This is a genomic window from Shewanella sp. GutCb, from assembly GCF_002836135.1.
In the GTDB taxonomy this organism is placed as follows: Bacteria; Pseudomonadota; Gammaproteobacteria; order Enterobacterales; family Shewanellaceae; genus Shewanella.
In genome coordinates this window covers 1-57671 of sequence record NZ_PJBL01000025.1, presented here as the reverse complement: position 1 = coordinate 57671, position 57671 = coordinate 1, and the positions used below count along the sequence as shown (strand labels likewise).

The window sequence follows — 57671 nt, the reverse complement described above, 5'->3', positions numbered from 1 at the left end:
TCCATTTATTAGCTTGTCCTAAGCCAAAATCCTCATCCTGAGGTTGTCCTAGTTGCATCCTGCAAATACCTAACTATTTAATAAGGTTAGCCTTAACTACTAAACATAATTTTAGATATGACTAAAATATCTATATCCAATGGCTGCTAACTTATCCTTAAACTAGCAGCTGGCCTATCCACTCACTAAATATGTAAACTTGAGAATCAAAATGGTAATGATGATTTACAGCGAACTCTATCGCTAACAAGGCTTACCAATTGATTGCTTGAGTTAACTTTATACGCTTATCAGTCCAGTGCGACAGTCTTTTAGCAAACACTCAAGATCGTAACATTTACGCAACTTGTAGGGATTTACATAACGTACTGATTATAAACAACTAAGACTATCTATAGTGACTATATCAACAGTATTACCATTTGATGTCCCACATAAAAGTAAGAGATCTCTTACGCCAAGGACATCCGAATCCGATATTTTTATCTCTTCTTGCCTGAAAAGGCTTCAAATAACATCACCCAATCAGCCATTAAACTATAAATGGGATATTTAAATGTCGCCGGTTTGTTCTTTTCAAATACAAAGTGCCCAATCCAAGCAAAACTATAACCAATGACGGGTAACAAACATAACAGTAACCATTGCCCTGAATAGAGCGCGAAAATAGTCACTAAGATAACCAGAGAGCTGCCAATATAGTGTAGCGCTCTGCACGTTATATTTTGATGTTGCGACAGGTAAAAGGGATAGAATTCAGCGAAATTATTAAAACGTTTAGTCATTAGTCTGGCCTCGATAAAACATCAATTCCCCCGTCACCTTGCCTATTTCTAGATCCTCCAATTTGTCGAAACCATGATTCGAAAATAATGCAATATGTGCTGGATCGCTAACAAACACACCAACGCCATCAAGCTGCAACTGTTCATCACACCAACTCAATACTGTTTTAACTAATTGACTACCGTAACCTTTGCCTTGCTCATTTGTTGATATAGCAATGAACTGCAAAATACCGCAACGACTATTGGGCAGGTTTTCTATAATTTGGTGTTCTTTTTTGATCCAAGCTTGGGTCGATTGCCAACCAGCACTTATCAACATTTTCAAACGCCAATGCCAGTAACGGGCTTCACCAAGCGGGACTTGTTGAGTGGCAATACAGGCAACCCCTATCAGTCGTTCTCCAGAAAACATGCCGATTAACCCTTGTTCCTGTTGCCACAGCGCATTTAACTCTTCACGAATAGCGCCACGCAGTTTTTGCTCATATTGCACCTTGTCATCATCATAGAGTGCATCCATAAAAAATGGATCATCGTGGTAAGCATTGTAAAGAATTGAGGCGGCAATACGTAAATCTTCAGCCGTTAGATAGACCGCTCGACACTCTTCCATGATTTGATTTTCCATTGTTATTTTCCTTGACCTAGATCACATAAATACCAATGTAACAAGCCCATAGAAAAGTGCAATTAATAATCAACATTCACTTTGTCAGAACTTTAATGTTGTTCTAAAACGAGCATCTGATGAGTAATTGGGTGTCAAAAAGTATCGATACTAAACTTGGAGGATTAGGTCGTTTTCTACCATACTGGAAGCAACACGATAGCAACGGAGCGTTAATCATGGACACCACCCCTTTGGATCTAGAACATCTATTTCAACAGCTCGGTTTACCAAGTGATGCTAAAGCAATTGAACTGTTTATACGAAAACATACGATTACTAAAGGGCTGCTTATTCATCAAGCGGGATTTTGGACAATATCACAGCAACATTTTCTAGCAGAGGCATTAGCGGAAGATGCCCAATGGTCGGATTTAATTGACCATTTAGACACCCTATTAAGAAAGTAACTTCACCATATTAAAGAAATATAGAAAGATAATTATATTTTGGTGTAGGCCTTTTCGCCCCATCCAACAACGGCATTATTGCTAATAACCACGGGAGTACACTCATCTTTGGTTGTCTTGCCGTCGCCCTTAACTCGTTGTGTGCGATAAAACAGCACATGCACTTCTTTATCTTGTTGGATATAGGCTTCATTAAAATCAGCAGTACCCATTAGCGTTGTCACCTGCTCTTTTGACATCCCCAGTGAGATCCTCGATAGGCCGTCACGGTTACTTTCTTGGATTTTCTCCCAAGCTCCATTGTTATCCCAATCAGATTCACCATCACCTACATTGATAACGCAACCAGTTAACCCTATGCTTGCTATCCCAAAAAACGCTAAACTTAGTAGATTATTCTTCACATTAACTTCCTGTATTTATATTGATTTTATAAATATCATTAAAGCAAACTACATGCCACATGTTAAAGCATTGTTTAATAATGATTTAATTTTAATTAATTACTGTTAATGAACTAAATATACTAATGAGTAAGGAATTTAACCAACGATGAGCCCTCTAGACCAAGTACTCTGCGCCGCCAAACAGCTCAGCGATGAAGGTAAAAAACCCACTCTTGCATTAATTAAAACTAAGCTAGGTGTCAGTGTTGCAATGCTGACTTTGATCCAAGGCTTACAACAGTACAAATCGATGAATGCTGTAGACAAAGCCGCAATCCCGACTAAGGCGCAGTTAACCGCATCAGCGCAAGCACCTCTGCAACTTCCAACCAACACTCAACAACAGCAAAGAATTACGCAACTTGAGCAGGAGCTGTTAACCCTTAAAACCAACTATCAAGCCGTAATCAACAGATTAACAGCGCTTGAATCAGCATCGCTTAATGCTAGTGGAGCCAAGAAATAATGCATGTTGTTGAATTAAGATTTGAATGCTTCGATAACACGACAATCACTGCCGCCGAAAAAGCCATTAATGGCTTGTTAGAAGCTTATCGCGCCAATGGTCAAATACTCGGTCGAGAATTTGCTGTCGCTTTCAATGACGGTGAGTTTAGAGCTCGCTTGTTGATGCCAGAAAAAAGTAGCCTTGCCAAGCGATTTAATAGCCCTTGGGTCGAGAAAACCTTAATTGAATTAACAGACGCTAAACTACTTGCTCCTCGCGAGAAGTATATTGGCCAAGATATCAATTCAGAAGTGTCTAGCCAAGAGACACCAAGTTGGCAGCTGCTTTATACCAGTTATGTGCATATGTGCTCGCCACTAAGAAATGGTGATACGCTGCAGCCAATTCCACTTTACCAAGTACCAGCGACAGCCAATGGCGATCATAAACGGCTGATCCGCTGGCAAACCGAATGGCAAGCTTGTGATGAAATACAAATGGCCGCGGGGACTAAAGCCGAGTTTGCAGCACTTGAGCAGCTAACCAGCCACAAAAGTGACCTCTTTAGACGCGGCTGGGACTTGCGTGGCCGAGTTGAATTCCTGACAAAAATCCCAACCTATTACTATCTTTATCGCGTTGGTGGAGAAAGCCTAGCCAATGAGAAAAAACGTTGCTGTCCAAAATGTGGTAGTGACCACTGGCTATTAGATGAGCCGCTATTGGATATGTTTCACTTCCGCTGCGAACCATGCCGTATCGTGTCGAATATCTCTTGGGATCATCTCTAAAAGAGACAAAAAAGGTCTAAATTGCAGTGCAATTTAGACCTCTTCTTTCAAGCTAATAGTTTAAGCTTCTAGCGTTAAATTTTACCCGCTATTTCCCACGTAAGTTCTGCCACATTATTTTCATACGCTGCCAAATACCTGGGTGATCGAGTACTGGCATATCTTCTTCCACCAGCTTAACCGGTGGCGTCACTCGCGCCGTAAGCTCAGCGATAAAACCATTTAACGAATCTGCTAACTTTTTACTCTGATTTTCCCCAGGGATTTCAATCCAAACGCTGCCATCGGTATTGTTAATAGTGATCATCTTATCTTCATCATCAAACACACCAATAAACCAGGTAGGATCTTGTTTGAGCTTCTTTTTCATCATCAAATGTCCGATGATATTCTGCTGTAGATACTCAAAATCAGTCTGGCTCCACGCCTGCAATAACTCTCCCGTTCCCCAAGGTGAGTCAAACATCAATGGCGCTGCAAAATGTGCCCCATAAAATGCACTAAGATCGGCATGTAAAGATAGCTCTAGTGCATGTTCGACATTATCAAAAACACCCGGCACGTCACGCGAGACTGATTTCCATTGCAATGCTTCTTCAGAACCAACGTCAACATCGCCCAAAATACACTCTGACGCTTGTTGCTGCGCATAATATCGAGGGTACTCTCCCAACGCATCTAAGTAGGCTTGTTGGTAGTCGTTTAAAAAAATATCCAGAGCAGGTAAAGAAGACACTTAAGCCGATCCCAAAATCAGTTATAATAAGAGTCTATTTTGACATGGAAACCGTATTGATGACACAACATCATGATCCCTATAGTGACGCACCCGAACTTTCAGAGCTTACATTAGGAAAGTCCACAGGCTACCAAGAACATTATGATGCGTCTTTACTGCAGGGCGTGCCGCGTAAGTTGAACCGTGACGCAATAGGCCTTACTACCGAACTGCCGTTTCACGGCTGTGATATTTGGACCGGATATGAGCTTTCATGGCTAAATGCCAAAGGTAAGCCAATGGTCGCCATCGCGGAGTTTAGCCTAGACTTTCAAAGTGCCAACCTAATTGAGTCTAAGTCGTTTAAGTTATATTTGAACAGCTTTAACCAAACTCAATTTGATGATGTTGAAGCGGTTCAATCTACCTTGACCAAAGATCTATGCCAATGTGCACAAGGTGATGTTAGCGTTAAAGTAATTGAACCGAAAAACTTTAGCCATCAACGTATTGTAGAACTACCAGGCACTTGTATCGATGATTTGGATATTGAAGTCAGCGACTACAACTTTAACCCAGACTACCTTGTCGACAGTGTTGATGACAAAGTGATGGTTGCCGAGACGCTAACCTCTAATCTACTTAAATCAAATTGCTTAATTACCTCTCAGCCTGATTGGGGTACGGTAATGATCCGCTATCAAGGCCCTAAAATTGATCGCGAAAAACTGCTTAGATACTTGATCTCATTTAGACAGCACAATGAGTTTCACGAGCAATGTGTCGAGCGTATTTTTGTCGACTTAAAACGTTTCTGCCAATGTGCAAAATTAACGGTTTATGCGCGTTACACTCGACGTGGCGGGTTAGATATCAACCCCTATCGTAGCGATTTTGAAAACCCAGCTGAGAACCAACGCTTAGCAAGACAATAAGACATAACGAAACCGAGTATTAATGCTCGGTTTTATTTTTTAAGTCTCTAGCGCCTGCATTTGTAAAGCTATCATCTCTCTTAGCCAAGCATTGGCGCTATTGCTCTGCAACTTTTTACTCCAAATCATATGGTACTCAATTGGCCTTGTATCAAAAGGCAATGGGTATTGCGTCAGATTAAACAGCTCAGCATACTCTTTAAGATAATGAGTGGAAGCGATGGCAATAGCATCGCTTTTTGATGCTGTGGCTAACATGGTCAGTAGCGACGATTGCTCACTATAGGTTTTACGTTGCGGCATGACGGCTTCGCTATAAAGTTCCGCGATGGCTAGATTTGAGCGCCGCATTTTGAAGATGACATGCTTTTCAGCAAAATAGGCATTAACGTTAAGTGTATCTTGGATCCTTGGATGATCTTTTCTCGCCACACAGACCAACTTATCGCGCATCAACAGGGCTGCATTTAACGCCACTGGTATTTGGCTCATTATGTCAACGGCAAGATCTATACGCTCAAACTGCAAGTCAGACTGTAACTGCTCCTCATTGGATGGCGGCTCCTTAAAGATAATATCAACCGCCAAGTCAGCCGTCAGCTTATCTATTGGCGCTTGCAATAGTTGCATTATCACTTCATTGGCATACACGTAGAATTCACGCTGATGTATTTTAGGGTCAAACTTCTCCAAACCCGCAACAACACCATCAATAGCATTGAAATGCTGCTCCAACTGTTGATATAAATCATGTCCGGCAGCTGTAGGTTCAACACCGCGTCCAACACGATTAAACAACTCTTCATCTACCTGTTTTTTAAGGCGGTTAATCGCATTACTGACTGAAGATTGGGTTAAATCAAGTTGTTCTGCGGCGCGGCTAAATGAGCGGCAGCGATACACGGCAAGAAATACCGGAAATAGATTAAGGTCAAACTGTTTTGTCTGCGGCATATGACTCATTACTATTTACACTGTGAATATTAATTAGCAATCTAGCGATAATTACTAAATAACACAAGCACTCTACACTAGCCTCAATTCAATTTGTATTGACTCGGTTCAGGCTCCCCTACTCAGCTAAGAGCCTGCTATGAACCTTCTATGAACGACCTTTGAGGAATCACAATGAAAATATCTCCGCTTACAATCGCGATCATCAGTAGCGTAACACTGGGCCTGTCTTCAACTGCAAATGCTGCACAACATGAACACGACCATATAACCGTGCACTATGAGGGCAAGGCCGCGACTGCAGATACGATTAAGCATAACCAAGCCATTGCCCAAACGCTCAACTTTGCAGATACCACCGCATTTGAGCAATCATCTAAGAATCTTATCGCAAAATTTGATAAAGCGACTGCAGACATTCTGCGCGCTGAATTTGCCTTTATTGGTGAGCAAACCCCCGATTCGGTCAACCCATCACTTTATCGTCAAGCTCAACTTAATATGGTGCCTAATGGCTTATATAAAGTGAGCGACGGGATCTATCAAGTACGCGGGACAGACTTATCAAACCTAACTCTCATTAAGGGCGATTCTGGTTGGATTGCTTACGATGTATTACTGACTAAAGAAGCGGCTAAGGCGTCACTGACCTTCGCACTAAAACACTTGCCAGAAGGCAGTGATCTTCCTGTGGTAGCCATGATCTATTCTCATAGTCATGCTGACCACTTTGGTGGTGCTCGCGGCGTTCAAGAGATGTTTCCTGACGTGAAAGTCTATGGATCACACAACATCACCAAAGAGATTGTTGATGAAAACGTACTGGCTGGAAACGCGATGAGTCGCCGCGCAGCTTATCAATATGGGGCCACTTTAGGTAAGGATAACCACGGTATTGTCGATGCCGCGTTGGGCAAAGGTTTATCAAAAGGTGAAATCACCTATGTCGCACCAGACTACACCTTAAATGGCAAAGGCAAATGGGAAACGCTTAAGATAGATGGGCTTGAAATGGTGTTTATGGATGCATCAGGTACTGAAGCAGAATCTGAGATGATAACTTTTATTCCTTCAAAGAATGCACTTTGGAGCGGCGAACTGACCTACCAAGGTATGCATAACATCTACACCTTACGCGGGGCAAAAGTGCGTGACGCACTAAAATGGTCAAAAGATATCAACGAAATGATCACTGCCTTTGGCAGCAAAGTTGAGGTACTGTTTTCTGCACATTCGGCGCCAGTTTGGGGCAATGAAGAGGTCAATCAATTCTTGCGCCTACAACGTGATAATTATGGTCTGGTACATAACCAAACTTTAAGGCTGGCCAATAATGGCGTAGGCATTCAAGATATTGGCGATGCAATACAAGCGACTATTCCTGAGACTGTCTATAAAACCTGGCACACCAACGGTTATCACGGCACCTATAGCCATAATGCCAAAGCGGTTTACAATAAGTACTTAGGTTACTTTGATATGAACCCTGCCAACTTAAACCCATTAACAACAAAGTTAGAATCTGCCAAGTTTGTAGAGTATATGGGGGGCGCGGAAGCAACGGTTAAACGAGCCCAAAGTGACTACATCCAAGGGGAGTATCGCTTTGTTGCTACAGCATTAAACAAAGTCATTATGGCCGATCCTAATAATGATACAGCAAGACAACTTTTAGCCGATACCTATGAGCAATTAGGTTATCAATCTGAAGGTGCAGGCTGGAGAAACATCTACTTAACTGGCGCCCAAGAGCTGCGTGTAGGCATTCAAAAAGGGGCTCCTAAAACAGCATCAGCAGATGTGATTAGTGAGATGGATATGCCAACCTTATTCGATTTTTTAGCCGTGAAAATCGATAGCCAAAAAGCAGCGAAACACGGTCTAGTGAAGATGAACATCATCACGCCAGATACCAAAAGTATTCTCTACATTGAGCTTAGCAACGGTAACTTGAGTAACAATGTGGTGGATGATGAACAAACAGCAGATGCTAACCTCATCGTCAATAAATCAGACGTGACCCAAATCCTACTTGGCAAGACAACCCTCAAAGCACTACTGGCATCGGGTGATGCTAAAATTACAGGCGACAAAACAGCCTTTAGTAAAATAGCGGGCAGCATGGTGGAATTCAATCCAGAATTTGAAATTGTGCCAACACCTAGGAAATAACAAGCCAAGAAAGCTAACACATCACAAGGGACGCATATCGCGTCCCTTCTCTATCAGCCATATTGACACCGCTTCCCCAGCGCTAAGCCATCGCTTTAACGACATCATTAATCGAGGCTATTTCTGCGTCATACTCGATGGGTTTGTGTTGGCAACTTAGCCCTTTAACACTAATAGCAAAGCGATAATCGTCATCCAAATGTCCCAAAGCACAATGCCAATTGGCCGCTTCCTCCACCAGCGTGTCATTTGTAGCAGCAACCATCACCTCTGTTTTGCTGCTAAAGAGCTGTAAAGCAACCCCCTGCTTGAACACCATCTGCTGACTAAATCCCGATTTTAACTGTCCAAATTTAGTGTGTTCGCTCGATTTAAGTGCCAATATACGCTGCTCCATTGTGCTTAAATCAAAGCCAAACGATTTAAGCGACAACGCTAAACCCAACCCTTTAGCCTTGATATAAGACTCTTTCAATGCCCATAAATCAAAGAAGCGATCACGCTGTAACTCATTGGGTAAAGCAAGTAACGCGGCGGTTTCTGGCTCAGAGAAGTAGTGATTTAATATCGAATGGATATTGGTACTTGTGCGGCAGCGCTCAATATCGACTCCCAGATCCAGTGTCGATGGAATCTTGTCCTCTACAGGCTGTTGATGGATAGCTAACAGCAACCAATCGCCACTATGGCTAAGATTAAAATCTATTCCTGTTCGCTCAAACTGAGCTTGCGTTAACCGCGGTTTACCTTTTTCACCATATTCAAATTGCCACTCATCAGGCTGTAATTTTCCATGGTGAGACAACAATGCGCGTAAATATCCGCGAACCATCAAACCTTGTACTTTGGCGGTTTGCTGAATATAACGATCGACCTTGTCAATTTCATCTTGTGGTAACCACGAGCGGATCGTCGCCGCTATTTCACTCTTAATCAATGAAGATGATAACGGGCAGAAATACAAGTTTACGCAGGGAGGATTAGAGTTAGACAACGACAGCTCAATAACGGTGATTTATAGGATCATTGTGGCCTCTTTTACCGCAAAACAACAGAGGGGCATACCGCAAAATAGCGTGCAGCCCCACAAGATATTACATAACATACTGATTATTCAATTAACGCCAAAGCCTTAAATGCTTTATCAGGAATAATGCCATAGCGACTAAAACTCATCGAAAAGACACCATCGCCACCCGTCATCGATTTGAGCCTGGTGGAGTAATCGCCAACATTCGCCAGTGGTGCTTCAACGCTCACGACAACAATGCCACTAGCCTTAGCTTGAGTGCCACAAATAATGCCCCTAGAAGCGTTCATGTCACCCGTGATTTCACCGACATGACTTTGCTCTACCGAGATCTGCATATCAACAATAGGCTCTAAAATCACAGGTTGTGCCAGTGCAACTGCATCAATGAAGGCTTTCTTACCCGCCATAACAAACGCTATCTCTTTCGAATCAACATTATGATGTTTGCCGTCTAATACCGTGACTTTGATATCCTGCATAGGGAACCCGCCAAGCGCGCCAGCTAACATGGCTTCGCGAACGCCTTTTTCAACTGCGGGTATATATTGACTCGGTACAGTCCCTCCCACCACCTTACTGACAAATTCAAACCCTTGCCCCCGTGGCAGTGGTTCAACCTTAAGTTCAACTTCGCCAAACTGCCCCGAACCACCTGATTGTTTTTTATGCCTAAAACGGGCTGCAGCCTCTGCCAATATTGTTTCTCGATAAGCGACGGCTGGTGTATCTGTGTCCATATCGACATTAAACAAGGTTTGCGCTTTTTCTAATGCTATTTGCAGATGGAGATCCCCCAGCCCTTGTAAAATAGTTTGTCCCAGTGCTTCACTGCGTCTAATCTGAAGGCTGGGATCTTCCGCCACTAATTTATGCAGCACTTCGGAGATTTTTTGCTCATCCCCGCGCCGCTTTGGTGATACGGCTAAACCAAAAATGGGCTGAGGCAGCTTAATTTCAGGTAGATGAAACTCGTCTTCATCGTGGCTATCATGCAACACTGCGCCCACTTCTAGTTCATCAATTTTGGCTATCACGCAGATATCACCTGGAATGGCTTGGCTAACATCAATCAGTTTATCCCCCTGTAGCTTAGCCAAATGGCTCACTTTAAAGGGCTTGCGTCCGTGACCAACAAACAATTTCATTCCAATATTTAACGTGCCTTGGTAAAGCCTAAATACACCCATTCGGCCGAAGAATGGATCAATTGACACCCTAAAAACATGTGCTAATACGTGATCATTTGGACTTTGGCTGACATCGATCGGCACAGCATCTTTGCCAAACCCTTTAACAAATAGCGGCGGATTGGCTTCAAGTGGATTTGGCAGTAATTTCACTAACAGTTCTAGCAACGAACCTATGCCGATATCTTGTTCTGCACTGGTAAAACAAACGGGCACTAGATGCCCCATACGCAATGCAGTCTCAAGCGGAGCATGCAGCTGCTCTGGCGTTAACGACTCGCCCTGATCCAAATACAGCTCCATAAGCTGCTCATCTTCTTCAAGCACTGTATCGACTAACTCATCATGGGCGGCCTGTGCCCCGATAAAGGCGGTTTCAGCTTGTTCATCACAATGAAGATAGCAATCAACGACTTGGTCGGCTGCGGCATTGGGCAAGTTAATGGGCAGACAACGATGGCCAAATTGTTGCTGAATATTACCCAATAACTCCGCTAATCCAGCTTCATTACCATCAATATGGTTAATCGCAATGAGTACGACTTTGCCTTGGCTACGCGCTGCTTCAAATGCACGTTTTGTAACGGTTTCAATACCAACACCCGCATGGATCACCAATAGCACCGACTCAACACCCGGTAGCGGCAACAGTGCACGGCCGAAAAAGTCGGGTAAACCGGGAGTATCGATAAGGTTGATGTGGTGGTTGGCGTAATCAAGATTGAGAAATGAAGGTTCTAAGCTGTGGCGATGGGATTTTTCTTGGGCAGTGAAATCAGCATGATTTGTGCCCTTATCGACCCTGCCTTTTAAGGTTATCGCATTCGCACGAAACAGCAATGCTTCTAATAACGAGGACTTTCCTGATCCTGTGTGTCCGAGCACAGCCAAATTGCGGATCTGCTCAGTGTTGAACTCAGCCATAACGGCCTCCTTTGTCACATTATTAAACTTAGGTGTTTTCAATAAGACAATATTCCGGAGTTGTTAACACCAAGTATAAACGTGTAACAAAGTACAATATTTGACCTAGGTCACTCTTTAACCCATTTACGTTACTTGGTACACAAAATAACACTTTAACTTACAAGTGTTCGCTGAATCTGGTCGTATCTGTAATTATTAAGTCCCAGGTGATTGTATTGCCCTGAAACCTGAGGTAGTCTGCTCATCCAGTAGTCAAATTATACCGATTAAATTACGATGTACGGTGAACTCTCGCGAAGTTTACTCGTCACGAAAACGTAATCAAGTCCCAGTAGATTATTAACGGATACCGCTAAATTGATGGCTGAGCAAGTTAATGAAAGTGTAAGTTCGGAAAGCACTAATTCGAATAAGCGTACGCAAAGTAGCACTGAAACTCGGCACAGCAATGCCACCACGACACCAGAGATGCGTCGATTCATCCAAGAGTCAGACCTCAGTGTCAGTCAACTTTCAAAAGTGTTGAATATCAGTGAAGCTACAGTTCGAAAGTGGCGTAAGCGTGATTCAATAGAAAACACGCCTAATACACCGCACCATCTCAACACGACGCTAACGCCGCTACAGGAATATGTTGTTGTTGGATTAAGATATCAGCTGAAAATGCCACTCGATAGATTACTGACAGCCACGCAGAAATTTATTAACCCTAATGTTTCTCGCTCAGGACTGGCGCGCTGCTTAAAGCGCTACGGGGTCTCCCGTGTGGGCGATATAAAAAGCCCGCATGTACCTATGCGCTATTTTAATCAGCTGCCGATCACCCAAGGCAGTGATGTAAAAACCTATACCTTGCATTATGAAACGCTAGCGCAGACTTTAGCGTTGCCAAGCCCTGATGCAGAAAATGTGGTGCAAGTGGTCTCTTTGACTATCCCACCACAATTAACCGAACAACAACCCAGCTCAATCTTGCTTGGCGTCGATCCTCATAGTGACTGGATCTACCTCGACATCTACCAAGATGGTAATACCCAAGCAACCAACAGATACATGGCCTATGTGCTTAAACATGGGCCGTTCCATTTACGAAAGTTACTTGTCAGTAACTATCAAAGTTTTATACAGCGCTTTCCTGGTGCGACGCCAAATCGCCGCACCTCAAAAGACAAGCCCAAAACAAACAATAAGATGCCTGAAAAACAAGCATCCACTGGAGACTCATAATGAGCCAGACCTCTAAACCTGAACAATCATCAGCTACACCAGAGCAAGCACAAGACTCGCAAGCTGATATTCGCTTAAATAAACGTTTAAAAGACATGCCAGTGGCAATTGTTGGTATGGCGAGCATTTTTGCTAACTCGCGTTATCTCAACAAGTTTTGGGATCTTATCAGCGAAAAAATTGATGCTATCACCGAGTTGCCAGACACCCACTGGAAGAAAGAAGATTACTTCGATAGCAATAAAAGCACGCCAGATAAAAGCTACTGTAAGCGCGGTGGCTTTTTACCCGATGTCGACTTCAACCCTATGGAGTTTGGCCTGCCGCCAAATATCCTAGAACTGACTGACTCATCACAGCTACTGTCTTTGATTGTCGCAAAAGAGGTCCTTGCCGATGCTAACCTGCCTGAAGGTTACGACAGAGACAAAATAGGTATTACGCTAGGCGTGGGTGGCGGACAAAAAATCAGCCACAGCTTAACAGCGCGTCTACAATATCCTGTGCTTAAGAAAGTATTTGCCAACAGTGGCATTAGCGACGAAGACAGCGAAATGCTGATCAAAAAGTTCCAAGACCAATATGTACATTGGGAAGAGAACTCTTTCCCAGGTTCACTCGGTAACGTGATTGCCGGCCGAATTGCTAACCGTTTCGATTTCGGTGGTATGAACTGCGTGGTTGACGCTGCATGTGCAGGCTCTTTAGCCGCTATGCGTATGGCGCTTAGTGAACTTGTTGAAGGTCGCTCAGAGATGATGATCACTGGCGGCGTCTGTACCGACAACTCGCCTTCTATGTACATGAGTTTTTCAAAGACGCCTGCATTCACCACTAACGAAACGATTCAGCCATTTGATATTGATTCAAAAGGGATGATGATTGGTGAAGGTATCGGCATGATCGCGTTGAAGCGTCTTGAAGATGCTGAGCGCGATGGCGACCGAATTTACTCGGTCATTAAAGGCATGGGGTCTTCATCAGATGGTAAGTTTAAATCTATCTATGCACCACGCCCTGAAGGTCAAGCAAAAGCGCTTAACCGCGCTTATGACGATGCTGGTTTTGCACCGCACACGTTAGGGCTTATCGAAGCGCACGGAACAGGTACTGCCGCAGGTGACGCCGCAGAATTTGCCGGTCTGTGTTCAGTCTTCAGTGAAGGCGATGACACCAAGCAGCACATTGCTCTTGGCTCAGTGAAATCACAGATTGGCCACACTAAATCAACCGCGGGTACCGCTGGACTGATTAAAGCGGCTTTAGCACTACACCATAAAGTATTGCCAGCAACGATTAACGTTAGCCAGCCGAGTCCAAAGCTTGATATCGAAAACTCGCCTTTCTATCTCAATACTGAAACACGCCCTTGGTTACCACGTGTCGATGGTACGCCGCGCCGTGCGGGTATTAGCTCATTTGGTTTTGGTGGTACTAACTTCCACTTTGTATTAGAAGAGTACAAACCAGAACATAGCCGTATCGACAGCGAAAAAGCAAAATATCGCCAACGCCAAGTGGCGCAAAGCTTCCTAGTCAGTGCTCAAAGCAAAGATGCACTCATCAAAGAACTGAATGCATTAGCAGCCTTAAGCGCTGAATCTGCCTTTAACCTTAAAGATGCTGCTGAAAACTTCGCAGTACGTGAGCTCGCCGCCAACGCACCGCGTATCGGCCTTGTCGCCAATAACGCTGCAGAATTAACCACCTTTATTAAGCAGGCCGTCGCTAAGCTATCAAATAGTGATGACACTCATTGGCAACTACCGGGTGGCATCAGCTACCGTGCTAGCGCCATTGTCGATGCTGCAAACAAAGCCTCAGGCAAAGTCGCTGCATTGTTCGCTGGTCAAGGTTCGCAGTACCTCAACATGGGACGCGATCTCGCTTGTTACTACCCAGAGATGCGTCAGCAATTAGTGACTGCTGATAAAGTGTTTGCCGCCAACGACAAAACACCTCTATCGCAAATCTTGTATCCAAAACCTGTCTTTAATAAAGATGATGTGAAGACACAAGAAGCGGTATTGACTAATACCGCTAATGCGCAAAGCGCTATCGGCGCTGTTTCAATGGGTCAATACGCACTATTTACTGCAGCTGGTTTTAATGCCGATATGGTTGCGGGTCACAGCTTTGGAGAGCTAAGCGCATTATGTGCTGCTGGCGTTATTTCAGCTGACGATTATTACAAACTCGCCTTTGCCCGTGGCGATGCCATGGCAACTAAAGCCGCGGCTAAAGACGGTGTTGAAGCTGACACTGGCGCCATGTTTGCCATCATCCATAAAGCGGATGATTTAGCCACGCTTGAAAGCACTATCGCTAAGTTCGATGGTGTTAAAGTGGCTAACTATAACGCGCCAACACAATCAGTCATTGCCGGCCCGACTGCCACAACGGGCGACGCGGCAAAAGCACTAAGTGAGTTAGGTTACAAAGCGATTAACTTGCCAGTGTCGGGTGCTTTCCACACCGAACTTGTCGGTCACGCTCAAGCGCCTTTCGCCAAAGCAATTGATACTGCCAAGTTTACCAAGCCAAGCCGCGCGTTATATTCAAACGCAACGGGCGCACTCTACGACAATACTGCTGCCAAGGTTAAGGCCTCGTTCAAGAAACATATGCTTCAATCAGTGCGTTTCACTACGCAACTAGAAGCTATGTATGATGCTGGCGCGCGAGTATTTGTTGAGTTTGGTCCGAAGAACATTTTGCAAAAGCTAGTACTGGGTACGTTGAGCGACAAGTTAAACGAACTTTGCATCATCTCTGTTAACCCAAGCCCTAAGGGCGACAGTGACCTACAGCTTAAACAAGCTGCAGTGCAATTAGCGGTTGCGGGTGTGCAACTTGATAATATCGATCCATACCAGGCTGATATTGCCGCGCCAGCTAAACGCTCACCGATGAATATCACACTGAACGCTGCTAACCATATTAGCCCAGCGACTCGCGCTAAAATGGCCAAGTCGCTTGAGACTGGCACAGTTACAAGCACAACCATCATCGAAGAGAAAATCGTCGAAAAGATTGTTGAAGTTGAAAAAATCGTCGAAGTGCAAACTGTTATTGAAAAAGAAGTAGAGAAGATCGTGGAGATTGCAGTACCAATGTCTAATGAGCATGTAGCGCCTAATGGCCAAATCGCAGTGAGTGCAACCGCACAACCAACCATAGTTCAACAAGCAAGAGTTCAGCCAGCAACTGTCAGTGTTAGCACTGATGCATTGTCGCAGTTCTTTGCCGCGCAGCAACAAGCAGCAGAGCTGCATCAGCAATTCCTTAGTATTCCACAGCAATATGGTGAGACGTTTACCACCTTAATGACTGAGCAAACTAAGCTGGCTGGCGCAGGTGTTGCTTTACCTGAAAGTTTGCAACGTTCGATGGAGCAGTTCCATCAGCTACAAGCACAAACAGTACAAAGCCATACTCAGTTCTTAGAGATGCAAGCAGGCAACAATAATGCCGCGCTTAACATGCTTAACGGCACTGCGATTGTCAGCCCAGTTTATGCGCCTGTTACTCAAAATCTTGCACCTGCTCTAGCAGCACCTGTTGTTGCAACAATCGTTGCGCCAAGAGTAGCGGCTCCTGTAGTTGCTCCAGTAGTGAATGCGCCACACGTTACAGCGACGCCAGTTCAGCGCCAAGCAGCACCCACTGCGCGTATCGAACCTGTTGCCGCACCAGTTGTTGCTGCACCAGTATCTCCTACAGTCAGCGCGACTCTTTCTGCAGAGAAGGTACAAGCGACCATGCTTGAAGTTGTGGCAGAAAAGACCGGTTACCCAACCGAGATGCTTGAACTTGAAATGGATATGGAAGCCGATTTAGGTATCGACTCTATCAAACGTGTTGAGATCCTAGGTACTGTGCAGGATGAGCTACCTAGCTTACCAGAGCTAAGCCCAGAAGATTTAGCCGAGTGTCGTACACTGGGTGAAATCGTTAGCTACATGAACAGCAAACTGGCTGATGGCTCTAAGCTTTCTGCTACTCCTCAAGTCGTAGTAGCAGCAACAATTGCCACAGACTCTTTACCTTTACAAGCCGCTGAGGGCTCACTCTCTGCAGAAAAAGTACAAGCGACTATGATGTCTGTTGTTGCTGAAAAGACCGGTTACCCTACCGAGATGCTCGAGCTTGAAATGGATATGGAAGCCGATTTAGGTATCGATTCTATCAAGCGCGTTGAGATCTTGGGTACTGTGCAGGATGAGCTACCTGGTCTGCCTGAGCTTAACCCTGAAGATTTAGCTGAGTGTCGTACACTTGGCGAAATCGTGGCTTACATGAACAGCAAACTCTCAACAAGTGCTGCTGAAGGCTCTCAACTTTCTTCAAGTGTTGCTCCTCAAGTGAACGTAGCTCCAGTAACTAATGGCCTATCTGCAGAAAAAGTACAAGCGACCATGATGTCTGTTGTCGCTGAAAAGACCGGTTACCCTACCGAGATGCTCGAGCTTGAAATGGATATGGAAGCCGATTTAGGTATCGACTCAATCAAGCGCGTAGAGATCTTGGGTACAGTGCAGGATGAGCTACCAGCTCTGCCTGAGCTTAACCCTGAAGATTTAGCAGAGTGTCGTACACTTGGCGAAATCGTTAGCTATATGAACAGCAAGCTTTCACCAGCAGCAAGTGTTAACGAAGCACCAGTGACTGCAGTTTCAGCTAATGGCCTATCAGCAGAAAAAGTACAAGCGACCATGATGTCTGTTGTCGCTGAAAAGACCGGTTACCCAACTGAAATGCTTGAACTGAGCATGGATATGGAAGCTGACCTTGGTATCGACTCTATCAAACGCGTTGAAATTCTCGGAACTGTTCAAGATGAGCTACCTAGCTTGCCTGAGCTTAACCCAGAAGATCTAGCTGAGTGTCGTACTCTTGGCGAAATCGTTAGCTACATGAACAGCAAGTTAACAAGTGCCGCTGAAGGCTCTACTGTTACTGGCGCTGCGGCGACTCTGACTAATACAAATGCAGCTGAGGGCTCGCTCTCTGCTGAGAAAGTACAAGCGACCATGATGTCAGTGGTTGCCGACAAGACTGGCTACCCAACTGAAATGCTTGAACTGAGCATGGATATGGAAGCTGACCTTGGTATCGACTCTATCAAGCGCGTTGAGATCTTAGGCACAGTACAAGATGAGCTTCCGGGCTTGCCTGAACTCAACCCTGAAGATCTAGCTGAGTGTCGCACCTTAGGCGAAATCGTTAGCTACATGAACAGCAAGCTTTCTACATCTGCAACGCCCGTTATTAATGAAGCACCTGCTGCTTCAATAGCAACTAGCGGTTTGAGCGCAGAGAAAGTACAAGCCACCATGATGTCAGTGGTTGCCGACAAGACTGGCTACCCAACTGAAATGCTTGAACTGAGCATGGATATGGAAGCTGACCTTGGTATCGACTCTATCAAGCGCGTTGAAATTTTAGGGACAGTACAAGATGAGCTTCCGGGCTTGCCTGAACTCAACCCTGAAGATCTAGCCGAGTGTCGCACCTTAGGCGAAATCGTTAGCTATATGAACTCTAAGCTGGCTGATGGCTCTAAACTCTCTACAAGTGCCGCTAATGGCTCAGAGCTTTCAACTAGTTCAATTGATAGTGCTGCTACAGCAACTCAAACTAGTGCAGTCTCTGCAGAGCCAAGTGTTGAACTACCACCTCACAGCGAGGTGGCGCTAAAAAAGCTTAGCGCGGCGGACAAGATTGAAAACTGTTTCGCCGCAGACACAAACGTTGTGATCACAGATGATGGCCACAACGCAGGTGTACTAGCAGAGAAACTGGTTAAACAAGGGCTAAAAGTCGCTGTTGTTCGACTACCTGAAGGCAATGCTCATTCACCGCTTTCAAGCGATATAGCAAGCTTTCAAGCAACATCAGCAGACGAAGTCGGTATTAACGCTGTCATTGCACAAATCGAGCAACAACTCGGTGCAATCGGTGGATTCATTCACCTGCAGCCAGAAGCCAGTGATAGTAATCAAGGCGATGCTGTTAACCTTAATGAGCAAAGCTTTAACCACCTGAGCCAAGCGTTCTTATGGGCAAAACTGTTACAACCAAAGCTGACTGTCGATAACAATGCCCGTCGTTGTTTCGTGACAGTCAGTCGTATTGATGGCGGCTTTGGCTACCTCAATACTCAAACATTACAAACTGCAGAGCTTAACCAAGCCGCGTTAGCAGGGTTAACTAAAACACTCGGTCACGAATGGCCAACTGTTTTTTGCCGCGCATTAGATATCGCCGCCGATGTTGATGCAACGCACTTCGCAGATGCTATTACCAACGAGCTTTTTGATGCCAATACCCTTTTACCTGAAGTCGGTATCACAACAGATAAGCACGGCGATATTAGCCGCGTAACCTTAGTTGCAGGCGAAGCGAGCAATAAATCAGCGAAAGCAGAGCTAAACAGTTCAGATAAAATACTGGTGACCGGGGGAGCTAAAGGTGTCACGTTCGAATGTGCACTCGCCCTAGCCCGTCGCACTCAGTCTCACTTTATCTTAGCCGGTCGTAGTGAATTACAAGCATTGCCAAGTTGGGCTGCGGGTAAGCAAACCAGCGAGCTTAAATCTGCCGCCATTGCGCATATTATCGCAACGGGTCAAAAGCCAACGCCAAAGCAAGTTGATGCCCTAGTGTGGCCAGTGCAGAGCAGCATTGAAATCAACACTGCATTAAACGCTTTTGCTAGCGTTGGCGCATCAGCTGAATACGTCAGCATGGATGTCACCGACACCAGCGCCATTAGCGCCGCACTACAAGGCCGTTCAAGCGAAATAACTGGTCTAATACATGGTGCTGGCGTACTTGCTGATAAGCATATTCAAGACAAAACACTGGCAGAGCTAGCCCGAGTTTACGGCACTAAGGTTAATGGCCTTAAAGCACTGCTTGCTGCACTTGAGCCAAGTAACATCAAACTGCTAGCGATGTTCTCATCGGCTGCAGGTTTTTACGGTAACACTGGCCAAAGTGATTACGCCATGTCTAACGACATCCTTAACAAGGCAGCACTGCAGTTCACTGCACGCAACCCACAAGCTAAAGTCATGAGCTTTAACTGGGGCCCTTGGGATGGCGGCATGGTCACAGCGGCATTGAAGAAGATGTTCACCGACCGCGGTGTATATGTCATTCCTTTGCAAGCCGGCGCTGAACTATTTGCGACTCAACTACTCAGTGAGACGGGGGCACAGTTGTTAGTTGGTACCTCTATGCAAGGCGCTGACGCTACGACTGGAGCTGCATCTGTAAAAAAGCTTAATGCGGGTGAGGTGCAGACTGCATCGCGCTCGCAGCATGATGCAAACAAGTTCGGCCACGGTCAGCTAACTGCAGTCACACTCACTCGTCGCCTCAACCCCAATGCATTGGTCTTTATTCAAGACCACCGCATTGGTGGTAACCCTGTGCTACCCACGGTGTGTGCTATCCAATGGATGCGCGAAGCGGCAAGTGAAATGTTAGGTACTTGCGTAAAGGTGATTGATTACAAATTACTAAAAGGCATTGTATTTGACGACTTAGCGCCGCAAGAGATGACGTTAGCGTTAACCCCATCTGATGATGGCAAGACGCTTAGCGCCCTCATCAGCAGCCAAGGTCGCCCGCAATATAAAGCGACACTAATGGCCAACAGTAACAGCGACTTTGACGATGCATCGGTCCGCACTGAGCCGCTAACACCGGCTATGTATGCGCTAGATGCAAGCCAAGCTGTAACCACTGCGGCAACCCTGTATGCCAACGGAACCTTGTTTCATGGTCCGCGTTTGCAGGGCATTGACACAGTGACGCAATTTGATGACAACAGTTTAATCACCACAGTGAAACTCGCTGAGGTTGATGCTAATGACTGCGGTCAGTTTGTTGCACAATCACATGTCGGTGGTTGCCAGCCCTTTGCTGAAGATTTGTTACTGCAAGCGATGTTAGTCTGGGCCAGACTTAAACACGGCGCGGCTAGCCTGCCCTCATCTATTGGTGAGTTTGTGGTCAACAGTCCAATGGCATTTGGTGAGCGCGGCTTTATTAAGTTAGACGTGGTTAAAACCAGCGCTCGTTCGCTAGCGGCTAACGTGGCTTTGTACCATGAAAATGGTGAGTTAAGCGCTAAGATGACCGCCGCAAAAGTGACCATTAGTAAAAGTCTGAATGATGCGTTTATCGCCCATTCAACTCTTTCGAATGACAGCATACTTGTTCATAACAGCACGCTCGCTCATGACAACACGCTTGGCGAGGCTAAATAGTGACCACTAAACCACTAAGCCCGGCAACTGAGTCAGCGAACGACAAAATTGCGATGCCACTGCGCATCGCACTTTTGGTGCTGCCATCAATAGAGCTAGACAATGATGAACTGGCCGCATTGCTGCCAGAACTTAACCGCACTGATGTGAACAGCTCAGGGCTAGGTTCTACAAAAGGCGTTTCGTTAGTCGACAGCATTGTGAAAATCACTGTCGATGACTTTAAAGACGCTAGTTTTGAAAAACAGTTAGACCGCACAATTAGCGCCATTGAAGATGGTAAATTAGTACAGCTAAACACAACCGAGCATGCGTTATTAATGATGCCTGCGTTGAAAGCGGCCCAACTTAGAATACATCCACACGCACAGCTCACTGCCATGCAGCGAGCTAATACCAACAGCAACAACACTGCAGATAGTAGCTTGACTAGTGCACTCGCGCAGGCAAAGCGTGACGGCGCACATTTAAGTAAGCTTGAGCAACATAATGACCTTGATAGCAAAGCGCAGTTCGCTGCGGTGCATCAACTTATTAGCCAACTTGCCAGTCGCACTCACTTTCGTAACGAGCTTAATAACAGCGTAGCATTAAGCCCAAAGCAAGCCAGAAGCCATTATTGGTTTACCGAGCATCATCAAGCCCGCGTTGCTGCCATTAGCTTTAACAATGGTCCGCAATCGGTTAGCTTTGTGATAGCTCAAGGCACTGGTTTTATCGCGGCTAAATCTTTGCTTAATCATCAGCGTTTGCAGTTTATCGTGTGTGGTGACAATCAAGCAGAATTAAGCCTTGCGATTACCACGTTAGCGGCAGAACTTGAATCATTGGCAGCTGAACATTCAGGGCGCTCTGCTAACACAAGGCATTCTGAAAATAGTGATACCAGCGTGTTGCAAGCGATGGTCAATAATTTACAACAGTACGCCACTGCGGGGACTAAAGCTCAGCTTTGTGCCGTACTCAATGCCAGCTCTGTTGCCGCTATGCAGTTTGAACTGAGTGCATTAAAGGCGGCAGTGGCTAAAACCATTACCGAGCAGACACAGTACAAAACCCCAAGCGGCAGCTACTTCACCGCTCATGCGCTGGGTAATCAAGCCGAGGCTGGCCTCGCCTTTGTCTACCCTGGTGTTGGTACTGTTTACGCTGACATGTTAAGTGAACTGCATCAATACTTTCCAGCGTTATACGCCAAGCTTGAACGTGAAGGCGATCTAAAATCTATGCTGCAAGCAGAGCAGATCTATCATTTAGATCCCAAGCATGCTGCCGCGATGGACTTAGGTGATTTAGCCATTGCAGGTGTTGGCAGCAGTTATATTCTAACGCAGCTATTAACCGATGAATTTAAGGTTCGTCCAGACTTTGCGCTGGGTTATTCTATGGGTGAAGCGTCGATGTGGGCCAGTCTTGGGGTGTGGAGAAATCCCCATGAGTTGATCAGCAAAACCCAAAAAGATGCTCTCTTTACCTCGGTGATTTCAGGTAAATTAACCGCTGTTAGACAAGCATGGCAACTGGGCAATAATGAGCCGGACATTGTCTGGAATAGTTTTGTGGTTCGCAGCCCAGCAGCACCTATCAAAGCTTTGTTAGTCGATTACCCGCGCGCCTATATTGCGATCATCCAAGGCGATACTTGCGTCATCGCTGGCTGCGAAAGCCAATGTAGAGCGTTACTGTCTGCACTGGGTAAACGTGGCATTGCTGCTAATCGAGTCACCGCCATGCATACTCCCCCAGCAATGGTGGAGCATCACAATGTGGTTAGCTTTTATCAGCAACCGCTTCGAGACGAACTGCCCAATGATATTAAATTCATTAGCGCAGCAAACCTCTGTGGTAGTGAGCCACGCCATCAAGCGATTAATAACTCTAGCAATCAAGTAGGCAATCAACTCGATAGTCAGCTTGTCGCCCAATCGATTGCCGACACCTTTTGTCATACCTTGGACTTTACCGCGCTTATCCATAGCGCCCAACGTCAAGGTGCAAAGCTATTTGTTGAACTTGGGGCAGACAGGCAAAACTGCACCTTAATTGACAAGATTGCTAAGCAAGATAGTCAGGATGCAAGCGCTGCAGCACTGCTTGAAAACGCACCTTGCTGCACTGTGCCAATGAATGCAAAAGGCAGCAGCGATGCCGTCAACTTAATTAAAGCACTAGGGCAACTGATTAGCCATGGCGTGCCAATGTCAGTCACACCGCTTATTGATGGACTAGTGCGCGAGATAGCCCGCACCACCTTATTGAGCAAGCAACGACCGAATAGCACTGGCCAAGGCCAACAAGACCGCAGCAATGCTGTCGCTTCGTCCTATGACACTACATCACTCAAAGGGGAAGTCTAATGTCTGTAACAGACAACACTTCTAACCACGTTTCGAGCAAGCAAAGCAAGATTGCCATCGTCGGTTTAGCCACTCTGTACCCAGATGCTAATACCCCACAGCAGTTTTGGCAGAACTTACTCGATAAGCGAGATTCTCGCAGCACCTTGACCGATACAAAGTTAGGTGCAAACAGCGCTGACTACCAAGGTGTGCAAGGCCAGTCAGACCGTTTTTATTGTGATAAAGGCGGCTACATTGAAAACTTCAGCTTTGACTCAGCCGGTTATAAGCTATCTGCTGATAGCTTAGAAGGCTTAGACCATAGTTTTTTATGGGCACTCGACACCAGTCGTAAAGCCCTTGAAGATGCTGGCATTTCACTTGATAACAATGAATTACTCAGCCGTACAGGCGTTATCATGGGCGCATTGTCATTTCCGACAGAGCGCTCAAATGACCTGTTTTTACCGATTTATCACAGCGCAGTAGAAAAAGCGCTGCAAGATAAATTAGCCAGCAACAACTTTAAGCTCAGCCCGACCAATGCAGACACTGCCAGAGCCAATAACGAAGCCACGCTTGAAAGTGCTAACGGCGCAATTGCCCACAACACTTCTAAAGTGGTTGCCGATGCATTAGGCCTTGGCAGCACCCAGCTCAGTCTTGATGCCGCTTGTGCCAGCTCAGTTTACTCACTCAAACTTGCCTGTGATTACTTAAGCACGGGCAAAGCAGATGTGATGCTGGCGGGCGCAGTTTCCGGCGCAGATCCCTTCTTCATCAATATGGGATTCTCAATCTTCCATGCTTACCCAGATCATGGCGTATCAGTGCCATTTGACGGTGATAGTAAAGGCTTGTTCGCCGGTGAAGGTGCTGGCGTATTAGTGCTTAAGCGTCTTGAAGATGCCGAGCGTGACAACGATAAAATCTACGCCGTAGTCAGTGGTGTCGGTTTATCGAATGACGGTAAAGGCCAGTTTGTACTGAGCCCGAACCCTAAAGGTCAGGTAAAAGCCTTCGAGCGTGCCTTTGCTGCCAGTGATATAGAACCAAAAGACATTGAAGTGATTGAATGTCATGCCACCGGAACGCCGCTTGGGGACAAAATAGAGCTCACCTCAATGGAGACCTTTTTTGAAGACAAGCTGCAAGGGTCGAGCGCGCCGCTTATCGGTTCAGCAAAATCCAACCTAGGCCATTTGCTCACCGCGGCAGGAATGCCAGGGATCATGAAGATGATCTTTGCCATGAAAGAGGGTTTATTGCCGCCAAGCATTAACATTAGCGATGCGATTGCATCACCTAATAAGTTATTTGGTAAAGCCACACTGCCAAGCTTAGTCCAAGGTTGGCCAGATAAAGCCAGCAATACGATAGCAGGGGTTAAAACCCGTCATGCTGGTGTGTCGGTATTTGGTTTTGGTGGTTGCAACGCGCACCTGTTACTTGAATCTTATACGCCAAGCTCCGCAGATGCTCCCAAGCTAAAAGCGGCACTTGCACCTGCGGCACCAGCGCCACTTAAAATTGTCGGGCTAAGCTCGCACTTTGGCCCTCTGAGCAATATTAATCAGCTGGATGCCGCCATTGCGACTAATAGCGATGCCTTTATTACCCTGCCAACTAAACGTTGGAAAGGCCTAGAAAAGCACCCTGAATTATTGGCTCAGTTTGGCCTCAACGCCGCGCCAAAAGGCGCTTATATTGATAATTTCGAACTGGACTTCTTACGCTTTAAACTGCCACCGAATGAAGATGATCGCTTGATCTCGCAACAACTGATGTTGATGCGCGTCACCGACGAAGCCATTCGTGATGCCAAGCTACAACCGGGCCAGAAGGTGGCTGTATTAGTCGCGATGGAAACCGAGCTTGAACTGCATCAGTTCCGTGGCCGCGTTAACTTGCACACTCAGCTGCAGCAAAGCCTTGCGGCGATGGGCGTGAACTTAACGGCAGATGAGTATCAAGCACTCGAAGCGATTGCAATGGACAGCGTACTGGATGCAGCAAAACTGAATCAGTACACCAGCTTTATTGGCAACATTATGGCATCTCGCGTGTCATCGCTGTGGGACTTTAATGGTCCCGCCTTTACCATCTCGGCAGCAGAGCAGTCAGTCAGCCGCTGTATTGATGTGGCGCAAAATCTGATTGCAGAAGACAACCTCGATGCTGTGGTGATTGCGGCTGTGGACTTGTCGGGCAGTTTTGAGCAAGTGATCTTAAAGAACAGTATCGCTCCAGTGGCCATAACGCCCAATACTAATACAAGTACTGGTAACAGTTGGAATGTCGGTGAAGGTGCAGGTGCGGTTGTCTTGGTTAAAGATGAAAGCACCTCTGGCCGTGCCTATGGTCAAATTGATGCATTGGCATTTGGTAATACCCAGCAACTATCAAGTGTTACCAATACCCTTTTAAGCCAAGCGGCAACCAATAGCAGCGGTATTAATGTGCTTGAAACCAACATTGCGCCAGGCAGCATAACAACCGAGACAGCAAGCCACTCGCTTAGCGCAGCGTTTCCTAATGCGATGGCCACCAGCGCAGATAGCCGTGTTGGCCACTGCTTTGCCGCTGCCGGTATGGCAAGTTTGCTGCACGGGTTATTAACGGTTTCGCGCACGAAAGTGTCTAATAGCAAAGCGATAGTGACCAACGTGAGCGAGAACCAAGTTTCTCAGCTGCTGCTAAGCCAGAGCGATATCGAGCAACAAGCGCTGCGTGCACGTTTAGCCAGCGAGCTAAAATCAGACGCCAAACATCAGCTGATAAAACAAGTGACCTTGGGGGGTCGTGACATTTATCAGCATATTTATGATGCGCCGTTAGCTGCTCTAAGCTCGATTCAGAACAAATTTGCCAATGGTAGCGCTTCTAGCGTAAATCAGCTGCCAATCAAACCTATTATTGCCAGAGCGCAACAGACAGCTCAGCAATCTACCTTACCTATGAGTACAACAACTGCCCCCGTTCCAGTAACGGCTGCAGTTTCGGCTCAAGCATTAGGCACTTTATCTATGACGACTCAAGTTAAACCTACTAAAATGAACCCTGGTCAAGTAAGCAATACAGCCACTGCAATTGACGTATCAGCAGGTGACTTAGCTGCGTTTCAACAGAATCAGCAATTAGCGCAGCAAGCACATCTCGCCTTTCTGAAAAGTCGCTCAGCAGGAATGCAGGTTGCCGATGCACTATTAAAGCAGCAACTAGCACAAGTTACCGGCCAAGCAATCGTATCAGCACCGGCACCCGTGTTAACCGCACCAGCCACTATACAAGCTATGCCAGTAAGCGCTGCTAACGTCGCTGTCATTGCGCCGGACCATGCCAACGTCGCGCCTTATATTGCACCGAATCCTGCGCTTAAACCTTGTATCTGGAACTACGCCGACCTTGTGGAATATGCAGAAGGCGATATCGGTAATGTATTTGGTCGTGATTACGCCATTATCGACAGTTATTCGCGTCGCGTTCGCCTACCCACCACAGATTACCTGTTGGTATCACGTGTCACCAAACTTGATGCCACCATGAACGAGTACAAGCCTTGCTCAATGACCACTGAATACGACATCCCTGTGGATGCACCTTACTTAGTTGATGGCCAGATCCCATGGGCTGTTGCAGTAGAGTCTGGCCAATGTGACTTAATGTTGATCAGCTATTTGGGTATCGACTTTGAGAACAAAGGTGAGCGTGTTTATCGCCTACTTGATTGTACCCTGACCTTCCTTGGCGATTTGCCACGTGGCGGCGACACCTTGCGTTACGATATTAAGATCAACAACTATGCCCGTAACGGCGAAACACTGTTGTTCTTCTTCTCTTACGAGTGTTTTGTTGGCGACACCATGATCCTTAAAATGGACGGTGGTTGTGCTGGCTTCTTCACTGATGAAGAACTGGCTGACGGCAAAGGTGTTATTCGCACTGAAGACGAAGTTAAAGCCCGTAGCTTAGTGGTCAAGAAAACCTTTAACCCATTGCTTGATTGTCCTAAAACCAGCTTTAGCTACCCTGAGATCCATAAACTTCTCAGCGCAGATATCGAAGGCTGTTTTGGTCCTAGTCATCAAGGGGCAGCTCAACCGTCACTTTGCTTCGCATCAGAGAAGTTCTTGATGATCGAACAAGTGAGCAAGATTGACCGCAATGGCGGCACTTGGGGTTTAGGGCTTATTGAAGGCCATAAGCAACTAGAAGCAAACCATTGGTACTTCCCTTGTCATTTCCAAGGTGACCAAGTGATGGCAGGCTCTCTTATGGCTGAAGGTTGTGGTCAACTATTGCAGTTCTATATGCTGCACCTAGGTATGCACACTCAAACGCAAAACGGTCGTTTCCAACCACTTGAAAATGCATCACAGCAAGTGCGTTGTCGCGGACAGGTATTGCCACAATCTGGCGTACTGACTTACCGCATGGAAATCACTGAAATCGGTTTTAGCCCTCGCCCGTATGCCAAAGCCAATATCGACATATTGCTTAACGGCAAAGCCGTGGTTGATTTTCAAAATCTAGGCGTGATGATAAAAGAGGAAGACGAATGTGTTCGCTATCCTCTTTTAGAGCGCACGGCAGAGAAACAAACACCGAGTGCATCTACTAAGCAAGGCTACCAACCAGCATCAGTTAACGCCCCGCTAATGGCGCAAATCCCTGATTTGAGCAAAGCACCGAACAAAGGCGTTATTCCAATTTCACACGTCGAAGCGCCTATCACGCCGGACTATCCAAACCGTGTGCCTGATACCGTGCCGTTTACGCCGTATCACATGTTTGAATTTGCTACGGGTAACATCGAAAACTGCTTCGGCCCAGAGTTTTCAATCTACCGCGGCATGATCCCACCACGTACTCCGTGTGGCGATTTGCAAGTCACCACGCGTGTTATTGAAGTTAACGGTAAGCGCGGCGAATTTAAAAAGCCTTCATCGTGTATCGCTGAGTACGAAGTGCCAAGCGACGCGTGGTATTTCGACAAGAATAACCACGCATCCACCATGCCATACTCGATATTGATGGAAATTTCACTGCAACCTAACGGCTTTATTTCAGGTTACATGGGCACCACATTAGGCTTCCCAGGACTTGAGCTGTTTTTCCGTAACCTTGATGGCGCAGGTGAATTGCTGCGTGAAGTGGATTTACGCGGTAAAACTATTCGCAATGACTCACGCTTACTTTCTACGGTAATGGCCGGCACCAACATCATCCAAAGCTTCAGCTTCGAGCTCAGTACCGACGGTGAACCTTTCTATCGCGGCACCGCGGTATTTGGTTACTTTAAAGGTGAGGCGCTGAAAGATCAGCTTGGTCTAGATAATGGTAAAGTGACTCAACCTTGGCATGTGGCGAAAGGCATTGCCGCAGACACCACAGTCAACTTATTGGACAAAGGTGCTCGTCACTTTAATGCGCCAGCAAGCCAACCGCATTACCGTTTGGCCGGTGGCCAGCTTAACTTTATCGACAGTGTCGAGATTGTTGATAACGGCGGCACTGCAGGTTTAGGTTATCTGTATGCTGAGCGCACGATTGACCCAAGTGATTGGTTCTTCCAGTTCCACTTCCATCAAGATCCAGTGATGCCAGGCTCACTAGGTGTTGAAGCGATTATCGAAACCATGCAAACTTATGCGATTAGCAAGGACTTGGGTGCAGGCTTTAAAAATCCAAAGTTTGGCCAAATTTTGTCGAACATCAAATGGAAGTATCGTGGTCAGATCAATCCATTAAACAAGCAGATGTCTATGGATGTCAGCATCACTTCAGTCGAAGATGACAAAGATGGCAAGAAGGTCATCACCGGTAATGCCAGCCTAAGTAAAGATGGCCTGCGTATTTATGAAGTGTTTGATATTGCCATCAGTATCGAAGAAGCCCTTTGAACTTGAGTAAATGACTGGCTATTTTTCTCAATTTCTGTGTCAAAAGTGCTCACCTATAAATATAGGCTGCGCGCTTTTTTCGGGAAATTGAGCAAAAATATCTACGTCCTAACTCAATTCATTGAACGCTCAATAGATAGAGATTGAACAAGAAAAATTTACCTTGAGCGCATAGCGCCAAAGATAAAAGCCAAATAATTAAGGGTCTTAAATATAATGAATCCTACGACAACAAACGAAATGCTATCTCCGTGGCCTTGGGCTGTAAATGAGTCCAACATCAGCTTTGATGCCACCGTGATGGAGCAACAGCTAAAAGACTTTAGCCGTGGCTGCTACGTAGTCAATCATAGTGATAAAGGCTTTGGTATAGCTCAGACTGCCGACCTAGTCTCCGAGCACGCCGCTAACAGCAACGCACTGCCTGTCGCAGCATTCACTCCCGCCCTTGGCACTGAAAGCTTAGGTGATAGCAATTTCCGCCGCGTTCACGGTGTAAAGTATGCTTATTACGCCGGTGCAATGGCTAATGGTATTTCGTCAGAAGAGCTCGTTATCGCACTCGGCAACGCGGGTATCCTTTGCTCGTTTGGCGCAGCAGGCCTAATCCCTAGCCGCGTAGAAGCGGCCATCAACCGCATTCAAAAAGCGCTGCCAAACGGCCCTTACATGTTTAACCTTATTCATAGCCCAAGTGAGCCAGCGTTAGAGCGTGGCAGCGTTGAGCTATTTTTAAAGCATAAAGTGCGCACCGTTGAAGCGTCGGCCTTTTTAGGCCTGACACCACAAATCGTCTATTACCGCGCTGCGGGTCTTAGCCGAGATAGCCATGGCAATGTAGTTATCGCTAACAAGGTAATTGCCAAAGTGAGCCGTACTGAAGTGGCTGAAAAATTCATGATGCCAGCGCCAGCTAAAATGCTGCAAAAATTGGTCGATGATGGTTCAATCACCGCTGAGCAGATGCAACTGGCACTCACTGTGCCTATGGCAGATGACATCACTGCAGAAGCCGACTCCGGCGGTCATACCGATAACCGTCCATTAGTGACACTGTTACCTACTATTTTGGCGCTTAAAGAAGAAATTCAAGATAAGTACCAGTACCCAATACCCATTCGCGTCGGCTGTGGCGGCGGCGTGGGTACTCCCGATGCAGCGCTAGCAACCTTTAACATGGGCGCGGCTTATATCGTTACCGGTTCAGTCAACCAAGCTTGCGTAGAAGCTGGTGCCAGTGAACATACCCGTAAGTTGCTTTCGACCACTGAGATGGCCGATGTGACTATGGCGCCGGCCGCTGACATGTTCGAGATGGGCGTAAAACTGCAAGTGGTTAAGCGCGGTACCTTGTTCCCAATGCGTGCGAACAAGCTGTATGAGCTCTACACCCGTTATGACTCTATCGAAGCGATTCCAGCAGCTGAGCGTGAGAAGCTTGAAAAACAAGTTTTCCGCTCAAGTCTAGATGAGATCTGGGCAGGTACAGTGGCACACTTTAACGAGCGTGATCCTAAGCAGATTGAGCGCGCCGAAGGTAACCCTAAGCGTAAGATGGCACTCATCTTCCGCTGGTATTTGGGGCTTTCTAGCCGCTGGTCAAATTCAGGTGAAGTCGGCCGTGAAATGGACTACCAAATTTGGGCCGGTCCTGCATTAGGCGCTTTCAACCAATGGGCTAAAGGCAGCTATTTAGATGACTACCAAGACCGTAATGCCGTCGATGTGGCTAAGCACCTCATGTATGGCGCTGCGTACCTTAACCGCGTCAACAACTTAACCTCGCAAGGCGTTAAGTTGCCAACTCAGTTGCTACGCTGGAAACCAACACAGCGTATGGCTTAATAACCAAAATAGCTTAGGTGCTAGATGCTAGATGCTAGATGCTAGATGCTAGATAAGAATAAAACCATCGGAGAGATTCGATGGTTTTTTATTGTTTTTTATAGTGCTAAAGAGATCAGCAGTAATTAAAACTTGCAAACAAAAAGCTAACCATCAACTGAGTATGACTTTGCTCCCAACCAATCGCTGCGGCTCAAAGCATATGCAGCATGATCATACATGCGGCCATTTAGCTGCTCAGCACTAGTAATTACACCCTCAAGATCAAAGCCTAAGCGATGACACACTTTTCTGCTGGCATTATTATCAATCGCGACAAAGATTTCAATCTTCTCCATCTGCAGTTCGGTAAAGGCAATTTCAATCATTTTTGTCACCGACTTACTCACCAGTCCTTTTCCTTGGTGCTCGCAGCTAAGCCAATAGCCAATTTCTACCTTTTTAAGCTGCGTATCGATGTTGTGAAAGCTAATATTACCGACAAGCTCACCCGCTAATACCATGGCACACACAAGCGACTTACCATCAGCATAATCATGCAGAGACTGCTTAATAAAATTGGCAAAGAATGCTTCATTATTCGCAAGTGCTGGCCAGGCTAACCACTGACCTAAGTATTCTCGCTGCTCTGATACAATATCGAAGTACTTTACTGCAAATGAATTTTCGACTAAAGAGAGAACAAAGTTGTCTTCAACTTCCACTGTAAACATAATAATCCTTTCAAACTAAGCCACTCTTCAAAACTAATAAAGTACTTGCGGCTAAAGGACAAATCAATCGAAATAGTGTCAAATGACAATCCCTTTACTCCCTATGCTTGATTTTATAAGCCTTAACAAAATAAAAATAGTGAGTTTAAATCCAATTGCGGAATACATCAAACGTATTAATGGTAATACATTTACAACAACTTACCTCACCAAAGACCAAGCGAATTATCTAGCCACTGCTACAATTAACTCAAATTCTCGCCAGTACACGCGACTAAAAGTACTGTTTATAGAGGCACCTAAGAGATTTTGAGAACTCTAAGTTTCAATCAACTTCAAGTTAGGGTATTTACGTTCATCGTCGTGTTATTCACTGCGGTGATCCTCAGCTATCGCATTTTCATTCAGATCCCACAACTTGAAGCCACCATGCTCAAGCTGTCTGAACGAGAGTTAAATAGCTTGGTTTTTGCTATTAATCGAATTAATAAGCCCATGGTCACCCTAAATTATGATTATGCCGCTTGGGATGAGACCTATGAATTTGTGCAGCAACCTAATTCGCCGCACAGTCAGCGTTACTTAATTGAAAACTATCTCAATGATACATTCATCAGATTAGAAATTGACGGTGTATTTATTTTCAACAACCAATCCAAGCTCTTATACTCAAAAGGTTATCACCATAAAAACAAACACGATCTCAGTTTTAACTTGCATAACTTTGAGGATGCCCCTGAAAATAGGGTGTTAATCGACACCCCCTATAATGGCAAAAAAGTCATCCCTAAAACGGGCGTTATCTCCACCCAATCAGGGGCTGCATTCTACAGTTCTACCCCTATTTTACTTTCTGACAAAAGTGTAGCCTCTAATGGTTTTCTGGTATTTATCCGCCTCATTAACCAAGAGCTAATCGATGAGATATCACTGTTTACAGCAACGCCAGTACGTATAACGCCAGTACGTATAACGCCAGTCAACAGTAATATAGACATTGACGGGCTCAAAGATTGGAACGCCGCAGTGAAACTGACTAAAATAGCCCCTTTCACTCAAAGATTAATCCGCAATACTAATGGGGAGCCGATCCTTAAAATCACCTTATATCATACCAATAGCCAAACTCCCTCCATTTGGGGCCTTGGTATGCTCAGCTTAGTACTGGCGATGATAGTGCTGGTAATCACCGTCTATCTGCTGCTTGCTGGGTTCATTATTGGCCCAATTCAACGCCTTGCAAAACATGTTAAAGCCATGGACAAGAAGCAACGTTACAAAGAACTGCCTAAAAACTACATTATTACGGAGTTAAGAAAGATATCATTTCACTTCAATGCACTTATGAGCACAGTGCAGAGGCAAAATACATTATTGAGTCAGCAAGTTTATGTCGATGAGTTAACGCAAATTTCTAATCGACGTGCATTTGAACTGCACTTAGAAGCTCAGATTCAATTATTAAGACGGCAGAACATTGGCTTCACACTGATACTGGCTGATATCGATTATTTTAAAAGATATAACGATACATTAGGGCACGTTGCGGGTGATGAAGCACTTAAAACCGTGGCCGCTTTATTGGAGCAACATTTTCAACGTGCTGAGGATATGTGCGCACGCTTTGGCGGAGAAGAATTTATAATGCTCTACAGTGATATTCCATTCGCTCCGCTTGAACGTAAGCTAGCAAGCATTTTAGAATCACTGCAAACCTTAGCCTTACCTCATCCAAGCTCTGATGTGGCAGATTATGTCACTGTGAGTTTTGGGGTATGCCAAGTCTTACCGGCGCGAGTAGAGTCATACTGTGCAGAGACCTTTATTAGCGGAAAACAGATCACTGAAATGGCAGACAAAGCGCTTTACCAAGCCAAGAAAAGTGGAAGGAACCAGTATTATAAAGTGACCATTACGGCTAATAATGATAACTAATACTAGCCGCGCCATAGTTAGTATCGGGTATTTGCCCTTCATATTGCTGACTCCCTCGAAGCGTAGAGAATAAAATCCCCCAACTTCCCCAGCGCATGGAAAATCCCATGCTAAGCTGACCTTGTTCATGGATGAGTTCCACAGAGTGGCTATCTTTAAAAGTATTACCATCGATGGTGATGTCATTCAGCACGTAACGACCGTAAGCTGACATAAACAACATCCAGTTAAACCCTCGATCAGACATATAGGCATAAGGATTGGCGCTATGAGATGCGGTAGGGTTAATACTGGCGTAGGTTTCATCAAGCCCACTGCCGACTCTAAACGTTAATCCAAAGCCCGCATCGCTGCGTAAATTACCTATTCCGGCCTGAGTGTAAAAGCTCACGTCAGTTGCCACACGGTTTGATAGTGCTAATTGAGCAAAACGATATAAATACTCAGATTGGACACGAAAAACAGGCTCATTATCAATTTGATTGTCCCACCCTTGTGGATCTTTAGCACTAATCATACCGTGGATGATACTTTGCGTTTGTTCCGCTAATGAAGCTGGGCCAACCACACCGACATCAAGCAGTATACTGGTCGCAACATTATCCTCAAATTGGCGTAATTTGACCTGCCAAAGTAGTACTCCAGCGTACGGTCTATCATCAGGGATGAGTTGGCGATCTTCTAAGTCTGATGGGGTAAACATCCCCTGTAAAATGGCATAGCTTAAAGTGTATTGACCTCTATCAGCTTGGTTAATATAGGTCCAATCGCTAGCCCATCGCACCCAATCTGGCATATCAATATCGTCAAAGTTAGCGATAGGCGCCTTTCCCCATGCATAACCAACACCATTGCTGTAGCCATCATCAGTGGGTTCTAGCACACCGAAAGCATCATTTTCAAAGATGAATTGTCCCCAGCTGTTTTGACGAAGGTCATCTTCGGCAGCCATAGCTGAACAGGTAAAAAAGGAAAGAGTCAGAACAATAAATGAGATAATAGGTTTTAGCACACACTTTACAGATTGAATGAGGACGTAAAAGGATTATAGATGACGATGGTTAAAGCTGGAAATGAATAAAACAGCATTGCATGTTATTAATCTCAAAAATGGAAAAGTTGATATATTTATAAATAGATATATTGAGAGGCAAATTAGAGTTGAGTCAATTCCTCATCTTTTTTAAATCGAATGCCTCCATTTGCAAGCTCAACATCAATCTCGCAATCAAGCGGCGATTGGTCCAGTTTTTCACACCGATTGAGTGTTAATTTGTACTGTTTATTTCTCAGTGCCGAAAGTACTTCATCGCAACCAAATGACTTTTGATTAATTTCTTTAAAACACAAACCTTGCCTGCTGGCTTGATCGCCATCTTTGCCTATTAAGTAATCCCAGTCATCTCCCCATGACTTTATCTTCATGGTGTACTGTTCATTGTCGGTAAAAATAGTCAACTCTGGGGCAATTTTAACCCCAAAGTCCATTTCATTAATGGCATAGATACCAATATCACATGCAACAGACTCTTGTTGTGTATCTTCACTATAACGGGTTGTTTCAGCTGCGAGGGCGATCTCAAAAGTCAGGCCTTTTTGACATGCTGATAAACTGAGTAGCCCTAAGACAACACCAATATATTTAGCCGTAATCATTGAGTTTTCATTCAGATGTAATTATTTGTATCGCATATTAACAAATACCAAACATTATGTTTAGTATTAAACCTGACGTCAAAAATAAGAGATTAGATATAACGCAATGAAATAGATGTTTATTTTGGCACAATGATACAACTAAGAGCATATATGCCACCACATGTGCTGTTAGCGAGTAAATAGTCAGCGTTATATCTTCACCTTTTATTTATCACCAATTTATCGAACTCATATTGATAACCGCTGAGCAGAAGATAAAGGCACTAAAGTACCTTTATTGAATGAGCCTAATGCATCAATTAATACTTACCTCTTTTGCATTAATCTCTATTCGATGCAGTCGCCTGCTTGGCAATAAAGGCGTCTGTTGCTGAGCAGCATACTCGGTAAAACCAGCCCTATAAAAGTCTGATAATGGGTGGCCAGACTGCCCCCCTGGAATCGCTAATACTCCATTAGCTTCATCACCTGGCTGAACAATAAAACGCTGAGATGCACCGAATGAAGCTCCTTGAACAGCCGGCATATAGCTATCACCAAATCCGGTGACGGTAGGCATATCTAACAGCGTGCTTAATATCGGGATCTGTTTCGAAAATGGGTGCTGTATCTTTAGCTCGTTAACACTTCCCCATGCTAAGTCATCCATATTGTCGTCTTGACTATGTTTGGCCAACAGTTGTTGTTTACTCTCTTGATATACATTGAGCATATACTCTGACCAACTTGAGTGTTTTGCCGGCAACCAAAATTTTGGTTGTGCGTTGATTAATTGCCACATGGCAGGCTCTAGGTCGCGTTTAACTGGCGATAAACTTAGCGAAGAAAGCGCCAACTGAGTTTCGAGAGGGGCAAAGGTAGTATCTATAAGCTGTTGTCTATATTGCCTGACTAAGGTGTAACCCACTGAGTCACTACAAGCACATGCTTTCCAATTGTTTAGATAAACAATATCTTTAGCGAAACGCTGGGGCTTAGTACTTAACACCGTGATTAGCTGTTGCTGCCAAGGCTGTAAGAATCGTGCTTCATTATCCAATTGTAGTTGGTAAAAATCATCGACAGTAAAATCTTTTCCAGCAAAAAGTCGGTCTCGAATTTGCGTACTACGAGCACCAAGAGCGTAACCCCCATTGCCTAACTCTTTGTGTTGCTTGGTCGACACCACACGCGAGTTTCCAGACCACAACCGATGAGTATCAGGATTAATAACCTCAGGTAAATCCACTTGATCGATAAGCCAGTTATCAGCTTGATAGTCAGACTCGGCTATTGCAACCTCACTGGGATTCGTTCTTGATGGAAAAGCGCCAGCTGGCTTCCATGCTGCGTTACCAGCGGTATCAACTAGCATCATATTTTGCACTGGAATGCCCATATTACTAGCAATGGCGATGCCTTGTTGCACATCTTTGATGCTATCGAGCTCGACGAGTGACATATCGACAGCGTAATCCTGATGCCCTACCCAAGAGAGTGCATAACGCTTTTCAGACACCTGCTTTACCGGGCCAAATCGAGACATAGGGATCTTATAATCAACCGCTGAATCAGGCAGTCTTATCTCTTCATCTTCAAAGGTCAGTTCGGTATCATCATCAATTTCAATCCAGTCTGCGGTATCAATATAGGCATTGGTAAAACCCCATGCCACATGGCCATTACTGCCAACCACAATCGCTGGAGCGCCTGGAAGTGAAACACCGGTAATACTAATATCTTCACCGTTATGCTGATAATTAAGCTGAGCACGATACCAAATGATAGGCACAGCAAAAGACAGGTGCATATCATCGGATAACATGGCATTGCCATTTTGGGTCAACTCACCAGTTACTGCCCAGTTGTTACTGCCGATATCCAGCGGTTCAGCAATCTCTTTTGGCAGTGCCTGACTGATATATAATGGCGAAAGCTGAGGGATAGACGGTGGTGCTAAGCTGATTAAGCTGCCATCTAGTGGCGCCTGATATTGGCTGGGTTGAATAATAAACGCCACCATTTCAGCGCCAAATATCGACTGTATATGAGTAAGCGTCAAATCTCGTTTAATCGTATTTCCTTGCAAATCAAGGTACATACTGTAGATCACCAGTAAACTATCCGCAGGCTCCCATGGACGAGGATTCGCGCCTGTCACAAGATACTCGAAAGCATTCATAGATTGAGCAGCAACGGCGTCATTCACGCCTCGAGCATAAGTGGTTAAGGTCTTGATGTGCGCTTCTGGCAACGTTTTTAAAATGTTATTGGCGCGCTTTCTTAATTGGTGAAAACGGTGACGTTTGTCTAACTCAAGTGCCTTTTCCCCAAAGATTTCTGATAGTTCTCCAGCAGAATTACGTCTTAAGAGGTCCATTTGAAAAAAGCGATCTTGCCCATGAGCATATCCTAAGCCGTAGGCTGCATCTTGGCGATGGCTGGCCGTGACCACTGCGGTGCCTAACCGGTCTCTTTCAATACTGACATTATCACTTACGGCATCACTTTCTATGGATGCATCCAGCTTTGGTAAGCTCATAAAGAGTAATAGATAAACGCCTACGGCGGCGATAAACACGATAGAAAGCAAACTAACTGCTGTTATTTTTATTATTTTTTTCATTACGTTCCTGTAGTGATAGCACTCCTGTATATGGATCATCATAAACTGGGTTACAGATTTGTTAAACACCCATTTGAAATTAGTCTAACCTTCTATTAAAAACCGAATAAGTAGCTGCATTTATCGCTCGATATGGCAGAATTGTCTACAAGGGCAAACTGTAAAGATGACTAATGGCAAAACCAAATAAAAAAGGACCGACACAAACCGTTGAGATATTCTGCGCTAAGTGTCGAGTGCTACTATATAAGTACCGAAAAGGGGGCAAAGGTGCATTAGTCAAATGCTTCAAAGAGCGTATTGTGACCGATTATACCAACGCACCCTGTACATGCCCTCAATGCGGGCAAGTGTTTGCCAGAGACACCCTCGTCCGCGGCGCCCCGGCCTATAAATTTGTTGGCGGTAAGGTCACCATGAAATAGCCGATGTTGAGATAACAATATCACCCGATAGTCGCGACATGCTGTTATAATAAAAGATGGTGGCAGTGCCATCACGCCGCCTTTAACTGCAATAAGCAACATCACAATAGATAACTGAGACTCACCATGCCGTTTTCAAAGCTTGGATTAAGCAATCCAATCGTTACCGCTGTAGCCGAACAAGGTTACACCACCCCAACCCCAATCCAAGCTAAGAGTATTCCGGTGATCTTAAGCGGCCGAAATCTGATTGCAGCCGCGCAAACTGGTACCGGTAAAACCGCAAGCTTCGTACTGCCGATATTGCAAATACTCAGCCAATCGCAAACTCAGCGCAAAAAACGTATTAGAGCGTTAATCCTCACTCCGACCCGCGAGCTGGCAGTGCAGGTTGAAGCGAATATAGCTCAGTACGGTAAACACTTAGACCTTACTTCAATGGCTATGTATGGCGGCGTAGATGCCGAACCACAACGACAGGGCCTGCTAGAAGGCGTGGACATACTGGTCGCTACACCTGGTCGCTTACTTGATATGTATACCCAACGGGCAATTCATTTTGATGAACTAGACATTTTAGTACTCGATGAAGCCGATAGAATGCTCGATATGGGCTTTATCGAAGACATCGACAAAATCATGGATAAGTTGCCAACAGACAGACAAAGTCTGCTGTTCTCAGCCACGCTGTCGCATCAAGTTAAGGCACTGGCAAAAACCACTGTCGACAGACCCGTTGAAATATCTGTCATCGCCAATACAGATTCCAAGCCCAAAATTGAACAATGGCTCATCACTGTTGATAAAGATAAAAAATCAGCATTGTTAAGCCACTTAATTAAAGAAAATGATTGGCAGCAAGCGCTGATCTTTATCGAAACCAAGCAAGGCGCTGCAAAACTCGTTAGCCAACTCGAAAAGCGAGGCATTACTGCCGAGTGTATTCATGGCGGCAGAAGCCAAGAGGTTCGAGAAAAAATATTGGCCGACTTTAAAGCCGGCAACATTGGATTACTGGTCGCCACTGGCGTTGCAGCCCGTGGTCTGGACATTGATGAATTACCTTTGGTGATTAACTATGACCTGCCCTATCCAGCCGATGACTACATTCACCGTATTGGTCGTACAGGTCGTGCTGGGGCCAATGGCCAAGCAGTATCTTTGGTTTCAAGAGATGATTTCAAAAACTTATGCATGATTGAAAGTCGACTGGGTAAACTAATAGAGCGCAGAGAGATTGACGGCTTTACTCCTCAAAAAGACGTGCCAATATCGGTATTGAATTTCAAACCGAAGTTCAAAACAATGACAGAAAAAAGTCAAGATACGGCAAAACGAGAACCTAAACGTAGTGCAAATACTGCAGCAGATAAAAAGCGTAACGGCCAACAGGATTCAAAAAGCAAAGCGAATAAAGACGCTAATAAGTTACCGCTGAACCCTTGGAACGTTTAAAATTTACTATCGGGATAGTTGATCTTTAAAAGGTTGACTATCCAGCTGTATCTTAAACGCAGCTAACGGGTTGCTTACTACACTTAAAATATAACCATTATTAAATAATAAAATAGATACACAGTCTTTCGAGTTTATTTAGCTCAGATTGCCTTAATACTTTAACTGCTGCGTTACAGGCCCCATTGCGCTAATAGTATTCACTCAAATAAAATAGAAAGACTCATCCCACTAATATTGTTACGCTAGTTATCAATAAGTTAATGAATCAATCCATTAACGAGTTCAACTTAAAGAGAAGGCTCTTGATAGGATCAAGTTAGCTCCCTTTATTAAAGTCATTGTTTTAACAACTGACACGTTATACTTAAGTGATAAAATCAATAAAAGGCATTTATGATTGTAAATCCAGAACCACTAAAACAACGCAAGTTAGCTATCCCATTATTAATGGCGGCTTTGGCAATTATAGTACTTTTAAGCTTCATTTATTATCCACACGATGAGCAAGTGGCTTTAGACAATGGCGCCATTATTATACTCCCAGTAAAAATAACTCAGAGTGCCACCAACCCTCTTTGGCAACAATATGCCCATCAAGAAAGTCTCATTGCTCAACTCCATAATTCTAATGCCTTTCCTGTTCTACAAGTTGAAGATGTCATCAACTTTGTACTTCAAAGCTCAAGCTTTATTGAAGACAGCCGCCCTTTGCAGGTAACCAAGTTACTCACCTTATCGGGTGCCTCTTTAGTGGTGGAATCCACCATTACTGAACACAATAACCGTTACCAGCTAGAGTTCAATTTATATGGTCCTAGCCAGCATCAGAATGGCAACATACAAGCCGACGATATTGAATCGCTGTATCTTGATTTAGCTAAGCTTATTAATAATAAAACCCAGGCTAAAGCCAATACAAACAGCATTAAAAGCCGAGCATATTTTAATAATCCGCTGCTTATTTTAGCCCTTAAACAACTGCAATACAGTGAAACTACTGCAGCGAGTGAAACTCTTTATACTTTATTAAGTTCGGATCCTGGCAATCTCATCGCCCAAAGACAAATAGCAGAAATACTGCTCAAGCAGCAAGAATTTGTAGCCGCAAACAACATCGTATCGGCAGCGTTAACACATGCTGAATCAACCGATAACCGCCGTGAGTCAGCTCGATTAGGGTTAACATTGGCAAAAGGCTATATTGAGCAAGGGGAGCTAGCCCGCGCACTATCCACCCTATCTCAGAGCCGGAGGAGTGCGGCAAATTCACAAGACTGGCTTTACCTTGCTTATGTAGCTGCTTGGGCCGGGCATGTAAATCAACGACTGGGCCGCTATGCCGCCGCTAAACAGCAATATCAGCTGTCAGTTGATTACCATCAAATGGTCGGTTATCAACCAGGCCAAGTTATTGGTTTGAATAACTTGGCCCAACTGGCACTGCTACAGCATAACTACTCACAAGCCTATAAAAGTATTCAACGTTCAGTAGCGATTGTGACTCAAAAAGACCTTATTGATTTAAAACCTGAAACAATGGCATTACTGACTAAAGTAGAGAACAAACGACAAGGTACTAGGTAACTCTTTAGCTCAATGATGATTAAAAAGGTTCATCGCACTGCGGCTCATGGCGCGAACGCCGGTATTGATCGTAAGTGGGTAATCGGGTGCAAATTGACTCGAATGCAATGAAGGTAATGTGGATCCATTGTCCAAACTTATTTGGTACGAGTCTGGATCCACAGCGCCTAGCCAGAAGATGGTGATGGGGCGCTTTTCAGCGGTAAGACCATATAAGCCAAAATCTTCTCCGGCCATTACAGGCTCAGACTTGAGCACATTTTCAACGCCAAGTTCTTGCTCAATACTCGCCTGTACATTGGCAGCCAGTGTGGGGTCATTATAGGTAGAGGGAATTCTTTCCTCTTCATGGACATACACTTCAGGCATTAGCTCATCTGGTAAGCCCGCACTGATAGCAATCCCTCTAGTAAGGCGTTTAAGCGCTTCAATTTGTTGCAAGCGCACATCTGGATTATATGACCGCAGTGTTAACTGCAGCTTCACTTCGTCTGAAATAATATTGTGTTTCGAGCCACCATGAATAGAACCCACGGTGATCACATTTGGCTCAAGCGGTGAGATCTCTCGACTCGAAATGGTTTGCAGTGCCAGCACCATTCGAGAGGCTAACACAACAGGATCTTTGGTTGCATGCGGATAAGCGCCGTGTCCACCCTTGCCTTTTACTTTTATATCCACTGAATCAACATTAGCCAAAGCATACCCTGGAGCAATACCCACCTTTCCGGCAGGGATCCCCGCGCTAACATGCAAACCGATGATGTAATCAGGTGTGGGAAATTGAGTAAAAAGGCCCTGTTTAAGCATCGCTTTTGCGCCACCACCCACCTCTTCTGCGGGTTGTGCCACCATCATTAAAGTGCCTTTCCAGTCAGCTTTATTGGCCACTAGCTGCTCCGCGGTGCCAATCAGACTGGTCATATGAATATCGTGCCCACAGCCGTGCATAATGCCTACCATGTTATTACTCGCATCTTTAGTCGTCACTGTAGAAGCGTATGGTTTACCCGTCTCTTCTATGATGGGCAGTCCGTCGGTATCAGCCCTTATCATGACCGTCGGCCCATCGCCATTTCTATATATCCCAACAACGCCATATCCACCGAATTGCTCAGTCACTTCAAACCCCAGCGTGGCGAGTTCTTTTGCCATGCGGGCACTTGTGGCTTTTTCTTGGAAGGACAGCTCTGGATGTTGATGTAGATGCAGATACAACGCCTCAAGTTTCGGCATCGCTTTATCAACAGAGTCACTCAAGCTGGCAGCTACGGCGTTACCACTTAATGCCACTGTGAACAAAAAGCATAAGCTAAGTGCAATGGGTGTTTTCGAAGAGATTGTCATAACGATGCTATCCATTTCAAACGGTTATTTAAAGGTTAAGCTAACATAGGAATTATTAAAGTGCGAAATCAAAACAGAGCGAATACTAATCCCAATATAAAACACACCGCACAACTCATTTAGGCAGATGAAAACAAAAGGGTAAGGAATTTGACTAAAATAAAAACACTCGTAGCCTTTTAATTAATAAAAATGCAGCCATAAGGCTGCATTTTTATAGGGTTAATTTACGGCTACAAACGGTAAGTTAACGACAACTTGGCGTTACGTTCTTCTCCGGGCATACCGCCTAGGAACATCGCTTTATTGTAATACTCTTCGTTAAAGAGGTTGTTAACATTGAGCTGTATTTTCCATTGTTCTACATCATAGCTAATTGCAGAATCAAGTACGGTGTAGCTCGGCACATAACCATCAGGGATCCCAAATGAATCGGAGTTAGTACTGCGATCATCGACGTATTTAGCACCTAAACTGATGTTGACTGGGCTTTCGAGTGTGAACCAATCTGCACCATAGGTCACCCATGCACTTGCAGTGACATAAGGAACACCTTTCTGGCGTGTATCATAGCTACTTCTGTAAGGATCTTTTTTATCACGTGCATCTTGATAAACACCGTTAACGTTAACCATCCATTGCTCATTGATATGCGCATTTAAATCAAGTTCTACACCGGTTGTTTCCTCTTTACCGTCATAGAAGTTTTCGACAACATTAGGGGCTGAAATACCAGCTTCATAGTCAGGATTACTGTACTGTAAATTAGTACGCGCACTCTTAAAGAAAACTAATGACGCTAACATTTGATCTTCAAAGGCTTTATACCTAATACCTAAGTCATCACTAACAGATTCAGAATCTTTTCGATCAGTAACCTCACCAGTAAGGCTTCCTAATATGCTATATGCAGTACGACCTTTTGAATGATTATAGAAAAAAGAGATATCATCTGTAGGCATGTAAGTCACACCCAGGTTATAAGTAATTCCGTCATCATTAGTATCAGCTTTATCTTTCGGTTCAGCTCTACTTGATGAATATCTAGAATCAACTCCTAAATGCTGATAAGTTTGCTTAATATCATTAAATGCCACACCAATACGAGTGGTAAAGCCATAATTAAAATATCCTACATGTTGCAGACCTACCCCCCAAGCATTAACCTTTTTAGTATAGTTACTCGTCAACAACGGGTCGTGATCTTCAAAGCTCCCTTTCGCCCAATTGGGATTACGAATATCATAAATATAAGGCAGAGCACCCTGATAAATAGTGTCACCTGCTTTGTTCTTAATCACTTTATCAGCATCATATATTGAATATTGCTTAACTCTGATATCTCTATCTTCAAAGTTAGCATTGACTAATAATTCATTTTCCATGTTGCCAATTTCAAAATCATAACGAAGATCGGCAAAATACTGCCATGACGTTTCATCGGCTTCTACTTTACGATATTCCTGGCGACGCCCTGCAAATGGATATAACACGCCATTTTCGACTAATGGTGCCCGTGGATCTTCATTTATCTTGCCGCGTCGGTCCCAATAAACATAGTTATAAGCACCTGTTTGACGAGCAAAGCCTGAGGTATAGTCCCGGTATTGTAATTGTTGATTTAGAAAGAGATTATCGTTTAAATAGATATTATGGGTTAACTTAAAGCGTAGCTCTTCGCCTTCATTATCTTTTGCCATTGGAGAGATAATTCCCGCATGACCAAAAGCATATGGTGTTTGGCCGTCACTACTTGAAAGCGAACCTGCTAGCTGTTGCCGCTGCGCATCAGTTAATTGAAGCCCTGCGTTATTCGGGTCATTAATTAGATCTTCCCAACTAACGTCTCCAGCTCCTTTGCCGTCTACAGAATCAGAATTAAAAATCCGGATAGGATGACCAATTGAATCAACGGCAATAGCATCTTTAATATAAGTTGCTGATAACATAAGATCTTGGCTATCACTCATGATATATTTTAAAGAAGTGTAAACCTCATCTCTATCAGTACCAATCTCACGGAAACCATCACTACGAGCACTTTTCGCTACAACTCGGTAAGCTAGATTGTCTGTGATCCCGCCCGTGCTATCGACAGAAAATGAATAGGTGTCCCATTGACCCATTTCAACAGTAAACTCATTTGAAGACTCAAATTGTGGCTTTTTCTCTATAAGGTTAATCACACCACCCGCGCTGCCCATGCCATAAAGCCCAGTCGCAGGTCCTTTTAAGACCTCTACAGATTCAACATTGGTCAATGAGCGAGTAGGGTTAAATGAATTACCCAGTCCAGCACCACCATACATACCATCATAGGTGTAATTAGCACCTAGACCACGAATAACTAAATTATCACCGATGCCATAGTTATTACCTGCTTGAGTAACACCACTAATATTACGTATCAAATCCTGTAGATTATCGACACCTTGTGCTTGAATCAGTTCTTCATCAACAATAACCACTGCCGCAGGCGTTTCCATGAGTGACATATTAGACTTGGTTGCTAATCCCGAGTTCATCACCACTTGGTTTTGTCTACCATAAACCGTTATCCGCTCAATGTTACTGTTCGCTTCAGCGGTTTCTGCTGCATAAATTGTTGTCGGTAAAAATGTCGATGCACACGCAATTGCTAATATGGAATAATGAAAACCTTTCATCTCAAACCCTACTTAAGTATTATGCGCCGAGATGATAACCATTATCATTAACATTGCAACCAGCATTTAAACAACTAATACAAAGGAGATTTGTTTGTAATTGTTTTTACTCGACTTTATATAAAAAGCTTACAATGTAAATTGCAAAAAAATCTTTATACAGCAATAAGATAGGTGACTTGAGTCACACGTTCAAAATGTAACCAGTCAAAATTATTTTCACTCCACATAAGTAGAATGAACAATAATCAAGCAGAATAGTTAGTTGCCGCGAACATATAATGCTTATGTTCAATGCAGCAGTTAGTGATTAATAAGGAAACACCTGCATAGTTTAGTAAAAAAATTAACAAGCATTTGATACCTAAGCCACTTAAAAATATGTATTTCATTGCCTTGTAGCGGAGGGAGATATGTCTGGTTTTGCGGCGTGGTGAACTCTTGCATTAGCTATTACAAATAAATAGATAGAGAGAGTATTAACAGACTTAAATAGTCAACATCACTGCCTCATATTGCTAGAAAACCTCGCTAAATGTTCGGTTAACAGCTCAATATTTCGGTTATAACATTGATAGTCAGTCCACAAATCAACTATCAATGTTTATGGTTAGAGGCCCTATCTCCAAACACACTATTTATCGTTATTGTCGTATCGCGTCCTGCGCATAAGAACAACTAACGATATAACAAGCAGTGCCCACCAAGATGTGCTTCCCGCATAATCGCTATCATCCTCAATATAGTCATGATCCCAATCGGTACTTTCCAGCGGTAAGGCGTAGAGACTATCAAAATCATTTGAGCTTACTGTCGCCACAATATCACCGTAGCCGACTTCATAGAGATCGATAAGCACGTCGTAATGATCTGGAGTAAATCCCACATCCAACGTGGTTAAGACCTCAAAGTCATCATCGGTGACATCACCAACAATACTGAATATGTCAGTGGTGTAATAATGCTCCCAAGGACCTCCATTGCGGCTAAGATAAAGCTCCGCAAACACATCCGCTCTTTCATTGAGGTATACCCCACTAACGTCCGCATCAAAGGTCACACTAAAGGTCTGATAAAAACCATCAACGTCATTATCAACAAACAAGCGGCTGTAAGCATCGTAAATATAGAAATCTCGATAGATGCCATTGGCAAATAAAGCGGGTGATGCTGTGGCTTGGCGCTTGATGATAGCCTTCTGCGCTTTATCGATATGCGTTTGGATCACTTGCTCCCTGCTCATTGGGCTTAGTAAACTTGGGCTCACCTGCAAGCGTTGCGCTGATAATAACTCTCGCTGAGCTGCTGATAATTGATGGCTCTGATCTGAGGAGATTGTGAATGCCTTATCCTGCATATATCCCGCAGAGATACTACTAGTTTGGTTATGTTCTTGTGCTACTGCGCCCATCGGCAATAAACACGTACTCAGAAAAAATGGCAATAGCTTGGTTAGGGTTTTTAATTGTTTCATCATCACCTCTAGCGATTCATTTGGTTGAGGTCATTAGAGGCCAACTCAAATGAACACAAGCTGAACGTCAAAATCAGCGACTTAACGGATCCCCATTGGGCAATTCAGGTTGGGTTCATCTTAAAAACGGTATATCTAACAAGCTAAACACGCTCTCGATGCAGGAATGATGACTAATCTAGCGGGATCTTTTAAACTGGTAACATCTCAACCCTTTGGTGCTCTTAATGAAAGCTGTTCTACTGTTGATATTAATACCGCTACTGACGCTAGGCTCCTTACCAGCCTATGCTGGCGGGCATTACGCCACTATTTCGTTAGCCTCCATGGCGATGGCAACGAATAGTGATGCCAAGTCACTTAAAGTGAAAAGTTCACAACAAGCAGCCCAATTAGTTAAAAGCCAGTATCCAGGAAAGATCCTCAAAGTTCAGTCTGCTCGTGTTAATGGTAATCCAGGTTATCGAGTCAAATTACTTTCAAAAGATGGGGTGGTTTTTTACGTCACTGTTGATGCCAAAACAGGCCGCGTGCGCCGTAACTAACTGCAACCAAAAGGAACAAATATGAGACTGTTACTCGTTGAAGATGATCTCGCACTGCAGAGCAATCTTAAGCAGCACTTGATAGCCGCTAACTATACTGTCGATACTGCCGATGATGGCGAGATAGGTCTTTTTCAAGGGCAGGAGTACAACTACGATGCCGCGATTATTGACGTAGGACTTCCCAAACTTGACGGTATTGCGCTTATCACTCAACTCAGAGCGCTAGCGATTGAATTTCCTATTTTAATTTTAACGGCTCGTGATAGCTGGCAAGATAAAGTCGAAGGTTTAGACGCCGGAGCGGACGATTACCTCACTAAACCTTTTCACCCGCAGGAGTTGATAGCAAGACTAAAAGCTTTGATACGTCGCAGCGCAGGAAAAGCCAGTCCAGTGATTAACAACGGCCCTTTATCTCTCAATACCAGTAGCTTAGAACTCACTAAAAATGGTGAACTGATTAATCTTAGTGGCTCGGAATACAAGCTATTTGAATACTTTATGCTGCATATTGGTGAAGTTAAATCTAAAACGGTACTCACCGAGCATATTTATGACCAAGACTTTGATCTCGACTCCAATGTTATTGAGGTGTTTATTCGGCGTCTACGGAAAAAGCTCGATCCTGACAATCAACTTGGAATGATCGAAACTTTACGGGGGCAAGGATACCGACTAACAAAACTAGAACAGCTCCCTGAGCCTAAGAAGTCATCATAACCATGCTCTCAGTAAGGCGGTTACCCAAAGTCATGCACTCGCTCAAAGCTAGGCTAATTGTGAGTGCGCTGCTGCTTATTTTAATATTGATGCCCTTGATTGGTTTCACCCTCAATGATGCCTTTAAACAACAAGTAAAAAGCGCATCAATGAATGAGCTGAAAGCCTATGTTTACGCTATTTTAGCCGTTACAGAAGTGAGCAGTGACGGCGTATTGATGCCTGAAGTACTACTCGAAAACCAATTCAACGTTATTCAATCAGGCCTATATGCCGCCATTAGCACTCCAAATACATCAGTGCTTAAGAGCAAGAGTCGTACAGCCTTTAATGCAAAAATTATTGAAACATCGCCATCAGCAACACCATTAAACGGCACCAATATCACTTCAAAAGACACTCAAACAATCGCTTGGCGCTCAGACTCATTACTGGGTATAGAACTGCCAAATCAGCTGCCTATACCGAATAAAGGGCAAGGCCAATTCAGTGAAATAGAGCTCAATGGCCAACCACACCTGATATACAGCTTTAGTGTCAGTTTCGAACTACCAACGGCAATAAACAGTGAAAGTCAGCACTTAAATAGTCGATTTCCGATCACCATTCATATCATTAAAGATCAAACAGAGTTTCAACAACAGGTAGATCAATTTACTCAGCAACTTTGGCGCTGGTTAATGATCCTTATGGGCTTATTGCTTGCCATACAGATGACTTGGCTATGGTGGACGTTAAAGCCGCTTTCAAGTTTAGAAACCGAGCTCAGTGCCATCGAAAATGGCAAAGCAAATCAGCTTTCTGATCGTTACCCAACGGAACTTCAAGCTGTTGCACAGCAATTAAACACCTTGCTAAGCACCGAACAAAATCAACGTAAACGTTACCGAAATGCATTAGCAGATCTTGCTCATAGCCTTAAAACACCGCTAGCAGTCATTCAAAGTCAGACCGATTTAAGCCCTGAGTCATTCGAGCAAGTCACTCACATAAACCGTATTATTGGCCACCAGCTGAAACGTGCTCAATCGGCTGCCGGCAGTGCCTGGCATCTTGGAATTCCCGTGGTGAACATTTCAGATAAACTGGTCCGAAACCTACCCAAAATATACTGCCAACCACTCATCACCATTAAGCAGAACGTTGACCGTGAGGCCATTTTTAAGGGTGATGAAGCTGATCTTTCTGAGATTTTGGGTAATGTACTGGACAATGCCTGTAAAGCAGCTGCGAGCACGGTACTGCTCAACATCACTCAGAATGGGGCGGCGCTAGTGCTGCAAGTGGAAGATGACGGCAATGGCGTAAATAAAACCCTACAAGCGCAAATATTTGAGCGCGGGATTCGGGCCGACTCTTACAAAATGGGCCACGGGATCGGATTAGCCATAGTGCGTGATTTGGTCGATAGTTACCATGGTCAGCTATCCATTGGTCAATCTCAACTTTTAGGAGGCGCCTCTTTTACCATTACGTTCAAATACTAAAAATAACAACACCAGCCTATAACCACTGTTTTTTCTGCTTTCAGCTTATGTTCATCTTCGCCTTTCTATAATAACCACATCGTCAATTATCGATAGGAAAGCATATGAACATTTTCAAACAATGCTGTGGCTTGTCTCTGGTTATCCTGTTGCAATGGATAACGCCGACGAGCGTCTGCGCACAAGATTATGATAGTACGATACAGACTCAACTGAGCGAGGGCGAGTTAGCACAGATGCTAGCCCCCATTGCACTCTATCCAGACAGTTTACTGACCCATATTTTGATTGCGGCAACCTACCCTTTAGAAGTGGTAGAAGCGCAGCGCTGGCAGCAGAAAAATCAACAGCTCAGTACTGAAAATCAAGTAAACAAAGCAGAAGCAATGCAATGGGATCCGAGTGTGACAGCCTTAGTCGCTTTCCCTACCGTGTTACAAAAGTTGAGTGATGATCTGCAGTGGACTCAATCACTAGGCGATGCATTTTTACAGAATGAAGCCCAAGTGCTTGCCAGTATTCAAACCTTACGCCTGCAAGCGGATAATGCTAATAACCTTGATGATATGCAAAATATGCAGGTGACTCGCGTCAATAACCAAATCGTTATTGAGCCGGTTATAAAAGAAGTTGTTTACGTCCCCTATTATGATCCAAGAGTCGTCTATGGCGCTTGGTCTTGGTATAACTATCCCCCCGTTTATTGGGCAATGTATCCTGGTTATATTAGGCCTAGCTATGGCCATTTCTACTGGCATAGTGGCGTGCATATTAGTTTCAACTACTATTTCAGTGCGTTTCAATGGAGCAGACACCAGGTCGTAGTGGTGCATCATAAGAACTCACGCCACTACCGCCATCATGGTCGTATTGTAACCAGTCACGGTGCAAAGCGTTGGGCACATAAGCCACAACATCGACGCGGCGTCGCCTATAGTAATAATGCATTGAAACACAAGTACAACAGGCATAGTCCGAGCCGTGCACACAGTAAGGTAATTAGAGGTCAAAAAACGCATCATGTGAACAAAAGCCGTGAGATGCAGTTTGCTAACAAATTAAAACAGCAACCCACTCAGCGTAATACTCACTATGCAAATGGCAGACCGGTTAAGAGCCATCAGCAGGTTAAGAGTCATCAACAAGTTAAGAGCCGTCAGCAAACTAAGAGCCATCAGCCTGTTAAAAGTCATCAACAAGTTAAGAGCCGTCAGCCTGTTAAGAGTCATCAACAAGCTAAGAGCCGTCAGCCAGCAACAAACCAGCGAAGCGGCCACCACAAACAGGGTAATAACAACTCAAAGGCGAATCATCATCAGCAGAAAAGAGATAGAAATTAAGACCGAAACAACTCCATAGACCATCACCCGTCTATGGAGTAGAGATTTTGACTTTAGCTAACCATTGCTGCAGTGAGCTTATTTTGGAGGGCGTTAAGCGATGCTAGCATATCACTAAAACGTGGGCGTAATGCCAAATCCATCTGTAGACAATCTTCACTCATTTGCTTCAATCCGGCAACTAAATCAAGTTGTTCCGCTCTTGGTTGTAGTCTGTTTTCAACGAGATCATCGATTAAACATCCCAACGCTCTAATTTCGATACTCTCCATCGCTTCTTTTTGTAATTCTGGCAACAAATTCAAATTTGACGATGCACCGAAATCACCAAATAGCATTGAGCCTTCAAGATTAATCATCGTATTATGCGCATACACATCACCATGACTTACGCCATTTTGATGTAGATGGGTCATGGTGTCAGCCATTTGAGTCAGCACTAATAACACCTGCTGCAATCCAAGCTCTTCGCCGTTAACAAAAGTGTCTCTGGTGCACGTATCTAGCGATGGCGGTAAACCTAAGTTAGCAAATGAGCTCGGAATGAGTTCCATCACCAGTCCAAGTTGGTCAGCTTGATTGATTTGAGCGACAACCTTAATAAGATTGTGATGGGTCCCAGATTGTAAACAACACGCAAGCTCATCACTTGGGTAACCATCGCTTGTTACCTCACCTTTAAAGAGCTTCACTGCAATATTGAGATCGCAACCATAGAGTGACTCTGGTTGCTTTAACCATTTGGCACTATAAATGACACCTGAGGCTCCTTGACCAATCACTTGACCCAATTGGATATCGGTTAATGCGACGGTTTGCATCGGCTGCGATTGCAGCTTAGCGCTTATAGGTGCACCCTCACCCTCTTTGGTCAGCGGATTACCTGATAACGCTAACCAAGCAAGCTTTGGTAATTGAAACAACCAATCAGGAAACTGCGTGAAATGATTCGCAGATATTCGCGCTAACGCTAAATGGCTGCAATTAGCCATACTGGCCGGTAAAGCACTTAACTTATTGCCCGCAAGTGCTAATTTTTGTAATTGATGTAACGACCCCATATCGTCAGGTAACGATGTTATTTGATTGTCAGTCAATATCAACCAGCGAGTTTGCAAAGGCAATGCACCTTGCGCTACGGCTCTTAGTTTATTAGATTTAAAGCTTATCATCTCTAAACGAGGACAAGCCGCTATCACTGTCGGGATCTGTTCAAACTTATTATTGGTGAGGAACAACCGTTTCAATTGCTGTAATCGAGCAAAATCATTGGGAAGTTCAGTTAACTGATTATCAGAGAGATCTAACACCTCTAAGGTATCTGCGAGCGAAAAAATAGCCTCAGGAAATACGGTCAAATTCTCTGAAAGGGTTAATCGTTTAATGCCTTTTAACTCGCCTGATGTTAACTGTGCCAATGTCTGCAAAATCTACTGCCCTACCGAATGTCCAAAATGGCGGCAATGGTAATACATCCGAGAAAAATGAGAAAGCGACGATTAACAGGATTATAAATTACCCCCTCTCGAGCTGATCCATATTTACTTTCTAACGTATTGCTTTAGCATCAAATAATATTAACGACCTCACTAACGCTATCACTACTATCTGCTTACTGTCAGAGACTAAGGTTAAGTACAATGAAGCATAAACAAACAGCTAAAGTCCCTACCAGTCGCTTATCCCGATTTTCCTCCTTAGGAGGGCTAGCATCTCGCCTTGCTGGTAACGTATTAGTAGAGGGGGCTAAAAGGCTTAGCCAAGGTCAGAAGCCGTCGTTAAATGAATTAGTGATGACCCCCAGTAACATTACTCATATGGCGGACAAACTTGCCGAACTTCGTGGCGCTGCGATGAAGGTGGGTCAAATGCTGTCGATGGACTCTGGTGAGCTATTACCAAAAGAGTTGAGTGATATTCTGTCACGACTGCGCTCTGACGCTAAGGCGATGCCGCACAAACAATTGGTCACTTTATTAAAAACAAACTGGGGGAACGATTGGCTAGACCCTTTCGCCCATTTTGAACTTAACCCTTTTGCAGCGGCATCAATTGGTCAAGTGCATTTAGCCACGTTAGCATCAGGCGAAAAACTGGCAGTCAAACTGCAATATCCAGGGATCCGTAATAGTATTGACAGTGATATCGACAATGTTGCTGCGATACTTAAATTGTCTAAGCTTATCCCGAGTAACGTTCAGTTTGACCAACTGTTAGCTGAAGCAAAAAAACAACTTCATGTTGAAGCCGACTATCAAAATGAACTCTCAATGTTGCAACGTTTTCAATCTCTTATTGCCAACAATGAGATAAATGCGGATGAATTTATTGTTCCTACTACCTATCCAGTACTTTGTAATCAAAATATTTTAGTGATGGAGTTTATCGATGGACAAAGTATTGAGTCCATCAATACGCTAGAGCAAGTGACCAGAAACAATATCGCCACAAGACTACTGAAACTATTCTTTAAAGAGCTATTTGCTTTCAAGCTCATGCAAACAGATCCCAATTTTGCCAACTACCAATACCAAGCTGAGTCTGACAAATTAGTACTGCTTGATTTTGGTGCTACCCGTGCAATTCCAAGCGCGCTATCTGATCAATATAAGCAGCTTATGGCTGCCAGTATTATTAACGACAGAAAAACGATGGAAAATGCGGCTCAAAATATCGGTTTTTTCCAAGACGCGATAACTAAAGAGCAAAAGTCTCTGGTGTTAGATATCTTCTATCTAGCTTGTGAGCCATTACGCTTTGAAGGGGATTATGATTTTAGTGACAATACATTAGCGAAAAGAATAAAGCAGGCAGGCATGGCAATGAGCACGGATCGTAACGAATGGCATAGCCCACCAGCAGATGCGATATTTATTCACAGAAAGCTAGCAGGCTTGTATTTACTAGCATCAAAAATAGGCGCTAAGGTCAACGTAAAGCAGTTGTTCGAAGCACAGTTACAGGCATCCCCTTTTACGATTGATACTTAATCTGACGCTCCGCTTTGAGCAACTCTTGGCCTTCGGTAATCGCCAATACGGCTTTTGATTTGAATTCACGTCGGTACAAAGTCACCACCACAAATATGCTAGCGGCAATAAACAGTAACGGGTGAAAAAACCAGCACAGCGCTGCCATTGAAAAATAGTAACAGCGTAAGCCGTAATTATATGAGTGAGCGGCTTGGTCTTGCACCACTGCCATCTGTTTTGCATAGCGACGTAGGTTTTCATTACGCCCCTCTTTATCATAAGGCGCGGCGCCAATCATCACATTGAGAAATCCATATTGGCGCATCGACCAAGTAAATTGGAAAAAGGCCATGATAAAGATAAAGGTTAACACCCCCAACTTGACTTGCACCAGTGCATGATTAGGATCTGCTGCATAAGGGATCGTTGCAATAATCACTTCCAACCGCTCAACCTGAGCAAAGAGTGTTAATACACCCGCAAGCACTAACATCGTCGTAGAAGCAAAAAAAGAGATATTACGCTCTAGGTTGGCTAGCAGTGCAGCCTCACCGACTCGGATCTCTCGACTGATCAACTCATACATCCAATGAATACGATGTTGATGCAAACAACGGGCAATACAATTAGTGGTTTTAGCCTTACTTTTAGCAAAGTGGGCATAACCGACCCAACTAAAAATAAAGGTCATAATTGCAATAACATCTAATACAGAAATAGTCATAACACTCTCATGAGCACCGAATGAAAAATAGAGAACGCCCCTCACTAAACAGGGACACGCGTAGCAGCAAGATTAAGCCGTTAGCTTACTTTCTAGATCTGCACTCACTATTTTTAGCGCTGCAAGTGCAACTTCAGGTGCAATATTATTTGATTCTAAAAGGAAAATAAGGTCCACCGCCAATTTAACTTCAGCTGGCGCAGCTGCCAACCCTGATTCATTATTACCATCACTCACACGTTAGCCTCTGTCATTCTATACCTAGCTTAAGGTGTTCTATTCTATCGTGATTAAGATCAAAAAACAGATTTGATGAAAATGAAATACGTAATATAAATCACGCTGACAGTTACATCTTGCAGACATTCATCATCCCAAAACTAGATGAACGAAGCTAGATGGATTAGAAAGCCTTTTTATTCCAGACAAGACAAGTAACATCTCTAAGATAGCAGCAAAGCTGCCTGCACGCTTAGCGGATATTATCATGCTTATAAGGCATTCATTCTTGCCTGCATGGGCATCAAGCGCCCTAGAACATTCAAATAAGGCTTTAGTATGTTGACTGCAATAAAAAGCATAATCAAGCGGCCCAATTTCAGGGGCGATGGCAGCCGCTATGTTGTACAAAGACTAAACTCCACGACCTAAAACGTAAAATTAACAGCTAAATTTCTGTTTAATCGCGTAAAAGATTAATCGCTCATAAATATAGGCACCGAGCGCGCACAGAGATAGTATCTTTCGCTTCCACATTACTTGTTGCCTAGATATACTCATTACTAATAAGCACTATCAATCAACAATACCAACAAAATACTTAAGGTGACGCCCGATGGCAAAGATGGATTTCTCAGTAATAAATGACACCACAGCTAAATCTTTTAATGAGCAAAAGAATCTTATTAAGCGAGTGTTCAAGGGAAATACCGTACTTTGTCAGACTTGCAAGCAAGTACTAGAGATGAAGTTACCGGTTAAAGGCCAAGACAAAACCGTTTCAGGGATCCGTTGCAAGAAGGGTTGTACTGATATCGAACTTGATATGGAAATCATTCTATAAAGGGCCAACATCGGCTGAATAAATAGTTAGGCTGCTCTGATCCACGGTTCAATTTGGATTATTAAGCAGCCTAGTTAAACCAACATTTGGATTAGGTTTCTATCTCTTAAAGCTCTAAAACTGGTAAGTGATCCCCAAGCCAAAACCACTAGATGCCATATCAAATATAAAATCGTTATCATCATAATCAACGTCTATATACCTAAAGCTATATTTCAGCGCCCAATTTTCTGATAAATCTTGATTCATGGTTAAGTTTAATGACCAAGAGAAATCAGAACCAACGCCAAAACCTGCTACATCTGCACGGCTTATAAGATAGAATCCGTCACTAAAGCTCCACTTATTTTTAATACCGATAAGCGGATCATACCAATCATCACCAAAACTTGGCTCACGACGCTGTTCAAAAAAACTGACTTCCAACTTATTACTGATATCGATAACCCGAGCGCCAGCAAAAGCATACCACTCGATATTAGCTTGCTTTGAAAAACGGTAAGCAACCACTATATCGAGCATTTTTTGCTTCGCTGTCAGTTCAGCTGAAGCAAAATCAGTCTTGGTATCATATTTAAGTTTCATGTAAACCAAGTCAATCCCAAACTGCCAATTACCTTTGTTCGCTTGAAAATTCAATAACACTGCACCGTCTAGATTTTCAAATATCTCACTAAATGACATATCCATATCAACGATGATAGGGATGCCATTTTCATCGACATAACCGGTTTGACCTTGCTGATTAACAAGCCATAAATAGGGGGTAACTTCAAATGCCCAAGTTTCGGCTTTTGCATTATGACTCGCTAACAAAAGTGACATTAATAGGCATGACATGAGTGATTTAAATATAAGCGACTTAAACATAGACATTCCATTTCCATTCAGTCTGTAATCAAAGATAGCCAATATCACTAAGTCAATAACGGTTTATGAATAGCCTAACCTACTATTCTTAAGATTATGAATTAACGCTGTATTAGCTAGTAACAAGCCTAGTAGAATTTTTAGATATTACCCATATCGCCAGCATTTATTTACGAAAAAATGTCGTTGCCCATGTTTTCCTATTGCCAATCGTTGTTAAAGATCTTAAGTATTAGCATTCAAGACTGCCTTACTCGCCCATTAATGGTGATGGCGGTTTTAATACTCAATAATAGTGAGCTCGATACCGATACCGTCAAGGTGACAAAGATAGCCACTAAAATAACGATTTGGTACTTAATGGCAATAAGAGGATCTACGCCACCTAAAATCTGCCCAGTCATCATCCCTGGTAGTGTCACTAAGCCTGTCGTTGCCATTGACGCAAGTATCGGCGCAAAAGATTGTTGCATTGCTGATTGGACAAAAGGTAGCGCGGCTTGGTAGGCCGTAGCCCCTAATGCTAATGCTCCCTCATATTCAGTTTTTCTATCTTCAAAAGCACCAAACAAACGCTGCAAAGCAACGATATTGCCGCTCAAGCAGTTACCTAACAGCATACCCGCTGCCGGGATCAGGTATTGCGCGCTATAAAGAGGTTCAGGTGCTAGCAAATAAACAATCATCAACCAAAGCACTGGAAATAAGCCTAATGATAAACCGGCTAGAACAGGGAGATAGAGTAACTTACGCGACAACTTTGCCTTGCTCACGATGGCACTGGCACCAATGAGTAGCATCAATAATAACCATAATAGATTGACCGACAAACTATTAAGTTCAAACAGGTATTGCAGATAAACCCCCACTAGGACGAGTTGCACCAGCATACGCGCCACTGCACTTAGCATTTCTTTGCTTAGCCCCAGCTTGAAATAACGTTCGATACCAACAGGGACGACCAAAATAATCATAAAACTTGCCAATTGCCACCAGCTAATATCCATAC

Annotated in this window: 39 protein-coding genes; 20 read left to right on the top strand and 19 right to left on the bottom strand. The window is 44.2% G+C overall.

Annotated features, from left to right (window positions below; all coding sequences use genetic code 11):
• Positions 1–482: 482 nt before the first annotated feature.
• Positions 483–785, bottom strand: coding sequence for an Mpo1-like protein (locus CXF86_RS14645; protein ID WP_101092713.1), 303 nt, complete (start codon positions 783–785; stop codon positions 483–485).
• A complete protein-coding gene (locus tag CXF86_RS14640; protein ID WP_101092712.1) occupies positions 778–1416 on the bottom strand; it encodes a GNAT family N-acetyltransferase in 639 nt (212 codons plus the stop codon). The genes CXF86_RS14645 and CXF86_RS14640 overlap by 8 nt, the downstream gene beginning before the upstream one ends.
• Before the next feature lie 119 nt (positions 1417–1535).
• Between CXF86_RS14640 and CXF86_RS14635 the strand changes: the two genes are divergently transcribed.
• Positions 1536–1865 carry a DUF2789 domain-containing protein gene (locus tag CXF86_RS14635; RefSeq protein WP_308303187.1) on the top strand — a complete coding sequence of 110 codons (330 nt, stop codon included), beginning with the start codon at positions 1536–1538 and terminating at the stop codon, positions 1863–1865.
• Between the two features lie 32 nt (positions 1866–1897).
• On the opposite strand, the gene CXF86_RS14630 is transcribed toward CXF86_RS14635, so the two are convergent.
• Positions 1898–2269, bottom strand: coding sequence for a DUF3192 domain-containing protein (locus CXF86_RS14630; RefSeq protein ID WP_101092711.1), 372 nt, complete (start codon positions 2267–2269; stop codon positions 1898–1900).
• A 148-nt stretch (positions 2270–2417) separates the two neighbouring features.
• Between CXF86_RS14630 and CXF86_RS14625 the strand changes: the two genes are divergently transcribed.
• Positions 2418–2777, top strand: coding sequence for a hypothetical protein (locus CXF86_RS14625; protein WP_101092710.1), 360 nt, complete (start codon positions 2418–2420; stop codon positions 2775–2777).
• Complete coding sequence (locus tag CXF86_RS14620; RefSeq protein ID WP_101092709.1) at positions 2777–3550, top strand: Zn-ribbon-containing protein; 774 nt, start codon at positions 2777–2779, stop codon at positions 3548–3550. Before CXF86_RS14625 ends, CXF86_RS14620 begins: the two co-directional genes overlap by 1 nt.
• 88 nt (positions 3551–3638) lie before the next feature.
• On the opposite strand, the gene syd is transcribed toward CXF86_RS14620, so the two are convergent.
• Positions 3639–4286 (bottom strand): SecY-interacting protein, encoded by a 648-nt coding sequence (gene syd / locus CXF86_RS14615; RefSeq protein ID WP_102039344.1) that lies wholly within the window; start codon positions 4284–4286, stop codon positions 3639–3641.
• Between the two features lie 59 nt (positions 4287–4345).
• Between syd and queF the strand changes: the two genes are divergently transcribed.
• Entirely contained in the window at positions 4346–5203 is an 858-nt protein-coding gene (queF, locus tag CXF86_RS14610; RefSeq protein WP_180961077.1) for an NADPH-dependent 7-cyano-7-deazaguanine reductase QueF, read from the top strand.
• A 39-nt stretch (positions 5204–5242) separates the two neighbouring features.
• On the opposite strand, the gene CXF86_RS14605 is transcribed toward queF, so the two are convergent.
• Positions 5243–6157 carry a LysR family transcriptional regulator gene (locus tag CXF86_RS14605; RefSeq protein WP_101092706.1) on the bottom strand — a complete coding sequence of 305 codons (915 nt, stop codon included), beginning with the start codon at positions 6155–6157 and terminating at the stop codon, positions 5243–5245.
• A gap of 174 nt (positions 6158–6331) precedes the next feature.
• On the opposite strand from CXF86_RS14605, the gene CXF86_RS14600 reads away from it, so the two are divergent.
• Positions 6332–8329, top strand: coding sequence for an alkyl/aryl-sulfatase (locus CXF86_RS14600; RefSeq protein ID WP_102039343.1), 1998 nt, complete (start codon positions 6332–6334; stop codon positions 8327–8329).
• A gap of 82 nt (positions 8330–8411) precedes the next feature.
• On the opposite strand, the gene CXF86_RS14595 is transcribed toward CXF86_RS14600, so the two are convergent.
• Positions 8412–9323 (bottom strand): 4'-phosphopantetheinyl transferase family protein, encoded by a 912-nt coding sequence (locus CXF86_RS14595; protein ID WP_102039342.1) that lies wholly within the window; start codon positions 9321–9323, stop codon positions 8412–8414.
• Between the two features lie 116 nt (positions 9324–9439).
• A complete protein-coding gene (fusA, locus tag CXF86_RS14590; RefSeq protein ID WP_101092703.1) occupies positions 9440–11473 on the bottom strand; it encodes an elongation factor G in 2034 nt (677 codons plus the stop codon).
• 363 nt (positions 11474–11836) lie between these two features.
• Between fusA and CXF86_RS14585 the strand changes: the two genes are divergently transcribed.
• From CXF86_RS14585 to pfaD, 5 genes are all read left to right on the top strand, one after another.
• Positions 11837–12703, top strand: coding sequence for a helix-turn-helix domain-containing protein (locus CXF86_RS14585; RefSeq protein ID WP_102039341.1), 867 nt, complete (start codon positions 11837–11839; stop codon positions 12701–12703).
• A complete protein-coding gene (locus CXF86_RS14580) occupies positions 12703–20985 on the top strand; it encodes a type I polyketide synthase (protein WP_102039340.1) in 8283 nt (2760 codons plus the stop codon). Before CXF86_RS14585 ends, CXF86_RS14580 begins: the two co-directional genes overlap by 1 nt.
• Positions 20985–23342: a PfaB family protein gene (locus CXF86_RS14575; protein WP_308303186.1), complete on the top strand. Its 2358-nt coding sequence runs from the start codon at positions 20985–20987 to the stop codon at positions 23340–23342. Before CXF86_RS14580 ends, CXF86_RS14575 begins: the two co-directional genes overlap by 1 nt.
• Positions 23342–29227: an eicosapentaenoate synthase subunit PfaC gene (gene pfaC, locus CXF86_RS14570; protein WP_102039339.1), complete on the top strand. Its 5886-nt coding sequence runs from the start codon at positions 23342–23344 to the stop codon at positions 29225–29227. Before CXF86_RS14575 ends, pfaC begins: the two co-directional genes overlap by 1 nt.
• A 216-nt stretch (positions 29228–29443) precedes the next feature.
• Positions 29444–31072, top strand: coding sequence for an eicosapentaenoate synthase subunit PfaD (pfaD, locus tag CXF86_RS14565; RefSeq protein ID WP_102039338.1), 1629 nt, complete (start codon positions 29444–29446; stop codon positions 31070–31072).
• A gap of 146 nt (positions 31073–31218) precedes the next feature.
• Here pfaD and CXF86_RS14560 read toward each other — a convergent pair whose 3' ends face one another.
• Positions 31219–31785 carry a GNAT family N-acetyltransferase gene (locus CXF86_RS14560; RefSeq protein ID WP_102039337.1) on the bottom strand — a complete coding sequence of 189 codons (567 nt, stop codon included), beginning with the start codon at positions 31783–31785 and terminating at the stop codon, positions 31219–31221.
• Positions 31786–32094: 309 nt separating this feature from the next.
• Between CXF86_RS14560 and CXF86_RS14550 the strand changes: the two genes are divergently transcribed.
• Complete coding sequence (locus CXF86_RS14550) at positions 32095–33720, top strand: sensor domain-containing diguanylate cyclase (protein WP_145992391.1); 1626 nt, start codon at positions 32095–32097, stop codon at positions 33718–33720.
• Here CXF86_RS14550 and CXF86_RS14545 read toward each other — a convergent pair.
• The 3 genes from CXF86_RS14545 to CXF86_RS14535 form a co-directional block, all read right to left on the bottom strand.
• Positions 33704–34672 carry a lipid A deacylase LpxR family protein gene (locus tag CXF86_RS14545; protein ID WP_102039334.1) on the bottom strand — a complete coding sequence of 323 codons (969 nt, stop codon included), beginning with the start codon at positions 34670–34672 and terminating at the stop codon, positions 33704–33706. The two genes, CXF86_RS14550 and CXF86_RS14545, sit on opposite strands and share 17 nt — an antisense overlap.
• A 203-nt stretch (positions 34673–34875) precedes the next feature.
• Positions 34876–35376 carry a hypothetical protein gene (locus CXF86_RS14540; RefSeq protein ID WP_102039333.1) on the bottom strand — a complete coding sequence of 167 codons (501 nt, stop codon included), beginning with the start codon at positions 35374–35376 and terminating at the stop codon, positions 34876–34878.
• Between the two features lie 298 nt (positions 35377–35674).
• On the bottom strand, positions 35675–37984 hold the full coding sequence (locus tag CXF86_RS14535; protein ID WP_102039332.1) for a penicillin acylase family protein: 2310 nt from the start codon (positions 37982–37984) through the stop codon (positions 35675–35677).
• Positions 37985–38157: 173 nt separating this feature from the next.
• Here CXF86_RS14535 and CXF86_RS14530 point away from each other — a divergent pair, with 173 nt between their 5' ends.
• The 3 genes from CXF86_RS14530 (at position 38158) to CXF86_RS14520 (ending at position 41451) form a co-directional block, all read left to right on the top strand.
• Positions 38158–38409, top strand: coding sequence for a hypothetical protein (locus CXF86_RS14530; RefSeq protein ID WP_101092692.1), 252 nt, complete (start codon positions 38158–38160; stop codon positions 38407–38409).
• 126 nt (positions 38410–38535) lie between these two features.
• A complete protein-coding gene (locus CXF86_RS14525; protein ID WP_102039331.1) occupies positions 38536–39864 on the top strand; it encodes a DEAD/DEAH box helicase in 1329 nt (442 codons plus the stop codon).
• A gap of 396 nt (positions 39865–40260) precedes the next feature.
• Positions 40261–41451: a tetratricopeptide repeat protein gene (locus CXF86_RS14520; RefSeq protein ID WP_101092690.1), complete on the top strand. Its 1191-nt coding sequence runs from the start codon at positions 40261–40263 to the stop codon at positions 41449–41451.
• A gap of 9 nt (positions 41452–41460) precedes the next feature.
• Here CXF86_RS14520 and CXF86_RS14515 read toward each other — a convergent pair whose 3' ends face one another.
• From CXF86_RS14515 to CXF86_RS14505, 3 genes are all read right to left on the bottom strand, one after another.
• A complete protein-coding gene (locus tag CXF86_RS14515) occupies positions 41461–42798 on the bottom strand; it encodes a M20 metallopeptidase family protein (protein ID WP_101092689.1) in 1338 nt (445 codons plus the stop codon).
• Between the two features lie 233 nt (positions 42799–43031).
• Positions 43032–45464 carry a TonB-dependent receptor gene (locus tag CXF86_RS14510; protein WP_102039330.1) on the bottom strand — a complete coding sequence of 811 codons (2433 nt, stop codon included), beginning with the start codon at positions 45462–45464 and terminating at the stop codon, positions 43032–43034.
• Positions 45465–46098: 634 nt separating this feature from the next.
• A complete protein-coding gene (locus CXF86_RS14505; protein ID WP_257982735.1) occupies positions 46099–46938 on the bottom strand; it encodes a choice-of-anchor H family protein in 840 nt (279 codons plus the stop codon).
• Positions 46939–47165: 227 nt separating this feature from the next.
• On the opposite strand from CXF86_RS14505, the gene CXF86_RS14500 reads away from it, so the two are divergent.
• The 4 genes from CXF86_RS14500 (at position 47166) to CXF86_RS14485 (ending at position 51033) form a co-directional block, all read left to right on the top strand.
• Positions 47166–47483, top strand: coding sequence for a PepSY domain-containing protein (locus tag CXF86_RS14500; protein WP_101092687.1), 318 nt, complete (start codon positions 47166–47168; stop codon positions 47481–47483).
• 21 nt (positions 47484–47504) lie between these two features.
• Complete coding sequence (locus CXF86_RS14495) at positions 47505–48206, top strand: response regulator transcription factor (protein ID WP_102039329.1); 702 nt, start codon at positions 47505–47507, stop codon at positions 48204–48206.
• A 32-nt stretch (positions 48207–48238) separates the two neighbouring features.
• The gene (locus CXF86_RS14490; RefSeq protein ID WP_257985371.1) at positions 48239–49693 is read left to right on the top strand and encodes an ATP-binding protein; all 1455 of its coding nucleotides are present in this window, start codon (positions 48239–48241) and stop codon (positions 49691–49693) included.
• A 104-nt stretch (positions 49694–49797) separates the two neighbouring features.
• Complete coding sequence (locus CXF86_RS14485; RefSeq protein WP_102039327.1) at positions 49798–51033, top strand: DUF3300 domain-containing protein; 1236 nt, start codon at positions 49798–49800, stop codon at positions 51031–51033.
• Positions 51034–51086: 53 nt separating this feature from the next.
• Here the strand turns inward: CXF86_RS14485 and CXF86_RS14480 are convergent, their stop codons facing one another.
• A complete protein-coding gene (locus tag CXF86_RS14480) occupies positions 51087–52460 on the bottom strand; it encodes a leucine-rich repeat-containing protein kinase family protein (protein WP_101092683.1) in 1374 nt (457 codons plus the stop codon).
• A gap of 213 nt (positions 52461–52673) precedes the next feature.
• On the opposite strand from CXF86_RS14480, the gene CXF86_RS14475 reads away from it, so the two are divergent.
• Complete coding sequence (locus tag CXF86_RS14475; RefSeq protein ID WP_102039326.1) at positions 52674–54023, top strand: ABC1 kinase family protein; 1350 nt, start codon at positions 52674–52676, stop codon at positions 54021–54023.
• Here the strand turns inward: CXF86_RS14475 and CXF86_RS14470 are convergent.
• Both CXF86_RS14470 and rsmS read right to left on the bottom strand, forming a co-directional pair.
• On the bottom strand, positions 54007–54729 hold the full coding sequence (locus CXF86_RS14470) for a DUF599 domain-containing protein (RefSeq protein ID WP_101092681.1): 723 nt from the start codon (positions 54727–54729) through the stop codon (positions 54007–54009). The two genes, CXF86_RS14475 and CXF86_RS14470, sit on opposite strands and share 17 nt — an antisense overlap.
• Before the next feature lie 72 nt (positions 54730–54801).
• Positions 54802–54966 carry a pleiotropic regulatory protein RsmS gene (rsmS, locus tag CXF86_RS14465; RefSeq protein ID WP_101092680.1) on the bottom strand — a complete coding sequence of 55 codons (165 nt, stop codon included), beginning with the start codon at positions 54964–54966 and terminating at the stop codon, positions 54802–54804.
• Between the two features lie 598 nt (positions 54967–55564).
• On the opposite strand from rsmS, the gene CXF86_RS14455 reads away from it, so the two are divergent.
• Entirely contained in the window at positions 55565–55792 is a 228-nt protein-coding gene (locus CXF86_RS14455; protein WP_101092678.1) for a hypothetical protein, read from the top strand.
• A gap of 114 nt (positions 55793–55906) precedes the next feature.
• On the opposite strand, the gene CXF86_RS14450 is transcribed toward CXF86_RS14455, so the two are convergent.
• Complete coding sequence (locus CXF86_RS14450; RefSeq protein ID WP_145991656.1) at positions 55907–56668, bottom strand: outer membrane beta-barrel protein; 762 nt, start codon at positions 56666–56668, stop codon at positions 55907–55909.
• 233 nt (positions 56669–56901) lie between these two features.
• The gene (locus CXF86_RS14445) at positions 56902–57669 is read right to left on the bottom strand and encodes an ABC transporter permease (RefSeq protein ID WP_102039324.1); all 768 of its coding nucleotides are present in this window, start codon (positions 57667–57669) and stop codon (positions 56902–56904) included.
• Positions 57670–57671: the final 2 nt, after the last annotated feature.

Bases quoted from the DNA above. Each gene is read 5' to 3' on its own strand.
- CXF86_RS14450 (WP_145991656.1), bottom strand. From the start codon at position 56,668: ATGTCTATGTTTAAGTCGCTTATATTTAAATCACTCATGTCATGCCTA.
- CXF86_RS14640 (WP_101092712.1), bottom strand. From the start codon at position 1,416: ATGGAAAATCAAATCATGGAAGAGTGTCGAGCGGTCTATCTAACGGCT.
- CXF86_RS14515 (WP_101092689.1), bottom strand. From the start codon at position 42,798: ATGACAATCTCTTCGAAAACACCCATTGCACTTAGCTTATGCTTTTTG.
- CXF86_RS14635 (WP_308303187.1), top strand. From the start codon at position 1,536: ATGAGTAATTGGGTGTCAAAAAGTATCGATACTAAACTTGGAGGATTA.
- CXF86_RS14470 (WP_101092681.1), bottom strand. From the start codon at position 54,729: ATGACTATTTCTGTATTAGATGTTATTGCAATTATGACCTTTATTTTT.
- CXF86_RS14510 (WP_102039330.1), bottom strand. From the start codon at position 45,464: ATGAAAGGTTTTCATTATTCCATATTAGCAATTGCGTGTGCATCGACA.
- queF (WP_180961077.1), top strand. From the start codon at position 4,346: ATGACACAACATCATGATCCCTATAGTGACGCACCCGAACTTTCAGAG.
- CXF86_RS14530 (WP_101092692.1), top strand. From the start codon at position 38,158: ATGGCAAAACCAAATAAAAAAGGACCGACACAAACCGTTGAGATATTC.
- CXF86_RS14605 (WP_101092706.1), bottom strand. From the start codon at position 6,157: ATGCCGCAGACAAAACAGTTTGACCTTAATCTATTTCCGGTATTTCTT.
- CXF86_RS14560 (WP_102039337.1), bottom strand. From the start codon at position 31,785: ATGTTTACAGTGGAAGTTGAAGACAACTTTGTTCTCTCTTTAGTCGAA.
- pfaC (WP_102039339.1), top strand. From the start codon at position 23,342: ATGTCTGTAACAGACAACACTTCTAACCACGTTTCGAGCAAGCAAAGC.
- CXF86_RS14485 (WP_102039327.1), top strand. From the start codon at position 49,798: ATGAACATTTTCAAACAATGCTGTGGCTTGTCTCTGGTTATCCTGTTG.
- CXF86_RS14545 (WP_102039334.1), bottom strand. From the start codon at position 34,672: ATGGCTGCCGAAGATGACCTTCGTCAAAACAGCTGGGGACAATTCATC.
- CXF86_RS14505 (WP_257982735.1), bottom strand. From the start codon at position 46,938: ATGAAACAATTAAAAACCCTAACCAAGCTATTGCCATTTTTTCTGAGT.
- CXF86_RS14445 (WP_102039324.1), bottom strand. From the start codon at position 57,669: ATGGATATTAGCTGGTGGCAATTGGCAAGTTTTATGATTATTTTGGTC.
- CXF86_RS14520 (WP_101092690.1), top strand. From the start codon at position 40,261: ATGATTGTAAATCCAGAACCACTAAAACAACGCAAGTTAGCTATCCCA.
- CXF86_RS14585 (WP_102039341.1), top strand. From the start codon at position 11,837: ATGGCTGAGCAAGTTAATGAAAGTGTAAGTTCGGAAAGCACTAATTCG.
- pfaD (WP_102039338.1), top strand. From the start codon at position 29,444: ATGAATCCTACGACAACAAACGAAATGCTATCTCCGTGGCCTTGGGCT.
- CXF86_RS14475 (WP_102039326.1), top strand. From the start codon at position 52,674: ATGAAGCATAAACAAACAGCTAAAGTCCCTACCAGTCGCTTATCCCGA.
- CXF86_RS14620 (WP_101092709.1), top strand. From the start codon at position 2,777: ATGCATGTTGTTGAATTAAGATTTGAATGCTTCGATAACACGACAATC.
- CXF86_RS14535 (WP_102039332.1), bottom strand. From the start codon at position 37,984: ATGAAAAAAATAATAAAAATAACAGCAGTTAGTTTGCTTTCTATCGTG.
- CXF86_RS14495 (WP_102039329.1), top strand. From the start codon at position 47,505: ATGAGACTGTTACTCGTTGAAGATGATCTCGCACTGCAGAGCAATCTT.
- CXF86_RS14455 (WP_101092678.1), top strand. From the start codon at position 55,565: ATGGCAAAGATGGATTTCTCAGTAATAAATGACACCACAGCTAAATCT.
- CXF86_RS14490 (WP_257985371.1), top strand. From the start codon at position 48,239: ATGCACTCGCTCAAAGCTAGGCTAATTGTGAGTGCGCTGCTGCTTATT.
- CXF86_RS14625 (WP_101092710.1), top strand. From the start codon at position 2,418: ATGAGCCCTCTAGACCAAGTACTCTGCGCCGCCAAACAGCTCAGCGAT.
- CXF86_RS14500 (WP_101092687.1), top strand. From the start codon at position 47,166: ATGAAAGCTGTTCTACTGTTGATATTAATACCGCTACTGACGCTAGGC.
- CXF86_RS14580 (WP_102039340.1), top strand. From the start codon at position 12,703: ATGAGCCAGACCTCTAAACCTGAACAATCATCAGCTACACCAGAGCAA.
- fusA (WP_101092703.1), bottom strand. From the start codon at position 11,473: ATGGCTGAGTTCAACACTGAGCAGATCCGCAATTTGGCTGTGCTCGGA.
- CXF86_RS14645 (WP_101092713.1), bottom strand. From the start codon at position 785: ATGACTAAACGTTTTAATAATTTCGCTGAATTCTATCCCTTTTACCTG.
- CXF86_RS14540 (WP_102039333.1), bottom strand. From the start codon at position 35,376: ATGATTACGGCTAAATATATTGGTGTTGTCTTAGGGCTACTCAGTTTA.
- CXF86_RS14525 (WP_102039331.1), top strand. From the start codon at position 38,536: ATGCCGTTTTCAAAGCTTGGATTAAGCAATCCAATCGTTACCGCTGTA.
- CXF86_RS14600 (WP_102039343.1), top strand. From the start codon at position 6,332: ATGAAAATATCTCCGCTTACAATCGCGATCATCAGTAGCGTAACACTG.